Raw genomic sequence first — 57,671 nt, 5'->3', positions numbered from 1 at the left:
TGCCGCCGCCCTGCTCTCCTGGGAACAGGTGCCGGTCCTGGGCGTACCGTGGGTAGCTTTTGCCATTCCACGGCGCGCGCCGGCGCCTATTTCTCCGTTGCCCCTTTCGTCGGGGCGGCAATCTCGCCGATCATGCTGGCCGAGGCGCCTGGCGCAAGCTTCTGGATTGCGGCCAGCCTGATGGGAGGCGGCATCTGGCTGCAACTGACCGAGTCGCACGGGCATGAACACCAGCACGAGCCAATGGAGCACACCCACGCGCATAGCCATGACGATCATCATCAGCGTGAGCATGACTTCGAGTGGGATGGCAGCGAGCCGCACGCCTATCCGCATCGACATGTTCCGCAAAAACACATCCACCCGCACTACCCGGATATTCACCACCGTCACGCACATGAATAGGGGCCGGCACGGCTGCCGCTTGCGCGACAACGATGCGATCCCATTCACAGCCTCTTCGTTGTCGCATCAAAATGGCCGCACATGGGCCATTCCGTCCGCGCTTGCGCCGGCGAAGATGTCTTCCAGGATCAGGCGCATCGCGGCAAGCTGCTGCTCGCCAAACTTTGCGGCAAGGTCGCGCTCGAACTGGCGGTGAAAGCGATGCGCCTCCGCCATGGCCGCAACGGCGCGCGCTGTCAGGGCGAGGCGCGAGGTGCGCGTCAGTGCATCGGTCGCCGTATCAAGGTCCATGTGCGGCCGCCCCAGCACCCAGCTGTCGACCAGCGATAACTGCGCCTCTGCAATCTGACGCGCGATCACCTCGACGGGTATGCACGAACGGCCCGCAGCCTGGCGTGCGAGGCGTTCCACGATGAGATCGGCCAGCGTCTGGCCGAGTAGCGGCCTCGTCGGCCAGCTCAGCAAGACGCGCGCCACCTGCTGGTTTTCCCGAAAATGCCGGAGTTATCGGGGCCGGATCGATCGGCCAAGCCATGGCGGCGTGGGCGCCGCTTACTGGTACGGCGAGCCGGCCCCGGCCCGGCAGGCGCTTATGCGGCGCCCCGCCCGGTCAGCGACGCGAGGATCTCGTCGTGCCGCTCGTTATCGGTCTTGTGCAGATAGGCCGCCGTGGTCGCGATATTCGCGTGGCCGGCCGTATCCTGCAGGGTTTTCAGCTGCACGCCATTGTTGGCATGGTTGGTCAGCATGCTGTGGCGCAGCCAGTGCGGCGAGGCTTGCCGCAGCACCGCGGCGGTTTCGGTATCGCCCTGGCCGGCGGCGGCCGATGCCGCAGCCCCGAACACGGCTTTCAGGGCTTGCGCGGCGGCTTCATCGGTGATGCGCGCCAGGGCGTGGGTGCGGCTCGACAGCACCAGTGGCGTGCGGTCGGCGCGCGCCGTTTGCGGCAGCAAGCCGAAGGCATGGCGGTAATCGCGAAACGCCGCCAGCATCTCCGGCGGGACCGGCAGCCGGCGCGGCTTGTTGCCCTTGCCGATCACATCGAGCCACCAGCGGCCGTTGCCCTCGGTATAAATTGCCCCCATGCTCGCGCTGACGATCTCGTTCAGGCGCGCCCCCGTATGCGTAAACGCCACCAGCAAAAAGCGGTCGCGTGCGCGCCGGCGCAGCGTGGATGGCGTGTCGGCCGGGCGCATCGATACCGTGGCCAGCGCCAGGGCGATCGCATGCGGGGTCAGGTAGCGCGTAATGCGACTGGCGGTGGGCGCCTTGACGTTCTTGACCAGCCGCGCCGGATTGCGCCGCATGTAGCCGGTTTGTTCGGCGAAGGCCAGCAAGCCCTTGACGGCGATCATGGCCTGGCGCCGGCTGGCGTCCGACAGCGGTCCCGTGAACGGACGGTAGCGCGGATCGGTGCGCGGCCACTTGGTCGTCGCCACCCAGTCGGGCGGCGGATTTTTCAGGAATTCCTTGTACAGGTTCAGGTCGGCCACGCTGAGCTGGTGAAACGACCTGCCCGCTTCCTCGCGGCACCAGGTGAGGAAACGAAACAGTTCTTTTTGGGTGTTGGCGATCGATTTTTCGCTCAATTCCCCGTGCGCGATGAATTCCCGGGCAATTTCGCTGTCGGTGCTGGCGTTGGTGATGGCGTCGTCCGCCACGTGGAATATGCCGATGTCGGGGCGTTTGGTGTCGCTGGGCACCGGACCGCTGCGCGGCACCGGTTCCAGATTGATCGGCGTGAATTTGTGCATGCGGGAAACTTTGAATACTGTGTTAACGTACAGTATAGCATCAGCATCGGCTTGACGCTGCCCCTGGCGCCGCTCGCGTAAACACGATTCCCCCGGGCGTCGCGCACTCCCAACACGTCAACCCAACAAACCGCCGTCGGCGCTGGTAAGCTTTCCAGATTGTCATATGTGCATGTTATAAAGATGCAAACGGGATGCGGTGCAATCAAGAAATCGCACGATGACGGGCTGCCGATGGCCCTGCCAAACCAAGAGAAGAAGCATGCGGGCCGGTCGATCTGGCCGCATCACGTTAATGAAGTCCGAAAACTACGAGGTCAACATGAGGTATTCAACATCGGGCGCGCGCCAACACGGGGCGACGCCGGGGCCATTGCGCAAGCTGTCGGCCCAGGGGCTTCCCCTCGCCCTGACACTGCTGCTGGCCGCCTGCGGCGGCACTGGCGGCGGCGAGTCCACCCCGGCCGCCCAGGGCAGCATGAGCGGCACGTCGCGCCTGGTCGCCGGCGCCGGAGCGGCGGCGCAAGCCGCGCTCACGCCGCTCAGTGCCAGCGCCAGTTCGGCCGAACGGCCCGACCTGTCCGGCATGGCCGCCATCGATCACAATGACAGCACCCGCTGGGGCAGTGGTTTTTCCGACGGCGAATCGCTCACGCTCGACTTCGGCAAGTCCGAACTCATCAGCCGCGTGCGGATCGACTGGGAAAACGCCCACGCCATCCACTATTTGCTGCAGGTGTCCGACGATAACACCAGCTGGACCACGATCCGCACGGTGGACAACAGCCAGGGAGGCACCGAGGACATCACCGGCTTGAACGGCAAGGGCCGCTATCTGCGCATGCAGGGCGTCAAGCGTTCGACCCAGTACGGCTACTCGATCTTCCAGATCCAGGCCTTTTCCGGTACGCCGGTAACCTCGATCCCGGTACCGGTCCCGGTCCCGGTCCCGGTCCCGGTACCGGTCCCGGAGCCCGGACCAGGCGAACCCGGCAAGCCTGGCGTCGCAATCAAACCGGTCGCGGCCAGCTCGTCGGCACTGGAAAACCAGGCCATGTCGGCGGCCATGACGATCGACGGCAAAGCGGCGACGCGCTGGGCCAGCAAGTCCGAAGACGGCGCCTGGATCGAGTTCGATTTCGGCGCCAAGACCCAGGTCGGCTACATGAAGCTGCTCTGGGAAAACGCCTACGGCAAACAATATGAACTGCGCGTTTCCGACGATGGCCAGAAATGGACCCAGGTGCGTAACGTCGGCAACGGCCAGGGCGGTACCGAGGAATTTTTCAACCTCGGCATCAACGCGCGCTTCATCCGCCTGCAGGGCGTGGCGCGCGCCACCCAATACGGCTATTCGCTGTTCGAGGTGGAATTCAAGACGCCCGGCAGCGACAACACCGTGCCCGCGTCCGTCACCTCAGCGCATCCCTTCCCTGCCAATGGCAGTGCCATGAGCCCGTTGCCGGCCTCGGCCGAACCGCTGGAAACGCTGCAATTCACCCTGCCCGATGGCACCCTGGTCACCCGCTTCGGCGCGCGCGGCCTGGCCCGCCACGGCCGCGAGCGCGGCGAGGACTGGAACGAGATCGGCTACGGCCCCAACGAAACGGTGGACCCGGCCACCGGCCTGGCGCTCGACAAAGGCCCGGGCAATTACCTCACCTTCGTGCCGCAATACTTCAAGAACCGCACCTGGGGCGTCGAAATCATCGACAACAGCCGCGTGGCCGGCGTGAGCAAGCCGCAGCTGATCGTCAACCAGTACACCCAGACCGACTTCCTGTCTGGCGGCATCGCCTTCTTCCGCGCCTTCGACCGGCCCGGCGTGACCGGCTACGGCTGGATGAATCCCGGCGAACTGGTCGACCGCAGCGTGGCCCAGTGCGCGCCGATCCCCTACCCTGCCAACGGCAAGCTGACCAAAGTCAACGGGATCAACGGCGCCTGCACCCTGCTGGTCAAGGGCTACCCGGGACATGGCGGCATCGATGCCAACGGCTTGCCGAACAACACCAACGTGCCTGGGCGGGCGCTGGTGGCCGGCGACATCATCGAAGTGTCGCCATCGTTCTTCTCGACCAGGGAAGCCATGGCCGCGAAGGGCGATACCGGCGGCATCCGCTATTACTCCTACGAGTGGGTGTACGTGGTCGGCGCAGGCCTGAAACCATGGTACGGCGTGCAGCCGCGCCTGAACTCGGTGCCGCTGCCGGAAGAGACCTTGTCCGGCGGCCAGGGATCGATCTCGTACAACTACACCGACAACGGCCTGTTCATGTTCCAGCAGCCGCACAATAACGTGGGCATGCAGAACATGCAGCGCTTCGTCGAGGGCCGGCGCCTGGTGCACACCAGCTTCCTGACGGGCGACCATAACGAGCCGGGCAACGACCGCTATGCGCCCGCCGTGGGTCTGCAAGGGCAGCGCTATAACCAGTCCGCCTGCATCGCCTGCCACGTCAACAATGGCCGCAGCCCGGCGCCGTCAGCGCTCAACCAGCGGCTCGACAGCATGTCGGTGCGGGTCGCATCGACCAACCCGGCCGGCCAGCAAGTGCCGCACCCCTTGTACGGCACGGCGGTCCAGATGAATGCCGTCTCGCCTTCGGGCAACGCGCAGAACTGGGGTACCAGCGTGCGCGTGGCGGGTTTCGAGACCCGTCCGGTGAAGCTGGCCGATGGCACCGCGGTTGAATTGCGCAAACCCACGCTCGGCTTTGAAGGTCCGGTGCCGGACGCCTACTCGCTGCGCGCGGCCCAGCCGATGATCGGCACCGGCTTGCTGGAGGCCATTCCGGAAGCGGACATCCTGGCGCGCGCCGCCCAGCCGCTTGATGCCGACGGCGTCAAGGGCACGGCCAACTTCGTGTTCGATCCGGAGAGCGGTGCGGTGCGCCTCGGCCGCTTCGGCTGGAAGGCATCGAAAGCCACGCTGCGCCACCAGAGTGCCGACGCGCTGCTGCTCGACATGTCGGTCACCTCGCCGCTCTATCCGAACCGCAGCTGCGGCGCGAATCCGGCCGGCTGTGCATCGGGCGGTACGCAAAAGGGCATTGCCGACGCCGATCTCAAGTCCATCGCGCAGTACCTGGCACTGGTCGGCGTGCCGGCGCAACGCAGCGTCGCCAGCGGCTTTCCAAAGGGCGTGGCGCCGCTCGACGAGCACCGGGTCGACGCGCAGCAGGTCAGCGCGGGCAGCAAGCTGTTCCAGGGAATGCGCTGCGCCGCCTGCCATACCGTGCAGATGAAGACCGGTTCCGGTCACTTGTTCGCCGAGCTGCGCAACCAGACCATCCGCCCGTACACCGACATGCTGCTGCATGACATGGGTGCCGGGTTGGCCGACAAGTTTGCCGAAGGCCAGGCGAAAGGCAATATGTGGCGCACCGCGCCGCTGTGGGGCATCGGCTACACCGATATGGTCATGGGCAAGAGCGGCAAAGCCGGCTACCTGCACGACGGCCGCGCGCGCAATTTGACCGAGGCGATCCTGTGGCACGGCGGAGAGGCGGACCGCTCGCGCCAGCGCTTCGAAAACCTGTCGGCGCAGGAGCGCGAGGCCTTGCTGGCATTCCTCAAGTCGCTGTAATTTTGCGCACATGCGGATGAAACGGGCGCCGGATAGCACGTCTACCCGGCGCCCGTTTTGCGTCAGCAGGTGCCCGGAAAACGCGGGAATCGGCTATACTGTGCCCTGGGTGTCCACACGGATTGTGTGGTAGGTTTTGCGATGGTCGGGCCCGCCACGCGGCTTACTGACGACCTATGACCCCATCTTCTCCCCCCTTCCAGTTTCCATGCACGCCTGAGCGGAGCGTTCGCGCATCCTGCGGCCTTCATCTTGCTCGTCCAGAGCAGCGCTTTTCCTGACCCGACCACCATGCCAATCTTTGGCGAAAGGAATCACATGGCGATTGCCGTACATAGTCTGTCGAACACGTTCAAGGCGTTCTTTGCGTCGAGCAAGGCCGGGGGCATTGTCCTGATCGTCTGCACCCTGGTGTCACTGGTGCTGGCCAACTCGCCCATCGGCAGCGATTATCTGCACTTCTGGCACCTCAAACTGGCCGGCTTGAGCATCGAGCACTGGATCAACGATGCGCTGATGGCCATCTTCTTTCTGCTGATCGGCCTGGAGCTGGAGCGCGAACTGTATAACGGCGAGCTGTCCAACTTCAAGAACGCGCTGCTCCCCATCGTGGCGGCGCTGGGCGGCATTTGCGTGCCGGCGCTGATCCATTTCGGTTTCAATAACGGCTCTCCCACGCAGGCCGGCATCGGGATTCCGATGGCGACCGATATCGCATTCGCCCTGGGCGTGCTGGCCTTGCTGGGCAGCCGCGTGCCGGCATCGCTCAAGATCTTCCTGACCGCGCTGGCCGTCATGGACGACCTGGGCGCGATCATCGTGATCGCCGTTTTCTATACCGCCCAGCTGTCGGTGCCCTATCTGCTGGCGGCCATGGCCATGTTCGTGCTGCTCGTCTGCATGAACCGCGTGCTGCGCATCATGGCGCTGACGCCGTATCTGGTGGGCGGCGCCGTGATGTGGGTGTTGATGCTCAAGTCGGGCGTGCATGCGACGATTGCCGGCGTGCTGCTGGCGTTCGCCATTCCGTTCTCGGCGAAGCAGGACGACCAGGCATCGCCATCGCACCGGCTCGAACATCTCCTGCACAAGCCGGTCGCGTTCATCATTTTGCCGATCTTCGCCCTGGCCAATACCGGCATTCTCATCGCATCCGGCTGGACCGGCGAGCTGATGTCGGCCAATAGCCTCGGCATTCTCGCCGGCCTGGTGATCGGCAAGCCGCTGGGTATCACCTTGTTCTGCTTCGCGGCAGTGGCCATCGGCATGTGCCGGCTTCCCCTCGACCTGGGCTGGCGCCATGTGTTCGGCGCGGGCCTGCTGGGCGGTATTGGCTTTACGATGTCGATCTTCATCAGCAACCTGGCCTTCGTGGGGCAGCCAGTGGTGGTCAACGCATCGAAGATGGCGATACTGCTAGCCTCCCTGATTGCCGGCGTGATCGGCTTTGCGTGGCTGACGATGTTGGGCGAGCCTAAGCCCGGCGAGACGGCAATGCAGTGATTGGGGTAACTTTCAATTTCTAGGTGGAAAGAATAGAATGCGGCACAACACGATGTCATCTACCGACTCGCCCAATCACGAGGGTTTACCGATTCATGAAAACTTCCGCAGCATTCCTGATTTCCATTGGCATGGCGCTCAGCGCGGCCAACGCACCGGCGCAAACGCCGGCTAAAAAGACCAGCCCGGCTGCGAAAGGCGCGGATCGTTCCTTCGCTCCGGTGCACTGGGATCCGGCATTGCCGCCCACGGCCTACGCCCGCAACGATCCAAAACAGGTGTTCGCCTGGGTCAAGCGCAAGATCGATGCGGTTCCAGGCAAGATCGACGAATTTTCGAGCAGCGCGGACCGCGAGGCGAACGCCGCCGCCGTGGCAGCGGCGATGAGCGCGGTCGCGCCGATTGCCTTCCTGACCAAATGCGAGGCGGAGTACGACGCCGAGCGCCAGGCATTCATGGTCAAACAGAAGGCGACTGCCTTTCGCGACATCTTGCTCAAGCAACCCAATGCCGAAGCGCTCAAGCTGCGCAAGCTGGTCCTGAGGTCCGATGTTATCGAGAGCAGCAAATCTGCCACGCAGAATGCTTATGGCGCGAGGAGCATGGTGACGTACACGGATGTATCGGAGCTCGCGCTGGGTGTTCCGTCAGGTGCGATGTACGAACCAGCTGGGGCAGTGGTGCGCGGCAACTATACCGCCACGGTCATGCCCTATGCCTACGAATTCATTTACTACACCACCGCCGTTGCCATGCCGGCCGCCGAAGCGCGCGCGAAGAAAAGCCAGTTCGGGTGCATTGCCGTGGTGTCGCTGGAAGCGCCCTACCTGTTCAGCTACGAGGAACGTGAGTCGACGACACGCATCGCGCCTTCCCTCGATGTGTTCTATGGCACCGGGCTGTTTGGCAGGCTCGACCGTGTGCAAGTCTACGACAAGGCAAACGTTAAAATCTACGCCACGCACGAGCGAGACGGGCTGTAACTGGTTTTAACGCGCCCTTGCGCAAAATGTGCAAGTGCAATATATTGAAGCCATGAACCCGCACAACGCCCCTCTTCTTCGCACCCGCCCGGCACTCGACGCCGCTGCCGGCCTGCGCCTGGACGCGGGTGCTGCACGAATTATCCGAGCGACCACACACGTCGCTCGCTTTCGTGTTTCGGTCGTCGGATAAATTTCAAGCGAGCACTTGGCGGTAATTCGCGAAGCGTTCCGCCCAAGTCTCATCCAGCTTTGCTCCCGACTTTATCGGAGCACTTCATGCATACCTCGTTTTCCCCATCGCACGACCACGCCACCAGCACGCCCGCGGCGCCAAGCTACGCCTTGCGGCTGAACCAGCCCGCCTTCTGGAATACCCCCAGCCCGGCAATGGAAGAGCGCCTGCTCGCCCACTGGCGCGCCACCGGCCAGCGCCAGCAGCTCGACAGCGCCCGCCAGGGCAAACCGCGCTACTGGCTGCTCGACGGCCCGCCGTATGCCAACGGCGACGCTCATCTCGGCCATCTGCTCAACAAAACGCTCAAGGACGTGCATGCCCGCCATGCCAGCGTGTGCGGCCACCGGGTTACCTGGCGCGCCGGATGGGATTGCCATGGGCTGCCGCTCGAACTGGCGGTCGAAAAACGTCACGGCGCCCGCGCCAAGGACGACGCGCGCCTGTTCATGCAGCAGTGCCGCGACGAAGCGACGCGCTGGAAGGATCAGCAGGCGCTGTCGATGTCGCGCCTGGGCCTGATGGCGGACCTGGACCAGCCCTGGCTGACCATGGACCCCGGGCGCGAGGCCGCCTCGCTTTCGCTACTGCTCGATATGTGGCAGGCCGGCCTGCTGGTGGAACGGCATTCGCCCGTGCACTGGTGCCCGGCGTGCCAAAGCGCGCTGGCGGCCAGCGAGCTTGAAAAAACCACCCGCGAGCGCATGGAAACCTTCTTCAGCGTGCCGTTCGCGGCCGCCTCGTGCCAGGCGCTGGAACAACGCGCGCGCCAGCACGGGGTGGCCTGGCCGGCCGGACAGCTGCATCTGCTGTCCTGGACCACCACGCCGTGGACTCTCTGGGCCAACGCCGGTTTCGGCCATCCCCAAACAGGCGCCTTGACCGTCGCCACGTTCGATAGCGGCCTGCGCGTCGTGCTGGCGGTGCAGGCGCGCGACCGTTTGCTGCGCGATTACCCGGCGATGTTCAGTCACGCCGGCCATGAATTCGATGGTGCGCTCGACTTTTCACAGCTTGGCGCGCTGCGGCTGGCGGCCGTCAGTCCGCTCACCGGCCTCGCGGCGCCCTTGCTGGCGGCGGCGTTCGCCAGCGAAAGCGAAGGCTCCGGCTTCGTGCACCTGGCGCCGGCGTTCGGACCGGACGACTTCGTGCTGCACGAAACCGATGGCGTGCGCCTGGACTGCCATGTCGGCAAGGATGGCCGCCTGCTGGACGTCGGCACGGTCGCCATGCCGGACGCGCTGCGCGGCGCCACGCTGGAAGTGGCGTCGCAGGTGTCATGCGACTTGCTGGCGCAGTCCGGGCGGCTGGTGCACGTCGAGCGCAGGAGCGTGGAAACCACGATGTGCTGGCGCCACAAGAAGCCGGTGTTCTACCGCGCCAGCCAGCAATGGGCGCTCGATCTGCATAGGCCCTTCGACGGCTGCCCGGAGGGACTGGCACAGCGCGCCATGGCCGCTCTCGGGCATACCGTGTTCGTGCCGGACGAGAAGGCACGCGCGCCGCTGGCCCTGATGATGTCGACGCGCCGCTTCTGGACCTTGTCGCGCGACCGCCTGTGGGGTTTGCCGCTGCCGTTCTTCCGTCATGCGACGAGCGGCGAACTGCATCCCGACACCGCCGCCATGTGGCGCGAGCTGGTGCTGCGCGTGCGTAGCGGCGGCGTCGAAGCCTGGCAGGCGTTCGAGACTCCGGCCGGCTATGCAAAGAGCATGCAAAGCGTCGACGTCTGGTTCGACGCTGGCGCCGCCTGGCATAGTGCGGCCGAAGATGGCTGCGGCCAGCCCGACCTGGCAGTCGAGGGACAGGACCAGACGCGCGGCTGGTTCCTGTCCTCGTTCCTGCTGCACGCCTTCAAAAGCGCCCTGCCGCCCTTCAAGAAGGTGATGACACACCGTTTCGTGGTCGATGAAAAGGGCATGAAATTTTCCAAATCGGACGGCGGCACGCCGGACCACAAGGCGCTGTTCGCCAAATCCGGCGCCGATGTATTCCGTCTGTGGGTGTGCAGCCAGGACGTGGGCGACGAAATGAAATGGTCCGCCACGTCGCTCAAGCAGGCCACGCAGGACGCCAGGGATTGGCGCAGTTTCCTGCGCTTTCATCTGGCGAACATGGAAGGCAATCCGGATGCCGCGCGCCCGGACAGCCTGCGTGACCTCGACCGCCTGGCGTCAAGAAAACTGCAGGAGGCACGCCGTCAGTGGCAAGCATGCATGGAGGCTGGCCGCTTCTACCAGGCACTCACCTGCCTGGCGCAATTTCGCCAGTGGGCCAGTGCCGAATGGTTCGAGCTGTCCAAACGCACCTTGTACTGTGCGAAAGCTGGCGATGCCGGGCTGGCGAGCGTGCAATGGGCACTGCGCGAATCGTTCCTGTGGTGCGCGCAGATGCTGGCGACGGTGATGCCATTCGCCTGCGAGGAAGCTTACCTGGCGTGGCCGGCCCACCCTCGCGCGTCGCTGTTTCTGCACGAGCTGGCGGAACAGGACCAGCAGCCCGACATGGACCCGGCGCTATTGCACACCGAAGCGATGCTGGCCTGGCGCCGTTCGCTGCAACCGCTGGTCGAACGCGCGCGCGGCCTGGTCGACAAGGGCACGCCCGTGTGCCTGGCGTTCGAGGGCGATCATGACCGGCAGAGCGAAGATCAACTGCGCGCCCTGTTCCCCGGTTGCTTCGTTCTGCTTGGCGAGAACGCCAATGCGCTCGACGCCTTTGAAGCCGGGCCGCCCGGCGACGCGGTGCCGGTGCGTGCCGGCAGGTCCGTTGCCGCCTTCCGGCCGCACAGGTGCGATCGCTGCCGGGATTATCTGAGGGGGGCGCTCGATCACCACGGGCTATGCCGCCAGTGCGCCGCCGAGGTAACGCGCTAGACACGGCGGCCGTTGCGCGCTGCCGGCTAAACATGTTCGTCAATACACAACGTTGTTGAACAGCGGCGCGCGCAGGGCTACCCTTTGTGCTCTCTCACATTTGTATCGACGATAATCAGTGTCCGGGGCAAGCAGGTCGTCGCCGGTCAGGCCGACCTGAGCTGGCCGCGTTTTTGAGCATCAGACCATGTCGGTCGCGTCGAGGAAGGCCTGGACCATCGCTTCGAGGCCGATCCGGTCCTCTTCGCTGAAGCGGTCCGGCAGCGGGCTGTCGATGTCGAACACGCCGTACAGCTGGCCGTCCTTGAGCAGCGGGATGACGATTTCGGCGTTCGAGGCGCTATCGCAGGCGATGTGGCCCGCGAAGGCATGCACGTCGGCGACCACGATGGTGCGGCGCTCCTGGGCGGAGGTGCCGCACACGCCACGGCCCAGGGGAATGCGCGCGCACGCGACCTTGCCCTGGAACGGGCCAACCAGCAGTTCCAGCGCGCCCTCCTTTTTGCCCGGACGGAGCAGGTAGAAACCGGCCCAGTTCAGGTCCGGGATAGTGGAATACACCAGGGCGGCGAATTGCGACGCGTTGGCGGTCAGGTCGCGCTCGCCGTCGAGAATGCTGCTCACTTGACGCGCGAGAAGAGAATAGTCACCTGTGCTGCTGGAAATGTCGGGGTGCATACGGCTGGCTGTTTGTCTGGTTAATGTGAAAAAGAAAGCGATGGATTGCGGGCGGCTGCATTGTAACGCGTGTCGCCAGGGATACTGTATCGGAAGCCAGGGTGGACATGGAGAGCATCGGTCAGCGCAAAGCGCTGTTTCAAGGCCTCGCTCCGGTTAGAGGGGTGGCCGGGATTCGCGTAGAATTCCGCAGATCCAACTGTAGTGCATTGAATCTTATAGGATTTTTGTTGCGAAAATTCATCGGAGGCACAACTCGATCCAAATCCAATGTGTAATCACCGTACCGGTTGATATGCTCCGTGCGATACGGCGCCAACCCAGCAAGGATCTCCTCGTTGATGGGCAGTCCCTCTCCTTGCATCTCCTTCAGCACACCGGTCATCGCCTCCACGTTATGGAGGATCGCCAGATTGGCGACCAGCTGATTGTATTTGACGACCTTCCGCTGCTCATGGCGTACGTTTTTCGCGATGAGCCCTTGGTTGCCAAAGAATAGCCACTTTATGAACTGGTTGAATTCTTCGCTCTTGTTGGTCGCGGCCTGAATTGTCCTGCGCAACTCGACATCACCGATGTACTTCAATAGGAACTCGGTACGTACAACCCGGCCCAATTCGCGGAACGCAAAGTACAGTTTATTTTTTCGGCTTGCGGTACCGAGTCGGCGCAGGATCGTCGACGGCGTGATCATACCGGCTTTGATACAGGCGCGCCGGCGCGCTGCGGCCGTTGCGGCGTGCGAATCGATGTTCCTCATCAGTGGGAGTGTAGACATCCACAAGTTCGCGCTGGGTCAGTTCCGGCTTGAAGCGCGGGTAGGCCGTTTCATGAATGCTAGTCAATCGGTGAGTCCCTTCGAATGAACGTTGGCGCGTCGTCTGCAGTCAGGCTTTCCTGGAATCAGCGGCGGTTACTTGCACGCTGCGGCGAGAAATGAACGCAGTCAATCCGTAGCGTGGGAACATGCGTGCAGTCCAGGCGGAGCGCGCCGGCTAGGCAGCGCGCTCCGCCGGGTCCGGGCCGATCAGACGTTCCCATGCTGGATAATGTGGCCCGCCATTTCCAGCAGGCGCTCGACGCCCACTGGTTCTTCCCTGAGCAAGGGAACCACCGCGTAGCGCTTCGCGTGGCGCGTGGCGACTGCGGCGATCTCCGACAATTCATTGCGCGCTCGCTGGCGCAGCAATGGCGAATGTGGCTGGGCCGCCGCGACGCTATTGTTCACGATCCAGGCCCAAGGGGTGATTCCCGCGCGCAGCAAGTCGGCCTGCAAGTTTTCCGCCTCAAGCACTGGCGTAGTTTCGGCCAGCGTCACCAACAGGACCTTGGTCTGTTTCGGGTCTTGCAGCTGCATCATCGGCGTGACAAAGTGCACCCCTGTGTCGCCCATCTGGCGTGCCACGTCCCGGTGGTAAGCCCCTGTCGCATCGAGCAGTAGCAGCGTATGGCCGGTGGGGGCCGTGTCCATCACGACGAATTTCTTGCCAGCTTCGCGGATGGCGCGGGAAAAGGCCTGGAACACGGCGATCTCTTCGGTGCATGGCGAGCGCAAGTCCTCTTCCAGCAGAGCCCGGCCTGCCGCATCGAGCTTGGCGCCTTTGGTGCGCAATACTTGCTGACGGTAGCGCTCCGTCTCTGCCTGCGGATCAATTCGGCTGACGGTCAAATTGTCCAGCGGGCCGTTGAGGGTTTCGGTGAGACGTCCAGCCGGGTCTGAGGTAGTCAGGTGAACCGCCAGACCGCGGTGGGCCAGTTCCACGGCCACGGCCGCAGCCATGGTCGTCTTGCCGACACCGCCTTTGCCCATCAACATCACCAAGCCATGGCCGTCAAGCGCGATCTCGTCGACCAGGGCCGAGAGCGTCGGGGCCGAGAACACAAACGGTGCATCGTCGCCAGTGGGTACTAACGGAGCAGCGTCGGCAAACAGGCCGTGCAAGGCATCCAGTCCAACCAGGTTAAAAGGTTTGAGTGACACCAAGTCGCATGGCAGGGCCTTTAGGTTGTTCGGAATGTTCGCCAGCGCAGCCTGTTCGCGGTCCAGGATGGCCTGGGCGAGCCGATCCTGTGTCGCTTCGGCGCCCGGCAATACACCGTTGATGACGAGGTATTGGCGCGACAGGCCGATTGCCGTCAGCTCGTCATGCGTGCGCGCCGCTTCGCGCAGCGTGGCCAACTGGGCACGGGCCACAAGGACCATGCGCGTGCGCAACGGATCAGCCAGGGCGTCGAGCGCAGCTTTATATTGGGTGCGCTGCTTTTCCAGGCCGGCCAGCGGTCCAAGGCAGGATGCGTCACCCTTTCCGTCATCCAGAAATCCGCTCCAGGCGCCAGGCAGTTGCAGAAGACGGATCGTATGGCCGGTCGGCGCCGTATCGAAGATGATGTGATCGTATGTGTCATCGAGCCTGGCGTCAGTGAGCAGGTCGGTGAACTCGTCGAACGCGGCAATCTCGGTCGTGCAGGCGCCTGATAGCTGTTCTTCAATCCCTTTCACCACGGCATCCGGAAGCACGCCCCTGACGGGGCCCACGATGCGATCGCGGTAGAGTTGTGCTGCGGCCTGCGGGTCGATTTCGAGCGCATCCAGGCGCGGCACGGCTTCGACCGCTGTGACCTTGTTGCCGATACTGATGCCAAAAACCTGGCCAACATTCGAGGCGGGGTCGGTGCTGACCAGCAGGACGCGCTTGCCGGATTCGGCAAGATCAATCGCCGTGGCACAGGCGATCGAGGTTTTTCCGACGCCCCCTTTGCCAGTGAAAAAAAGAAACCGGGGCGGCTGTTCGAGGAATTTCATGACGGGCTTCCAGTAGGGCCGCACCGGCTGCCGGGGCAGCAGCCGCTTGTGCCTGTCGCTTCAGCCGGCAGAGCGATTCCCATCCAACGGGCCAACTCTGCGCGATTGGGGTAGCGACCGGCCAAGGCCACTTCGCCATCGACAAGTATGAGCGGCAGCGCTTCTTGGCCGGAACGTTCCAGAAAGCTCTTCACGGTCGCATCCTCCGCAAACGCCATCGGTTGCTGCGCCAGGTTGAAGCGCTCGATCTGCGCGCCCTCACTTTTTGCCCAGGCCACATCGGCCGAAAAGCTGACCAGGGATTGATCAACTTCGACGCCGCAAACACCAGTACTGCAGCACAGCGCCGGATCGAATACACGTATCTTTTTCATTTTTAGACTCCATCAAACATTGAAATATCGGTCAAGGAAAAGGTGTACGGAGACGATCCAGTCCACCTCTCAGGAAAGCGTTTTCTCCTGCGTAGCGGCGAAGTCGCTCGGCGCCACGGTGCCGCCGACAGTCGCGTCGGACGGTGCTGGCGGATAGAGCCAGCAAAAGACTAGTGTAGCGGCACCGGCGCCGAGCAACTGGGCGACGATAAAGCCAGGCGCGTCACCAGGGCGAATCCCCGCAAACGTGTCTGTGGCGCTACGCGCTAGGGTCACGGCCGGATTGGCAAAGGAGGTCGACGAGGTGAACCAGTAGGCGGCGGTGATGTAGGCGGCCACGGCAAAAGGCGTGACGCTGGGACGGCTGCGCGAACAGCCGATGATGACGGCGATGAGCCCGAACGTCGCGACAAATTCGCTCCACCACTGTGCCGCGCCAGTTCTGACGTGCTGCGACGCGAAGAAAACCGGGTCGCCAAACATCATGTGGGCCGCCGCCACGCCGGCAAACGCCCCAAGTACCTGGATTGCAATGTACGGAACGACCTCTTTTGCGGGGATATTTTTTTGCCAAGCTTCGGAAAGCGTCACAACCGGATTGAAGTGGGCGCCGGAGATCGTGCCGAACATCAGGATCAGCGCGACAAGGCCAGCGCCCGTCGCGATCGCGTTGGCAAGTAGCGCGATCGCGATATTTCCACCTGTAAGCCGTTCGGCCATCATGCCGGAGCCGACCACCACCGCCAATAGGAAGGCGGTACCGAGGCCTTCCGCTACAAGACGCCTGGCAAAAGTCATGTTTCACTCGTCCCGATACGGTCCATCTCGCGCTTCAGGGCGAGCTTGTCCAATTTGTTTATGGGCAGGCTGAGGAAAATATCGAGCCGTGTCTTGATTTCGCGGCATATTTTGGAGAACGCCTGTCGGATCTGGGCTTCGCTCCCGTCGACTGCAGCGGGATCTTCAAATCCCCAATGCGCCGTGGTCGGCTGGCCAGGCCAGAAGGGACACACTTCGCCGACGGCCTTGTCGCATACGGTAATGATGAAATCCATGTGCGGCGCGTCAGGTCCGGAGAATTCATTCCATGACTTGCTGCGCAGGTTGTCGAGAGGGTAGCCGATGGTCTCGATCTGTTCGAGCGCAAAATGGTTCACTTCGCCAGTCGAATGGCTCCCGGCGGAGTAGGTTTTGAAGCGGCCACGACCGGCGACGTTCAAAATGGCTTCGGCCATGATGCTGCGGGCAGAATTGCCTGTGCACAGAAAAAGGACGTTGTAGGTTTTATCGTTCATGGGATTTCTCCGTTAGCCGATTTGGACAGGGATGTAGTTCAGGGAAGGAGCGTGCCGATGCGGTCAAGTTCCGCCTTCATGCGGGCCCGGTCGTTTTTTAGTTCATCGAGCGGTAGCGCCAGGAAGGCCTCGATCCGGGCGCGCAGGATCTGATAGGCAGTCATGAAGGCAGCGTCGATTTCCTCTTCCGTTCCTGTTGCGTGCGCCGGATCCTCGACGCCCCAGTGCGTGCGCAATACCGGGCCCAGATAGGCGGGGCAAGTTTCGCCAGCCGCACTGGAGCAGACGGTAATGACGATTTCCGGTGTGGCCGGCAGATTGTCCCAGGACTTGCTGGCGTACCCTTCGGTTGAAATACCCTCACGTGCAAGCAGCGCGAGCGAGCGCGGATGCACGTAGCCGGCCGGCTTGCTGCCAGCGCTCATCGCATGCCATCCAGCAGGCGCCAAGTGATTGAAGGTGGCTTCGCCCAGGATCGAGCGGCACGAGTTACCAGTGCAAAGGAATAGAACGTTCATTGGAGCAGTCCTTGGTGAGTGAAGCGTCAGTATCAGGATGGAATGGAATCGGTGATGCACTCGCGCTGCAATATCGGCGAGCACGGGTTGCCGCCGCAGCAGCTCTCGGTGAGAAACGAAATCAAGGAATTCATGGTGTCGAAGTTGGCCGCATAGATGATGAATCGCCCGTCCTGGCGCGGAACGATCAGGCCTGCGTGCGTCAACTCCTTGAGGTGGAACGACAGCGACGAGGACGGCGCGTCGAGCTGTTCGGCAATCTTGGTCGCCGCCATGCCCTCCGGTCCAACCTGGACTAGCAGTCGGAACACATCGAGCCGGGTACCCTGCGCCAGCGCCGCCAAAGCGCCAATCACCGCTTTCGTTTCCATGTTCGATCTCCTGCGTTAGTTAATTCAATAATTCCACATCAATAGAAATGTAGAAGTAAACTCTAACGCGAAGTATGTGTCGCAAGTTCCGTAAAATGCGGTTGTATGATTAACATTTATCTGTACTGGCAATTTCGGATCGCGCTGTACGAAGAGGTGCTGCGGCTCAATTATCCGGCCGCCCATGCCATTGCGTTGGTGCTGCTCCTGATCTCGCTCCTCATGCTGGGATTGATCGCGCTCCTGCAGCGCAAGAACCAGGCGCCGTCTCTGCGCTTGCCGCTGTAATACCCTCAAGGGGGCCACAGGCGCGTTGCTCGTGCAGGTGTTCGTTGCTGCTATTCTCCCTCGCGCGGTATTCGGGCCAAAAGTCAACATCGCTGCGCAGGTGCTTGACGATCCAATGGAGCACCGTGACCAATAGCGTGGCACTGGCCAGGGCGTAGCCGGGGTAACGCAACAAGCACATCTGGACGGCGAAGCCGAGGCGGTTCGCGGCCCCGCGCCGCGACCGGATCAGCGCCAGGTCGGCATCCGTGAAGCTGTATTGTTGGATCAGATCGTTTTGGCTCTGTGGCAAGACCAACAAGCCGTCGCGTTCGGTATCAGAAAGCAGTGAGCGGCGTGGGATTCGGTCCAGTCCTTCGCTGAAAAGTTGGCAAGTTTTGGAGGGGCAATGCACCAGGGAACCCACTCGGGCAGTTTTGTTTGTCCGAACAGCAAATGGACGAGTTACTTTAGCGCTAACTCCATCTCAAAACGTGGCTTGCATGGGGGATCGCAGTGCTCCTTGGCAATTAATTCGAACCGTACACTGAAATGCGCGCTCGATCACAGTAATATTTCTGGCGCCAGCTCTCCTCGAACACCTGGCCGAAGTCCGCGAAGCATCGGCCCCTGCCGGGGCCGCCACTCACATTTCATTGGTAATGAACGATCTTCTACGGAACCGGCCCAGAAGCATGCTATTTTAGACAGCGAAAAGGCAACGTCACCGTCCCAAGCAAACCGGAGAGTCCAACGTGAAAAAAATCTTGGTGCCATTCGATGGATCAGCCAACGCGCTGAGGGCCATCCACCATGCGGCAACAGTCGCCATTGAAGCCCCGGGGGTGGAGATCATCTTGCTGCACGTACTTGATCCGATGACGTTCAAGTCCCAGGCGGCCCTTTTGTCCCCCGACGAACTGAGCCGCTTTTGTCCAGTAGAGGCCGCTCACGTCATTGATCCGGCGCGCGAGATTCTGGACCTCGCTGGCGTTGGATACACAGTTCGGTGTCGCGTTGGCGCCGCAGCAGGCGCAATTGCGTCCGAAGTCTATGAATCGCAGTGCGATGCGGTCATCATGGGAACTCGGGGCATGGGGGCAATCGCGAACATGATGATCGGTTCCGTTGCCAGTCACGTCGTCCATCTGGTGCACGTTCCCGTTACTTTGATCAAATAGTCCCTCGCACAAACGTCGGAATATCCGTTCCGTGCCCCTGGGTCGATACTGGAAGATTACACGCATCAAATAAGTCGCGTTCTCTTCCAATGTAAGCGTCTGCCCAGCACCGTGTTTAGCTGAACGGCGAATTGCTCGATGATGTATCGATTTGGACTGGCGTATAAACGCGCCATGAACGGGCGCTATCGTCGGCGCGCTTCCCCACTATAATAGCTTCGTGGTCGAAAATTGTAACTATTCAGCCTTTACAAATCAATGAGTTACGTAATTTCTGCGCCTGAAAACGCTCGATTCACGCGGTTTTTATAAGGAAAAACCGGTTTTTCGCGTTTTTCATCGGTTTTCAGATGGCTGCAACCGATTGATTTTAATGAGGTTTTTTCAGACTTCCCATAGACTGAATAGTCACCGAAAATTTAAATAAATCCTCGCGGCAAAACAGGCTGTAGCATGGAGGATGTCAACCATGACTCAACTGACAATGCATAGCGGGCACCACCGATTCGTAGGCGCCAGCTCACAGTGCCGTGGTACGCGCGGCCTTGGTCCAGCATCGAAAGGTCCGACCATTTCATGTCGCCAACCTCGCGCCATTGCAGGGGCTTCGGAATCTCGCGGCCGCCACCGAAGTTAAGAGATCAAACAAACCACTATCGCAATCGATTAATTTTAAGAATCAACCTTAGCTGAGATATTTTTTCATTTCTCCTGTGAAGGCTTACTGATAACGGAGAGTGACAAATGAATGACGCAAAACCGCAGGCAACACCGGGAACACAGGCGACACACGCTGTCTGGCACAATCTAACGACCGATAGCGCTCTAGAGCAGGTCCAGACCTCGCTCTCTGGGCTGGACCACAGCGAGGCCGAAGCGCGGCTGGCAGAATATGGCGCTAACCGGCTCCCGGTAGTGGCAACACGCAGCGACTTCATGCGGTTTTTGCTTCAATTCCATCACATCCTGATTTACGTTCTGGTCGGCTGCGCTGTCGTCACGGCAGTGCTCGCTCATTGGATTGACACCGGCGTCATTCTAGCGGTAGTGATTGCCAACGCTATCATCGGCTTCATTCAGGAGGGCAAGGCGGAAAAGGCCATGGATGCCATCCGCCAAATGCTCGCTCCCCATGCAAGCGTAATCCGCGGCGGCGAGCGCATCAGCATCGAGGGTGAAAAATTGGTGCCTGGCGACATCGTGCTGCTCGAAGCCGGCGATAAGGTGCCTGCCGATCTGCGCCTCTTGACCGTGTACGGCATGTCGGTGCAGGAAGCGATTCTTACCGGCGAATCGGTCCCGGTCGACAAGAACGTGAAACCGGTGCCATTGGAGGCACCATTGGGCGACCGTTCCTGCATGGCATTTTCTGGAACACTGGTCACCAGCGGGCAAGGCAATGGGGTTGTGGTGGCGACGGGGAGCCACACGGAAATCGGGCGTATCAGCGGCCTGCTCTCGCAGGTGGAGACCTTGACGACGCCGCTGGTAACGCAGATGGGCGTGTTTTCCAAATGGCTCACCATCCTCATTCTGCTGATCGCCGCGCTGCTGCTCGTGTTCGGCTATTTTGTCGGGCACCACGACTTCACCGAAATGTTCATGGCAGTCGTCGGGCTTTCAGTGGCGGCAATTCCCGAGGGATTGCCTGCGGTACTGACCATCACACTGGCAATCGGCGTACAGTCGATGGCCAAGCGCAATGTGATTGTGCGCCGTCTGCCCGCAATTGAGACGCTCGGTTCGGTTTCCGTCATCTGCACCGATAAAACCGGGACGCTCACGCGCAACGAGATGGTGGTGGCGTCGATACTGACGCACCAGCATATGTTTGCCCTGGAGGGCGCGGGATACGAGCCTCGCGGGGCACTCAGGCTGGGCGAGGCAAATGTTGCGCCTTCCGAGCACGTGGTGCTGGAGGAACTTGCCCGTGCAGCGGCGCTATGCAGTGACGCGTCGCTTCGGGACAATGATGGCGTGTGGCACGTGGAAGGCGACCCGATGGAGGGGGCGCTGCTGGCCTTCGCAGGGAAGATGGATGTGGATGCCCGCAAGGAGCGCGGCGCATGGACGCGCACGGATGCGATTCCGTTCGACGCCAAACACCGCTTCATGGCGACGCTCAATCATGATCATGAGCGCCGGGCATTCGTTTTTGTGAAAGGTGCGCCGGAGCAGATTTTATTGATGTGCAAGCATCAGCGTGGCACGGACGGCAAATCGGAACCGCTCGATACAACTTATTGGAATAAGCACGCAGAAATGGTTGCCGCGCTGGGTCAGCGCGTTCTTGCCTTTGCCGTCAAACCCATGCAACCGGAACACACCGTTCTGGAACATGCAGATTTGAAAGGCTCGCTGACACTGCTTGGTATGGTTGGGATGATTGATCCGCCACGCACAGAAGCAATTGCAGCAGTAGCAGAGTGCCACGGCGCAGGTATCCGCGTCAAAATGATTACCGGCGATCATGCAAAAACCGCCGTCGCGATCGGCAAGCAGATCGGCCTGCAAAACCCGGATGCGGTGCTGACGGGCACCGACCTGGACGGCATGGACGATGCCAGCCTTCGACAGGCGGCACTGAACTGCGATATTTTCGCTCGCACCAGTCCGGAGCATAAGTTGCGTCTTGTCATGGCGTTGCAGGCTCACGGCCTGACAGTGGCGATGACTGGCGACGGTGTGAATGATGCGCCGGCACTCAAACGCGCAGATGCTGGCATTGCGATGGGAAATAAGGGCAGCGAGGCCGCCAAGGAGGCCGCTGAACTGGTGCTGGCCGATGACAATTTCGCTTCCATTGCTGCTGCCGTGCGCGAGGGAAGAACCGTATACGACAACATCAAGAAAGTGATTAGCTGGACGTTGCCAACCAACGCAGGAGAAGCGATGACGATCATCGTTGCGTTGCTGTTTGGCTTGACGCTACCCATCACGCCTGTGCAGATTCTCTGGATCAACCTGATCACCGCTGTCACGCTGGGCATCGCGCTGGCGTTCGAGCCGACCGAGGAAAATACCATGCGCCGCCCACCGCGTGCGCGCGATGAGCCGCTGTTGAGCGGGGAGCTGGTATGGCATATCGTTTTGGTATCGATGCTATTCCTGGCCGGGGTCTATGGGATACATGCGTATGCGACGGAGCGCGGCTACTCGACAGAACTGGCGCGTACGCTGGCCGTCAACACGCTGGTGATCATGGAAATCTTCCACCTGTTTTTCATCCGGAATATCTACAGCACCTCGCTGACATGGAAGGCCGTGCGAGGCACGAAGGTGGTGTGGACAGTGGTGGTAATCATCACTGCCGCGCAGTTTGGCATGACGTATTTCCCGCCACTGCAGGCTGTATTTTCCACCGCCGCCGTGCCATTCTGGGACGGCGTCTTGCTCATCGGGATAGGCGCATCCCTTTTCGCCATTGTTGAGGTGGAAAAACAGATCCGCCTGCGGCTCAAGGCAATCAACCGGCGGCCAAGCAATCATGATGCTCGATCTTAGCTTGCTGCACGCATCGTAATTTCCATGAGCTGGAGGCGGTACGATGCTACTAATGGTAGGCACCAGATCTTTTTTCTTCGGCGATAGGTTTCCTTGTCAAGCGGCGCCTGCCGCGATAGAGATTAGTGCAGTTGCGTGCCGCGCGGCGATCCACTCCTCGTTGGCCGGCTCGACGCCGACCTGGACCCGGCTGGCCGGCACCGAGATCAGGGGGCCGTGCGCGCGGTTGGCCGCTGGGTCAAGTTCGATGCCAAGAAAGCCCAGGTCGCCGCATATCCTGGCGCGCAGCTCATCGCTGTGTTCGCCCACGCCAGCGGTAAATATCAGCAGGTCGAGTCCTCCGAGCACAGCGACCAGGGCGCCGATCTCGCGCACGATGCGCCGCACATACAGTGCCAGCGCAGCGCGCACGCGTTCGCCCACGTCGTCGCTGCGCGTTTCGTTGGCCAGCAGCACCCGCGGTTCGGAAGACAGGCCGGACAGGCCAAGCAAGCCCGATTCGTGATACAGCAGACGGCCGACCTGGGCTGGTGTCAGCTTCTCCACCTCCATCAGGTACAGCAGCGCGCCAGGGTCGAGCGCGCCGGTGCGGGTCCCCATCATCAGCCCATCGAGCGCCGAGAATCCCATCGTTGTCGCAACGCTGCGCAGGCCCTGCATGGCGCACAGACTGGCGCCGCTACCTAAGTGGGCCACGATCACGCGCTCGCGCGCACAGGCCCCATGGCGCTCTGGCAGAATGAGCGACATGTATTCATACGAGAGCCCGTGGAAACCGTAGCGGCGCATGCCACGCTCCCACGCTGCATAAGGCAGCGGCAACATCTGCTCGACCTTGGGAAGTGTGTGATGGAAAGCGGTATCGAAGCTGGCGATCTGGGGTACCTCGGGGCTGCTCTCGAGCAGCGCCGCGATGGCGTCGAGCGCGAACGGCTGATGCAGCGGCGCCAGCGGGATCAAGGCCTTCAGATCAGCCAGAATGGCGGCATCGACGGCGACCGGTGCGAAATACTTGCTGCCGCCGTGAACGACACGATGGGCCACGGCGGCGAGGCGGCGCATCCCAAGGCGGCGCGCGACGCGCCCGCGAATATGTGCCAGCGCGGCATGGTAGGGCTGGTCGTGCCCCAGATCGACCGGCTCTGGCGCCACCCCCGTTTCGCCATACGTAGGTGCTGCGCCGCCAATGCCCTGCACCTTGCCATTCCAGGCCGGGGTGCGCGATAGCGGCGCCTGGCCTGCTTCGAACAGTGCGAACTTGATGCTCGAGGACCCGCAGTTGAGAACCAGGATCAGGTCACCTTCGGTGGGCGGGTGCCCGGCAACGGGGAGCGGGGCTGTCATGGTGGCGAAGTCCGATATCGGTGTGCCAGCAAGAGTGCGATGGCGCAGGATGCAATGCGGGTCTCGCGTGAATCGGCGCGGCTGGTCAGTACAATCGGCACCTTGGCGCCCAGCACAATGCCGGCGCTGGCCGCATCGCCCATGAACTCAAGCTGTTTGGCCAACATATTTCCGCTCTCGAGGTCGGGTACCACGAGGACGTCCGCATAACCGGCGACCTGCGAGACGATGCCCTTGACGCGCGCCGCGGCAATCGATACTGCATTGTCAAAAGCGAGGGGGCCATCGAGCAGCGCGCCGGTGATCTGGCCGCGCTCGGCCATTTTGCACAGGGCCGCCGCATCGAGCGTGGCAGGCATGGCGGGGCTGACCGTCTCGACCGCAGCGAGAATTGCCACGCGCGGCTCTGCCACGCCGATGGCATGCGCCAGGTCGATGGCGTTGCGCACGATATCGGCCTTGTCCTCGAGCGTGGGCGCAATGTTGATGGCGGCATCGGTGATGATGAACGGGCGCGGATAGGCCGGCGTCTGCATCAGGAAACAGTGGCTCAAGCGGCGCTTGGTGCGCAAGCCGGCCGCCGCATTTAATACCGCCCGCACCAGTTCGTCCGTGTGCAAGCTTCCCTTCATCAGTGCTTCCACCTCGCCCGTCCTAGCCATTTCGGCCGCCCGTGCGGCGGCGGCATGGCTGTGCGGCACATCCTCGATGGCGATTCCCGACAGGTCCAGGCCCGCTTCGGCGGCGACACCCTCGAGCCGTGCGCGGGGTGCGATCAGCACCGGCTCGATCAGGCCAGCGGCGCGCGCATCGAGCGCACCGGACAGGCTGAGCACATCGCACGGATGGACCACGGCCATCCGGATAGCCCCCAGCGGGCGCACCCGTTCGAGCAGCCGCTGCAGCCCCCCGCCCGTGGACAAGCGCACTTCGGGCAGGGTGGCGCTCACGCGCTCGATCTTTTCCGTCGGCGCCAGCACTGTGGCCTCGCCCTCGATCACGTCGATGCCGCGCTGATTGGTGCAGGTGCATGCCAGAGTCAGCACTTTCCTTGCTACGTCGCGCGTGGCGACGGTGACCCGGATGACCAGCGTGTCGCCCACCCGCACCGGGCCCAAGAACTTGAGGGTCTGCCCAAGGTAGACTGTTCCCGGACCCGGCAGCCGGGTGCCGAGCACAGCGGAGATCAAGGCCCCACCCCACATGCCGTGAGCGATAACGCCGTGAAAGCGGGTCGACGCTGCGAACTCGGAATCGAGGTGTTGCGGGTTGATGTCGCCCGACATCACGGCGAACAATTGGATGTCTTCGTGGGTCAGGGTGCGCTCGATGCTGGCGCTCTCGCCCACGGCAATTTCATCGAAGGTGCGGTTGCGGATGGTCTGAAGCTCGTCGTTGTTGGGTTGGCTCATGGCAATCTCCTCGGGGTGCATCGGAAGGCTCACGTGAACTGGCTCCTACGCAAGCATTCCAGCGACTATCCCGTTCAAGTCGGGCACAGAAAGCGTCGCTGTGCGCATACAGGGCATGTGGTTTGTTGTACCGGGTTTCAGCCCAGGATGTGATAGCCGGCGTCGACGTAAAGCGTGCTGCCCGTGATCGCCTTGGCCGCATCACTGGCAAGAAAGGTGCACAGCGCGCCGACTTCGCCGATGTCGGCCAAGCGCCGCAGCGGCGAGCGCTGCGCTGCCTGCGCCAGCAGCGCGTCGAAATTCAGGATACCGGAGGCCGCGCGAGTGGCAAGCGGGCCAGGCGAAACCGCGTTGACGCGGATGCGTCGGGGGCCCAGCTCGGCCGCCAGGTAGCGAACGCTGGCTTCGAGCGCCGCCTTCACCGGTCCCATCAGGCCATAGTCGGGGATCACTTCTTCGGCCCCGATATAGCTCATGGTTATCAGACTGCCGCCCTCCCTCATGAGAGGTTCGGCCAGCCGCGCCATGCGCGCAAAGGAGTGGCATGAAATATCCATCGCGCGCGCGAAGCCATCGCGCGAACTGTCGACCATGCGACCGTGCAGGTCGCTCTTGGGCGCGAACGCGATCGAGTGCACGAGGAAGTCGAGGCGCCCCCAGCGCGCACCGATCGCATCGAATACGGCCTCGAGCTGACCGGGTTGCTCCACGTCCAGGGCCAGTGCGATTCTAGCGTCCAGCTGGCGCGCCAATGGTTCGACGTGCGGACGAGCCTTGTCGTTAAACCAGGTAATGGCCAGTTCAGCACCGGCGTCGTGAAACGCCCGCGCGCAGCCCCATGCGATGCTTTGGTCATTCGCGATCCCGACGACCAAGCCTTTTTTGCCGCTCAATGAGAGTGCTTGTGTCAAATCTAATCCTCCAGTGCATCGACGCCTTTGCGAACTGTCACAGCGTGCCGAACAGGCCCAAACGGGACTGCAAGTAAGAGCGCGTCAAGTCGAATTTTCAGTTTAGCTACGCTGAATACTAACAGACCGGTAGCGTGCACCGTCTCCCGGTCTACCAGCGGTGCGTCGACAAGGTCCCGACGATCTATCCTGAGTGGCACGCGAGGAGAACGCCATAGACGCGCCAGCCCATCAACCCGTGAACTGCTGATCGATGGCATATAATCGTGGCGGGTACTCACACGCTGTTGTGTGTAGCAGGGATAGCGCGGTCGGGCCGCCACGCTATTTTCGCTCGCCTAAATGAATACATCTGGTACGGATAATCCCGTACTCTTCAATGCTGATCGTTCCGCTTCTGCCCACGTAGTGGGCGTCGAAGCGCATTCACTGCGGCCGATGAGGACCTTTGGGTCACGAGTCATTCCTGAGAGGAGCAATATGAAGAGTAATTTGCAATACATTTTCGATAAAATAACACGAATGGCAGCTCCGCAGAAGAGCGGAAGAAAATGGATAGGGTGGCCTTGATCGACCTTGCCATCGCCATTGGCGCTGCCGATTGCGGTGTGGCCATCACTGCGGAGAGGGCGGGCCTGGTTGCAGAAACCGTCATGGCAGCCCGCGCCAGCGGCGAAGCCGACGTACGCCGGCTTCGCGCTAGTTTGAACCCTGATCAACCCAAACAGCGTTAGCTAAGGCTTGAATGATCTTGGAAAGCGGCACGAAATGAGATGCGACGGGCCAATCATTATGGGGCTTGAGGTGCCGTGGAATGCTGGCAACCATGCGAGCGTGGCCCCACCCGTGCCGCAGAGAATCGCATAATTAACGCAGATTGGGCGTAGGAAGCGGATCGGCTATCTGGCCACTACCGTTAGCGCCTGCCTCTATTCCCCATGTGCTAGTTACCCGGAGAAGCAGCGCGATTTCGGCGTCGGCAAGATTTTCGTCGGCGTAGACCAATTGCCACATAGCCTTCCATAGACCTAGGCGTAAATCGGGTCGCACAATTTCCGCCAGCAACTGATCAATCATTTCCGTCTCAACCTTTACCAGGCCGTCAGGTGTTGTCGGGAGATCAGTGCACATCTCGTGAAGCACTTGGTCGAAAACATCCTCTTGAATACCCGCATAGTCAAGAATACCTAGTCGGTACGTGGCCGCAATCTCAAGCGGCGAGCCGCCACCGTCAATAATGACGCTCAAAGCTAGCAGTCGGGAAACAGCCTGCGGGCTATCGGATGGGTAGGAACGCATAGTTTTATCCTTGTTAGACATCGTCGAGAAAATATCTGCATCGGTGTCCGAGCAGCCGTGCTGTGATAGGGGAAAGATCGATAGACGGCCGATGGTTGGCCCGCGGCGCCGCCCGAGTGTCAACTATAGCGCGCGCCAAAAGATCGCACTGGAATCTTTCGGAAAGAAAAATCAGAAGCTGAACTTTATGCTTCCCATGCACATTAAACTTCTTAATCAGAAATGTCATTCGAAAAAAAGGTTCCCTCCCCCGGTAAGGAAGGGAACCCTGAAAAAGCCCATGAAGGCTCTGCTGAAACTGCTACTTTTCGTTCATGCTCACCGCAGAATGAAGCCAGGACTTTCGCTGCCGTTTTACAAGAGAAATAGCGCAAGCATGGCCACGATCGTCGGCGGTAGCGCGCCGAGTAGTAACCCGCCTACACCGATTGACTCATCGTTGAACCCGTCACGCAAAAGAGATACGCCCGCAGGATTGGGCGCATTGGCGATCACCGTCAGGCCACCACCGGCGACGGCGCCCGCCACCAGCATGTACTTGGCTTGGTCACTCATGCCCTCGATCAGTGAGCCAAGATAGGTAAGGGCGGCGTTGTCGGTGATTGCCGTGAGCGCCGTGGCGCCAAAGAAGAGTGCCGTCGGTTCCATCCCAGAGACAATCGACTGCAACCACCACTGCTGCATTCCCCCAAGAACTACCAGTCCTGCCAGGAAAAACCCAACTAGCAAGCCCTCCTTCAGAATCAGCGGGTTCTGGTACTGCTCGTACGCTTTGGTAAAGCCGATGAAGAACATGAACAGGCCCATGAAAATGACCGGATGGTGCGCGAACGCGACCACAGCCGCCAGAAACGCCAGGTGAAGCCCGCTAACCCATACCGGAATACGCGCAGGGAGTGGCGCGTCGCCGCTGTCATCCTTGATGTGGCGGCGCATGACGTAGGACACCGCTGTCGCATTGACCAGCACCGCAATCGCGGCCTTCCATCCAAAGTGAGTAGCCATGAACGTACTGTCCCAATTCCACGTCGACGCGACCATCAGCACTGGCGGCGCGGCAAAGGAAGTAAGTGTGCCGCCGATCGACACGTTCACGAACAGCACGCCCAATGCCCCATACTTCAGCCATTCGGGCATGCCCTGATCCTGGCGGAAGATCTGGGGACCGAGCATCAGCGCCGCCAGTGTCATCGCCGCAGGTTCGGTAATAAAGGATCCAATCAACGGCACGAGTGCAAGACCGAGCCAAACACGCACCAATGCCGTGCGCATTGGCGTCAGGCGTGCGAGCACAGCGATCAGTCCACGGATGGATTCGAGGACTGGTTTGGACGCGGCCACGACCATGATCACGAATACAAACAGCGGTTCAGTGTAGGTTCGGGTCTCGGCGTACTCGATTGCCTGGGCACCGCCGGAGACCATGGCCATGGCGAGGATTAGGACCAGGGCCCACAGTCCAAAGACGACTTCCACTTCCCCGAAGAAATGAAAAAGGCCCGCATGCCTTGGATACCTGTCAGCCAAACGTTCGAATGTCTTGGTCGCGAAGGTGTGAACCAGGGCCAGACCGAATAGAACAGCTGCAATGAGATTGATGTCGGTCATAAAATTTTGCATTGGAAATGAAAATTGAAAAGGGATAATCTGCTGTCGGGCCTGAACGTCACGCCGCAGCCATACATTCTTCCGTGATAAAGCGGACAACACCCGCACTGCCGTCAACCTCCACCAGTTGGCCATCATGGAAGCGAGTTAGTACGTCGGCAATGCCGGCGACACATGGCTTGCCATATTCGCGGGCAACGACAGCGCCATGCTGTAACACGCCGCCCACCTCCAGGATGACTGCAGCGGCATTGATGAACAGCGGCGTCCAGCCAGGATCGGTCGTAAAAGCGACGAGAATCTCCCCCGGATTGACGGCCTTCTCGTGCGGGTTATGCATCACTTTTACCTTTCCTCTCGCGATCCCCGGCGAGACCGACGTCCCTGCCAGCTCGCCCGGTGTTTCCGGACGCCGAGGTGGCCGCTGGATGCGGCCGCGCGAATCGATCAGCGATGGAAAGGTGCGGACATGCAACTTCAGCTGGTTAGCGAACCGAGTGCGCCGGTGGCTGCGCTGGCGAAGATCGACCGCCGGATCGCCACCGGCCTCGAACGGGTCAGAAAGCGCCAGGTCAAATACCTGCGCCGGCCGGCGGTCAATACGTCCACTCGCCATTAGCCTTTTACCCTCGACAAGGAGGCGATTGCGCGCGGCGTGCTGGTACATCAAATTGTGCTGTTTCGGCGTATCCCGGATGCCGCCGAACAACTCGATGAACTTGTTGGCGCGACGGAGTAAAATTCGCCTTGCCCAGCCAAAGCGTTCCGAAAGCGCGTCATACGCCTGTTGCCGCTGGCCGACCAACTCCTGGTGGCTAGCTTCGGGATTGAACCCGCCGCCGCTCCCCGCCACGAATGACATCTGTCGCAGCACCAACATCGGATCGTCTGCATAGTGGAGGTTAGCTAGATCCATCTCGCCCGGACCACGGCAGCCATAGTCGCGCATGAACTCATCCCAGGCGACTAGGAAGGCCGCAGGAAGTTGGCGCCGCTGAAGGTGAACACTCAGCAGTTCAAGATCATCGAAATCAGTGGCGTCCAGCATTTTGGCCATACGGTAAATGCGAATGCCCATGTCGACGACGAGATTGCCGCTGATGCCACGGGCTAGCTGTTCCGCCAATGCCATTTCTTCAGGATTCCCCTTGCGCGCCAGGCGTTTTACCATTTCCACTCCGAGTACCCCTATTCCGAGGGCAGGCATGTCGACGTCAATGATGTGTGCAATCGCTGGTGGGCCGTACCGCCGCTGGAATTCACTCAGCGACAGGGTGTCATCGAATGCGCCTGAATAATTCTGCTCGAACGCCTGTCTTTCGCGCAGGTAGAGCCGGTGCGTGTTCGCGGGGGCCAGTACGGAACGCAAAGCGCGCCACAGCGCGCGGCGCAAGCGCCAAAGTGCGCCTGGCAAGACACGGAGCGCCGGCCATATCCAGGCAGGTCGGCGCTCAGCGCGGTAGCGGAGCGGATCGATACCAGCCAGGATGTCTGCCATGATCTGATCTGTCGGGGCATTGCCTTTGGCCAACTGGGCCGGGCTGCTGAACCAAAGCAGATTTGACAGGTTCATGTACATCCTCGCCCCCCCAAGTACAGCAAACCAGCGGGGGATTTCACGTCAAGCCTGCCGTTTCCAGTGCAGTGCGCCAACATGAGGGCCATGTCGCCGGCAAGCCAGTCGAGCCCGATTGGCGAGATGGCTGCATTGCTGGTCATTCCTTTGGATAGAGCGATGTCCATATACAAGGCGCGCCGCGCGCCCGGCATGGTGACTATCTCAGCGGGAAGCGGAACATACGTCGTGATTGGGCGCGCCTGGAGAATAGACAGTTTTCCATTCGCGTAGCCCCATTCCATGTCCACGGGGTGACCATACATGGTCTCGAGTCCGCTAATGGCGGTGCTCAACTCCAACAACTGCGCCTCGGTCAGGCAGTACGCGCCGCGTTGAGGGTGAGGCGCTGTGGTTGTGCCTGTAGCTGCGGCTAGGACGACCGAAGCTTGTTTCGCGCCCAGCCGCCATTCGACCACTGTTCCCTTGACCTTATCTACGACAAAGTGGTCAGGCGACGCCGTGCCGGCAACGACGGACTCACCCAATCCCCAGTTGGCATCGATCACCGTCTCATCGTAATCATTGGTTAGAGGATTGACCGAGAAGCCGACACCCGCGACATCGCTGTCAATTTGTACCTGGATAATCAACGCAATGCTAAGTTGCTCCACATCCATGCATCGCGCAGCCTTATACGCGAAAACCCGGTGATCGAAGCACGCTGAAAAGCAGCGTCGTATCGCGGTCTTCAGCTCGCCCGGCGACCTTCCGAGCTCGGTCTCGTACAACCCCGCGAACGAAGCAGTTGCCGTATCTTCGTCCGGAGAGGAGGAGCGAACCGCGAACCGTTGCGAGGGGCCATGCTTTGCAAGGCGCTCTGAAAGTTCCTCCAAGGTCAGCAGTTGCAGATCGGAAAACGGCAGCTTGAGTGCGTCGGCCTTCATTGCGGCGCATAGCGCGGGCCACATCTCGCGTGTGCCGGTACGCCACGCGTCCCAAGAGGGGGAATGCTGGATGATGTCAAACCAAGGCTGGAAAAAACCAGTGGTTAAGATGAAACCGGATGGAATTCGTAGCCCAAAGGCTGTCATCTGCTGCAGTGACCGGGCCTTGGCGCCGATCACCTCGGTGGCAGCTAAATCATCAGCTTCTATGGGTAAGAGATTGTTGGTGCCAGATGAAATCATGTAGGCGAACGAAGATCGCGTGGCGGCCCGACCGACGCAATCCCTGCTACACACGACGTGTGAGCACCCAAGTAGATTATACCACCGCCCCGGTCTTCTGCCGTGGGGGCACGCGTCGCTTGTCCTGCGGCAAGGGCCAGTTCGAGATCGCGCACTCAGGCAGTGAAGTCTCGGAACTCATCGCCCCAGAGAGGGGCCTGCGGTATGCCGGCAGCTCTTATCCAAGCTTGTTGTCAGCGATATGGTAGTGTGGATCTTCGAACTCGTTGACCTCTACCATCCCTTTGGCGCTGTCGAGCAACTCCAGGCAGTCGGAGCTCAAATGCCGCAAGTGAAGCACTTTCCCTAGCTGCTGATAGCGTATGGCCAGCGCGTCGATAGCCTCGATCGCGGAATGGTCAACAACTTTGGACTTGCCGAATTCAATGACGACATGTTGCGGGTCATCGTTTGGAGAGAATAGCTCTGTGAAATTTGCTGCTGAGGCGAAGAACAGACTGCCTTCTAACTCGTACACTTTCCAGCCAGCGGCATCAATGCGCGTCCGAACGGAGATGTTTTTTGCATGCTGCCATGCGAATACCAGCGCCGCGAAAATGACGCCACATATCACGGCGATAGCAAGATCCGTAAAGACAGTAATGACTGTCACGCCGATAACGATGATGGCATCCTGGCGTGGAATTTTGCGCAAGGATTGCAGGCTGCTCCACTCGAATGTCTTTTCGGCCACCACAAACATCAATCCAACCAATGCAGCTACGGGGATCATTTCGATCCAGCGCGCCAGGAACAGGATGAAACCCAACAAGAAAAGTGCGGCCACAACGCCAGACAGGCGGTGGCGTGCACCGTTGTTAATATTGATCATGCTTTGACCGATCATGGCGCAGCCACCCATGCTGGCGAAAAAACCGGCGACCACATTCGCCGCACCCTGGGCCAGCGACTCCTTGTTCGGCCGTCCGCGAGTGCCTGTGATCTCATCGACCAGGTTCAGCGTCAGCAGCGATTCGATCAGACCAATGGCAGCAAGAATGAGCGAGAAGGGCGCGATGATGTAGAACGTCTCGAGCGTGAACGGGACCTGAGGAACATGAAACGCGGGGAGACCTCCAGCAATTGACCCCATGTCGCCGACCGTCTTGGTCTCCAGACCGGTGCCGGCGACGATGCCGGCTACTACCAATATTGCCACCAGCGCCGAAGGCACGGCCGTGGTGAGCTTCGGAAGCAAATAAATGATCGCCATGGTGACGGCAATCAGGCCGCCCATGACCAGCCACTGCGCGCCGCTCATCCAGGCTCCGTCCGTCTTGAAATGACCGAACTGGGCAAGGAAGATCACGATCGCCAGTCCGTTGACGAAACCGAGCATGACAGAATACGGCACCATGCGGATGAACTTGCCCAGTTTCAGCGCACCGAAGAGCAGCTGGAACACGCCCATCAGCACGACACTGGCAAACAGGTACTCCGCACCGTGCTGCACCACCAAGCTCACCATCACTACCGCAAGGGCGCCGGTAGCGCCGGAAATCATGCCCGGACGTCCGCCGAACAATGCTGTAATCAGGCAAATGAAGAATGCCGCATACAAACCGGTCAAAGGGCTCACATGGGCAATCAGAGCGAATGCAATCGCCTCGGGCACCAAGGCCAGGGCGACAGTAATCCCGCTCAAGAATTCAGTCTTGAGGGCGAGTGCATTGATATTTTTTGACAAAACGAATCTCCGAGAACGCGCGCGTACGAACTGCTACCAGCAGGTAGGATGAGGTACTGCGGCAATAGTATGGACGAGCAGAGACGCTCAAAGTGCAATACGGGGAACGGCGGAGTGCGGAGAGCTACATCGGTGAATCTCGGAGGGCAGCTGGACAAGGCCGTATTGTCGTACAAATAGTGTTATTTGTCAGCAATCCTTCGTATCGGCTCGCTCGGAAACGCAAGCACCGCCCTGTCCGTCGCCCTGCCGGAGGAAAGCTGAGGTGCAGCCGGAATATAGCCAGAAATAACACATGAGCCCACAATGAGAAGTCACTCTCTTATATCAATTCGCGACACCGTGTTCCCAAACGGGACTAATGTGCCGGCGCGCTGTCTTACTGCGCGGATCAGGATTTGGTCGGGGATACCGGTTTGCCAGGCGCTTTGTGCTCCCAGCTCGCCAGATGGGCGCGCAGTTCGCTGGAGACTTCGTGCTGCGACGCCAACGTCGCTTGCGCCGCCGCGAGCGCCAGTTCGAGCTCGCGGACCATGGCCGCGTATGCCTCGGCGCTCTTCGCAGCGCCTTGCGCACCCTCTGCCAGTTCTTGCGTGCGTGCCTCCGCAGCCGCGAGCTGGACTGCCTGTACCTTGGCCTGCTGCGCAGTATCTTGCAGCATGGAGATCTGCTGGGCAAGCTGCTGCCCCAGCGACTGCTGGTCATACAGCGCCTTCTGCGCGTGGGACAGGTCCGCGACCAGGCGCGCGCCTTCCTGGTTCAGCCGGGTAATATCGTCCTGCTTGACCACCAGGCTTTGTTGCAACTGGCGTGCCTCGGCCTGCAGTTGCTGGACTTGCTGCTCGTGCCGGCGCTGGTCCTGGTCGCGCTGCTCCTTGACCGACTGGCGATAGTGGTCCAGAGCCTCGCGAGCATGCGTGTGCTTCTCTTCAAGCGACTGGCGGTGTTCGTCGTTCTCGACTAGTCTATCCTTGAGGTCGACCACCTTCTGCTCTGCCGTGTGGCGCGCGATCGACTCGTTGTGCAGGGCCGTGCGTGTGTGCATGTGCGCTGACTTTTCCTGCCGCGCGTCTGCATCGGCTTGCTGGTGATGGTTGCAATGAATCTGATTTACGCCATGTCGGCGTATCCGTTTGGAAAGCTCTCGGACCGAATGAGCCACACTAAGCTGCTTGCGCTGGGCCTTATCGTTTTGATCGCCGCCGACATGGTTTTAGCTACCAATGACCATTGGGCTGTCGTTTTAGCTGGAGTCGCGCTATGGGGCGTACACATGGGGATCACGCAGGGCTTGTTGGCGACGATGGTGGCAGATACGGCACCGGCCGATTTGCGCGGAACAGCCTACGGAGTGTTCAACCTGATGAGCGGCATCGCCATGCTGGTCGCAAGCGTCGTGGCAGGGTTGTTCTGGGATCGTTTTGGCGCCTCTTCCACTTTTCATGCTGGGGCCTTCTTCTGCGTGGTGGCCCTCATCGGACTGAGCATGTATCGTTCTGCCTTTTTTTCCAACAAAACTGATTAGAATTTTCTGTAAATTCAATGGCTTACAATGAATATTGCGGAATTTTACGCGAATCCCGGCCGGCCCTCGGTTAGCCGCTTGCTCAAGCAAGGCATCCGCGTGAGGGGCCGATAGAAGCCGAATCTGAAACGGAATTTCTTGACGAACTATTTTTCCAGAATCCCGTGCTCTCCCCTCATTGCCGGATGCCTGACTCCGAGACACGGCACTGTGGGCTGGAATCGCGTACCGTTCGCGCAGTTTTCCCAGTGCACCTGAGGCTTCGAGATGCTTGATGCCGTTGGCCAGGACGCGCAGCCAGGTCGCGCTGCGGCTGTCTTCGCGCGCGAAGCCGATTGTCAAGGGCAGTGATTGCTTCAAGCATCCGGCTTGTCTAAGCTGCGCGGTCACACCCAGCTTGCGTGCTTGAAGGCCGACGACGGCTTCGTGCTCGAGCATGACCAAAAAGCGTCCGGCAAGCATTTTTTGCAGATTGGTCGTACCGGCCTTGGCGCCATGGGAAAAGTCGAGCGCATGGCGGTCTGCGCGCCTGGCCACGATATAGGCGTCCATGGCCCCGTCGTCATAACCGTAGTCGGCGATGACGCCGACGCTAATGCCTGCGAGCGAGCGCTGGTCGCGATAGGCCCATTTCTCGTTCGCGCGAGTATAGAAGCAGGCCCTGGAGTAGGCGATTGGTGCGCTCAGGCGCAACCTGTCGTCGACCGGTGGAGCGTAGACGCCTTCGATATCGCCGGTGCGCGTTTCGCGCATGGCCCGGTTCAGCGGCATCAGGATCGGCTCGACCAGATAGCCGGCGGCGCCCATCGCCTGCAACGTGGCATCCACGAGATAGCCACCGGTGAGTTTTCCGTCCGTCGCACAGACAAACGGACACCAGTCGTCCGACGCCATACGGATCGCGCCGCTGGCGGCGGCAGGTACGGGAAGTATCAGCACCGCGACCAGGCTGAAACAGAAGGCGGTGTCGCACACAAATGACATGGTCTCACTTCACTCGGGGATACGGTAAGGATTGCTTCGTGTCGGCGCTGGCGCCGACCAGGTTGGCAGCAAGGCCCGCACCGACTTTTCTCGCCATGGCTAGCCGGCTTCCCCCTGCGGCCATGTCTGGCCGGACCGCTTCGGCCATCTTGAAAACGCCGACCTCCCGCATCAGCTTACCAGCCTGTTCCCAGGCGGCGCAAGCTTTGCGCGAAACCGGCAAGCTATTCAACAACGGCATGCTGCGATACTTGCCGCCCATCTTGCAGCTAATTGCCATTCAGAATAGCGGCGCGCCAGTGCGCCAGGAAAGATTCGCTCGATTAAGTCGCACTTTGAAACTAATTTGGAAATTTCTCTGGTTAGTCGAGCCGCATGAAAAATAGATTGCGGTTTCATTTTGAAACTAAGTACAATGCGAACATGTCAACTCAATCGAACCTTCCACAGGAGTCCAGCGTGAATGACGTCATCTGCACCGTCGACACGGTCCTGCTCACCCTTGGCGACGAGGGCTTGGCGGTCGCCCTGCTCAAGCGCGAACGCGAGCCGTACAAGGCTGTCGCCGCCCTGCCCGGCGGCTACATCCACACCGACAAGGACCGCCATGGCTTCGACGCCGCCCTGCGCGTGCTCAAGACCAAGACCGGCATCGACGTGCCCTATCTGGAACAACTGGCCGCCTTTTCCGGTGCGGCGCGCGATCCGCGCGGCTGGTCGCTGTCGCTCGCCTATTACGCGCTGGTGCCGCACGCCGTCATCGCCGCGGCGGGCCATCCGGGCGTGAAGCTGGTCGCCGTCGACCGGCTGCCGCCCCTGCCCTTCGACCACGCCACGATCATTGCGGCGGCGCTCGAGCGGCTGCGCAGCAAGAGCCAGTACTCCTCGCTGCCCTGCTTCCTGGTCGGTGAACTGTTCACGCTGCCGCAGTTGCAGCGCGTGTATGAAGCGCTGATGGGCGAGCCGCTGAACAAGGTGAGCTTTCGCCGCAAGATGGCCGAACTGGACGTGCTGGAAGCGGCCGAGGGACAGATGGATGCGTCCAGTCCCAGCCGCCCGGCGCAGTTGTACCGGCTGCGCCCGCAATTTCGCGACCGCCCCGGGCTGCTCAAGCGCGGCCTTTGACCAATCAAGCAAGGAGAACACGAGCATGGCCATTATCGACAGGGTGAAGTGGGACGGCGGCCCAAGCCAGCTGGCATGGAAATACCCCTCGCAGGAACTTTCGACGATGACGCAGCTGATCGTCAACGAGTCGCAGGTCGCCTTCGTGGTGCGCGACGGCGTGTACGAAGGGCCGTTCGGCGCCGGCCGCCACACACTCTCGACCGGCAACATCCCCTTGCTGCGCAAGCTGGTGGGCCTGCCGTTCGGCGGCCAGTCGCCGTTTTCGGCCGAAGTCTGGTTCGTGAACCTGGCCACCACGCTCGACGTACGCTGGGGCACGCCGGACCCGATCCAGCTGCAAGACCCGAAATTCGGCATCATGGTGCCGGTACGCGCCTTCGGCCAGTACGCCATCGAAGTGGCCGATCCCAAGCTGTTTTTGATGAAACTGGTCGGCACCGCGCGCAGCATGGATGCGGCCACCCTGGCCGAGTTCTTCCGCGCCATGAACACCACGCGTATCAAGAGTGCGATTGCCGGCGCGATCAGCGCCAGCGGCGTGTCGGTGCTGGAGATCTCGACCCGGCTCGATGCGCTCTCCTCCACCATCGGTGAGGCGCTGGCCGGCGAGGTTGCCCAGTATGGCGTGGCGCTGACGCAGTTCAGCATTGAATCGATCAACGTGCCCGAGACCGACAGCGCGGTCCAGAAACTCAAGGCGGCCCTGGCGCGGCGCGCCGAAATGAACATCATCGGCTTCGACTACCAGGAAGAACGCCGTTTCGACGTACTGCAAGCGGCCGCGCGCAATGAAGGCAGCGCCGGGACGGTGCTCGGCGCCGGCATGGGCGTCGCCCTGGGCAGCACGCTGAGCGCGAGCGTCGGCCAGATGGCGCGAGCGATCGCGCCCGACGCGCCGGCCCAGCGCATGGCACTGCTGCGCGACCTGGCTGCACTGCGCGAGCAGAACATCCTGACCGACGCCGAATTCGACGCCGAGAAAAAACGCATCCTGGCATGACGTCGACATGACTCCGCTCACCCTGCTTTGTCCTCAGTGCGGCAGCCCGCTGCCCCGGCAAGCGCTGTGGCGCATCGTCACCTGCACGTATTGCGGGGCGGACGTCACGCGCAGCGAAGACCTGGTGCGCGCCGCCGATTTTCATGAAGCCTACCTGCGTTCGCGAGGTTGCGACAGCGCGGCGGACATCGCCTGCGGCGGCCAGCGCTACAAGACCATCGCCCACCTGGGCGCCGGCGGCAGCGCAAGCCTGGCGCTGGCCGAACGCAGCGGCGCCATGCCACGGCGCGTGGTGCTGAAAATCGCTCACGCCGGTGCGCCCGGCGGGCAGCTGGCGCGCGAAAAAGCGATTCTCGACCAGTTGCAGGCGGACGACGTGCCCGGCGCCGCCTATTTCACCCAGCGCCTGCCGCAAGCGGTGGCCGTGGGCAGCAGCGCCAGCCCGGACGGCCAGCAGCGCGAGGTGCTGGTGCTGCGCCACCCCACGGGATTCTGGGGCAGCCTGGCCGACGTGCGGCTTGCGTATGGCCGCGCGATCGATGCCCGCCACGCGGTGTGGATGTGGCGCCGCGTGCTCGAAGTGCTGGCCTATGTCCATGCCGGCGGCTGGAGCCACGGCCGGCTGGCGCCCGAGCACTTGCTGGTGCATCCGGCCGATCACGGGGTGTTGATCATCGGCTGGTCCGGCGCGCGCCGCAGCCGGCACGATGGCGGCGCTCAAGGGCGCGACCTGATGCAGCTGGCCTGGGCGATGCGGGCCATGCTGGCGGACGCACCCGGCGAGCATGCCATGTCGCGCGCCACGCCGGTACCGCTGGCGCGCCTGCTGGAACGCGCCAGCCTTGATCCCGCCTGGTGCGCTTCGCTGGGCGCGGAAGGCATGCGCCAGGCGGTCGGCCGCGCGGCGAAAGAGGCGTTCGGTCCGGCCAGATTCATTGACTTCAATCCCACCCCGTCCAACTAGACAAACAAAGGAACTATCATGGGTCAAGGTAATTACTCCCACGCTGCCCACGCAGCACTGGTCGCCGACCGCGCGTCGGCATCCCGCAGCGAAGTGTTCACCCAGCGCGGCTGCCACCCGCTGATGAACCCCAACGGCTTGAAAATCCGCGAGTCGCGCGACAGCGACGACCATCCCAATTCGCTGGGCATCGTGTTCGCGCTCGACGTCACCGGGTCGATGGGCGATATTCCGCAAAGCCTGGCAACCAAAGAGCTGCCGACCTTCATGTCCCTGCTCAACGCGGTCGGCGTCGCCGATCCGCAACTGCTGTTCATGGCCATCGGCGACGCCACGTCCGACCGTGCGCCACTGCAGGTCGGCCAGTTCGAATCGACCGCGGAGCTGATGGACCAGTGGCTCACGTGGAGTTACCTGGAAGGCGGCGGTGGCGGCAGCGGCGAAGAGAGCTACGAGCTGGCCTTCTATATGGTGGCGCAGCATACCGACATGGATTGCTGGGTCAAGCGGCGCAAGAAGGGCTACCTGTTCATCACGGGCGACGAGCTGCCTTATCCGGCGGTTTCGCGCCACCAGATCGGCAGCCTGGTGGGCGACACGCTCGATGCGGACGTGCCAATTGCCGAAGCCATCGCGGCGGCCGCCGAAACGTATCACGTGTTTTTCCTGATTCCTGACCTGGGGCGGCGCGGCCGCTGCGAAAAGCGCTGGCGCGACCTGCTGGGCGATCATGTCATTTGCATGGAGGAGCCGGGCGATGCCTGCGCGGTGGCGGCCGCCATCGTCGGCCTGACCGAGCGCGCCATTCCCGACATGGATGCGCTGGTGGCTACACTGGGCGCCAACGCCATCGCGCCGCAGCGCGTGTCGGCCATCGTGCGCGCCCTGCGTCCGTATGCCGACCTGCTCGATCCGAATGCGGCCGCGCGCGTACACGTTCCCGCAGCGGGCACGCCGGCAGTCCCGTCGGCGTGGTGGAAGCGCATGTTCGCGTAAGGATGGCCATGTCTTCGACCCGTCTGGTGTCCCTGCTGGGGCTTGGCTTTGGCGATTGCGGCAAGGGCTTGTTCACCGATTACCTGTGCCGGCACTGGGGCGCGCATACGGTGGTGCGCTTTAACGGCGGCGCCCAGGCCGGCCACAATGTGGTGCTGCCCGATGGCCGGCATCATACCTTCGCACAGTTCGGCGCGGGCAGCTTCGTGCCGGGCGTGGCTACCTTGCTGGCGTACCCGGTGATCGTGCATCCGACCGCGCTGCTGGTGGAAGACGCCTACCTGCGCCGCGCCGGGGTCGATGATGCCCTTGCGCGCATCCTGATCGATGGCCGCTGCCGCGTCACCACGCCGTTTCACCAGGCGGCGGGACGCATGCGCGAGTTGCAGCGCGGGGTGGCGGCGCACGGCAGCTGCGGAGTCGGCGTGGGCGAGACGGCCGGCCATGGCATCGATCATCCTGATCAGATCCTGCATTATGCGGACCTGATGCACCCGGCGGTGGCACTGGCAAAGCTGGAATCGATGCGCCGCACGCTGCGCGCCGCTTTCCGGCCGCGTTGCGCGGAGCTGGCCAACCAGGATGCGTACGCCGCCGAACTGGCGGTACTGGACAACGCCAGCATGGCCGCGCGCTGGCTCGAGCGCGTGGCGGAGCTGACGCGCCAGGTGCCGCCGGCCTCGCATGCGCAGGTGGCGCAGCGGCTGCACCTGCCGGGCTGCGTGCTGTTCGAGGGTGCGCAGGGCGTGCTGCTCGATGAGTGGCGCGGCTTTCACCCGCATACGACGTGGAGCAGCATCCATCCGGCGTCGGTGCAGGCGGTGGCCACGGACGCGGGCCAGCACGCGCGCATCGAACACCTGGGCATCCTGCGTTCGTACATGACGCGCCACGGCAACGGGCCGCTGCCCACGCACGACGCGCGGCTCGATCACCTGCCCGAGCCGCACAATGCGTCCGACGGCTGGCAGGGGCGCTTCCGGCGCGGCCACCCCGATGCGCTGCTGCTGCGCTACGCGCTACAGGTGGCGGGGCCGCTCGACGGCTTGCTGGTCAGTCATCTCGACGTATTCGAGCGCGAACGCGCGCTGCGCTGGTGCAGCGGCTACGAGGCCGATGCGGTAGCCGATGGTTTGTGTGTGCGCGACCCGGATTCGGGGCGAATCAGCGCGATCCTGCCCGGCGCCCCGCACGATCTGGCGCACCAGGAGCGGCTGGGACACTTGCTGGCGCGCGCCACCCCGCACTATGCGGGCGAGCCCGTGGCCGATGCCGCGTCGTTCGTGGCGCAGTTGGAAGCGCTGACCGGATTGCCGGTCCTGCTGGGATCGCATGGACCAACACACGCGACGGTCAGCAAGCCAGACCTGTTGGGGGCGTCTCAGAAAACGGAAAAAATCGTACGCTAAGCTGGGTCGCCTCAGAAGCCAGATCATCCAAGGCACGGACGATTTTTCGGAAACTGGACAAGCCGAACGGCACCATGCCCAAGTAGGTGCGCAATTCAAGCAGATGCTCGCGCCGGGTTTCCTCGCGCACGGCCTACTGTGGCCAACACGCAGGATCGATGCGAATTTGGGGTTTGAGGTGCAGTGGAACGTAAAACGCGGTTAAGCCATTTGGGCCAGTCCTCGCAACGGCGGGCAAGATGAACATAAGCATGCTTGGCGCGGTTTTTGAATTCGAACGCGACCTATTGATCGAGCGCACCAAGGCCAGTATCGTACCTCACGCGCCGAAGGGACGGTTTTGGGTCGTCCGTCAGCGCTGACAAAAGCGCAGCGAGGCGATGCAGTGGGCCATCTCGCGGGCCGGGAGTCTATCGCCAAGGTGGCCTGATTTTGGCACGACGCGTCAGCCATCATGCGGATGCGGACAAGACATGTGTCAGTGAGTGCCACCAAGTCCTGACATTTGCGCAGCTGCCCTCTGACAATGGCAGCTATCGCGTCGGCATCTATGAACACAATACTGGCCAGGACCTTAACGCAATTGTACGTTCCGTTGAACCTTAAATCCCAGAACGGGCGCAGTGTAGTAACCCCGCTCAGTCATGCGTAAAACGGCCATCGTCATTCGATAATCTCGGTCAGGTCACCTTTTGCGATCGCCGTGAAGACCTGTTCCATGTCGCGCGGCGACACGTACGCTTCGCGTCGGGTCGAGTCAGTCAGTTCGCCCGATCCGTCGCCGTGGACACGGACCACGAGACCCTTAGCGCCTTTGAACTTTCGATTCCAGTAATGCCGCGTGCTGGCGGGCGATATGTTTGCAGGCGCGCCCTGGTTGCTGCCGGCGAGTAGGGTGCCGCCCTTGCAGCGTGCAGCATACGAAAAATCCTATCCGGTGTTGAGCAGGAACTTGAAATAATCGTAGGCGCGGCCTTCCCTGGCGCCGGCACTGAGCAGGCGATAGCCGGCAGCTACCCACACGTCTTGCAGGCGTTGTTTGCATGCCTTGGCGATGCTCATGAGCTTGCAGATGCCGCCGACTGCGACTGATCGGCCAGATGCCAATTCTTTTCGATTTTTCTCTCCAGGATTTTGCCATTAATCGGAAAGAAAAAGTATTTTCCCTTTTTCGCTTCCTGCTATGCTCTCGCAAATGCTAATATTTTCGACTGCGCGTACCGATGCTCTCGAACAGAGCAATGGCAACCATTTCAATAACGAGTAGGAGATACTTTTGTCAGCACTTTCACTCAAGATTTACGCTCAGCCTAAAGATGCTGGCAGCCTGGAGAAGATCAAGAAATTCATTTTTCATGTGGAAGCACAAGATTTTGCAGCCATTGAAGCCATGGATGAAGGCGAAGCGCTGTACGATGTCGATGACATCCTCAATACCCAGATCGAAACGTCGATCAGGGACGGTATCGTCTACATGGCATTCGACTCGGCCTCTTCTCTGGAAGTGGAAGTGCTGGTCGAGTTTCTCCATCATCTCGGTGCGGTCGATGTAGAGATTGCGGCATTTTCCTCGCAGGTGGGCGAGTACTTCTTTCTAAAGAATAACGATGAATACCTTGACGATTACAATGAAGCCGAGTGGAAGTGGCTGCAAAATCCACGGGCAGGATTTAATGATGAGTATGTCGTGGTGACCGGCACGTTCGAAGACTATGATCGCGCATCAATCGAGGAGCTGATCGAGGAACAGGGCGGCAATGTACAGCAGTCCGTTAACGCCAAGACCACGATTCTGGTGGTCGGCAATAAGCCTGGAAAGTCCAAAGTAGACAAGGCTGCAGCGCTTGGCGTGCGCAGCATGGGCGAAACGGAATTCCTTGAAAAGCTTGAATGAGCAGTTTGGTCGAAGGGAATATCGTCTAAAACTTGCTGACGGCATGTACGAAAACGATCGGTTACGTACAGGGTAAGATTTGGATGTACGAAAAATAGGAACATCTGTTATCGGACATGCCGTACAATTAGTACTCCCATTTCGTACGCTTTGGCTGCCTAACATGTCTCGCACCTTCATCTACGCTCGCGTCAGCACCGCCGATCAGAACACAGACAACCAGATTCTTGAAATTGAGGCGGCCGGCTTCGCGGTCGACAAACGCCGTATCGTGTGCGAAAGCATCAGTGGCAGCGTCGCGGCCACTGAACGGCCGCAGTTTGCTCGGTTGCTTGACCGTCTGGAACCCGGCGATGTACTCATCGTAACCAAGCTGGACCGACTTGGCCGCAATGCCATGGATGTGCGCGCCACAGTAGAGCAGCTGGCGGCCGATGCTATTCGTGTGCATTGCCTAGCGCTCGGCGGGGTCGATCTGACCAGCGCTGCCGGAAAGATGACCATGAGCGTGTTGAATGCGGTAGCTGAGTTTGAGCGCGATTTGCTGATCGAGCGAACCCAAGCGGGTATTGCACGCGCACGGGCGGAAGGCAAGACGCTGGGTCGCCCGCCAGCGCTGACCAAGGTACAGCAGGCCGAAGCGATGCAACGCCTCGCGAAAGGTGAGTCCGTAGCCAAGGTGGCGCGTGACTACGCCACCACTCGCCAGTCCATCATGCGGGTTCGGGAGAGGCTCAGCCAATCCAGTGCAGCCGACTCCTAACAAGGGCGCTGTCGCCTTTCGAAAACGAAAATACGATCCAGAAGACCGCCGAGCTGTCCGGGTGCAGTTAAGGCCAGGTCAAGCGGATTTGGGCCATGCACCAAGGCAAATCATAATGCACTGATTGCCGCCATACAGGAAAAAGATGCCAGTCAGCTTTCTTTCCGACGCGCAGCGCGAGAACTATGGCCGCTACGCCAGTTCTCCATCACCCCATGACCTCGCCCGGTACTTTCATCTGGACGACACCGACCATGCGCTAATCGCTGAGAAGCGCGGCGCGCACAATCGGCTTGGCTTCGCCATCCAGCTGGGCACAGTGCGCTACCTGGGCGCGTTTTTGGAAGATCCGCTGGCCGTGCCCCAGCCCGTGTTGCGGACGCTGGCCAAGCAGCTGCGCATCGAGGCGCTGGACAAAGCAAGCTCCTACAGCACCGGCCGACAACGCTGGCAGCATGCGATAGAAATTCGCGCGCGCTATGGCTACGTCGAATTCACGGAACCCTTGATCGCCTTTCGCCTTACTCGGTGGCTGTACGCGCTTTGCTGGACCGGCACCGACCGGCCGAGCGTGCTGTTCGAGCGCGCCACGACATGGCTCGTGACGCACAAGGTTCTGCTGCCAGGCTGCACGACGCTCGAACGGTACGTTGCGCGCCTGCGCAGCCGCGTCGAAGAGCGCTTGTGGCGCTCGCTTGGGAGTGGGATCAGCCAGGACCAGCAAACGCGCCTGGAGGGCCTTCTGGTCTCATCTGGCGGCAGTCGTAATTCGCCGCTCGACCGACTGCGCACCGGGCCGGTGGTGGCCAGTAGCCGGTCAATGAGCCTCGCGCTGATGCGGCTGCAAGCCGCCCGCGAGCTTGGCATCCGGTTGCCGGCCGCCACGCGCATCCCGGCCACACGGGTCGCCGCCCTGGCCCGCTTCGCCGGCGCCGCCAAGGCCAGCGCGATCCTGCGCCTGCCGGTGTTGCGCCGCCTGGCCACCCTGGTCGCGTTCGTGCACTGCCTTGAAGCATCGGCGCAAGACGACGCTCTGGAAGTGCTCGAAGTCATCCTGCGAGAGCTTTTCGGTGACGCCGTGAAGGCCGACAGAAAATCGCGCCTCCGATCGCTCAAAGACCTTGACGAAGCGGCGGCCATCCTCGCCAGTGCCTGCCAAATGCTACTGGACGATGCCGTGCCGGATGCGGAGCTGCGCACACAGTTGTTCGCGCGGATTTCACCCGATGCGCTCGCGCTGGCCCTTGCCGGCGTCAACAAGCTAATTCGGCCGACCGACAACGTGTACTACCAGGAGCTGGATGCCAAGTACAAGACCGTACGCCGCTTCCTGCCCGCGCTGGCCGAACAAATTCAGTTTGGCGCGAATGCCGCAGGAGAGCCGTTCATCGCCGCATTTTCCTGGCTTCGCGCCAACATGTCGGTGAAGCGTCCGGGCAACGACGCACCGCGCGATATCATCACCAAGCCGTGGCAACGCCATGTGCTGCGCGAGGATGACGCCATCGACTTCCACGCTTACACGTTCTGCGTTTTGTCCGAATTGCGTATCGCGCTGCGCCGGCGCGACGTGTTCGTGGCCCCGAGCTGGCGTTACGCCGATCCGCGCGCCGGCCTGATCGATAGCGCCGAATGGGAATCCACGCGCCCGATCATTTGCCGCACGCTTGGCTTGTCGGCGGTGCCGGGGCCGACATTGACGGCCCTGGCCGATGAATTGGATCGCACCTACCAAGCAGTCGCCGCCAGGTTGCCCGACAATCCGGCCGTGCGGTTCGAGAAGGTGGGCGACAAACAAGAGCTGGTGCTCAGCCCATTGGACAAAATGGATGAACCGGCATCGCTGATCGCGCTGCGCGCCAAGGTCATGGGCATGCTGCCGCGCGTCGATTTGCCGGAACTTATCTTGGAGATTGCGGCCCGCACGCGCTTTACGGACGCCTTTACTCACATATCGGAGCGCACCGCGCGCGCTTCCGATCTGCATGTGAGCATCTGCGCGGTGCTGATGGCCGAGGCGTGCAATACGGGGCCAGAGCCGCTGATTCGCGGCGATGTGCCGGCGCTCAAGCGCGACAGGTTGTCATGGGTGGACCAGAACTACCTGCGCGACGACACCATCACTGCGGCAAACACCATGCTGGTCGCCGCGCAGAGCCGTTCGACGCTGGCCAGCGTGTGGGGCGGCGGCGAGGTCGCGTCGGCCGACGGGATGCGCTTCGTGGTGCCGGTGCGCTCGGTGCATTCCGGCCCGAATCCGAAATACTTCGGCGTCGGGCGCGGCGTGACCTGGTACAACCTGATATCGAACCAGTTTTCCGGACTGAACGACATCACGGTGCCGGGCACGCTGCGCGACAGCCTGGTCCTGCTAGCCGTCGTCCTGGAACAGCAGACCGACCTTCAGCCGACTCAGATCATGACGGACACGGGCGCGTACAGCGACGTGGTTTTCGGCCTGTTCCGCCTGCTTGGATACCGATTCAGTCCGCGCCTGGCCGATGTCGGCGGCACGCGTTTCTGGCGAATCGATACCAAAGCCGACTACGGACTGCTCAATTCTGTATCCGGGCACAATATCAGCCTACAGAAGATCGAGCCGCATTGGGACGACATGCTGCGCCTGGCCGGCTCGCTCAAGCTCGGCCGGGTTTCTGCCGCCGGCATCATGCGCACGCTCCAGGTCGGCGAGCGCCCGACCAGGCTGGCCCAAGCCATCGCCGAGTTCGGCCGCATCGACAAGACGCTACACACGCTGACCTACATCGATGACGAAGCCAAGCGCCGGAGCACGCTGACTCAGCTCAACCGTGGCGAGGGGCGGCACAGCGTCGCCCGCGCCGTCTTCCACGGCAAGCGAGGCGAGTTGCGGCAGCACTACCGCGAGGGGCAGGAAGACCAGCTCGGTGCGCTCGGCCTGGTGCTCAACATGATCGTGCTGTGGAACACCAGCTATATGGAGGCCGCATTGAACCAACTGCGGGTGGATGGTTTCGAGGTAAGAGATGAAGACATGGCCAGGCTGTCGCCGCTGCTGCATGAGCACATCAACATGCTGGGCCGGTATTCGTTTTCGGTGCCGGATTCGGTGGCCAAGGGCGAGTTACGTCCGTTGCGTAACCCAGCGAACGATGAATAGTCCCGCGAACCTGGCTTAACCGTGTTTTACGTTCCACTGCACCTCAGACCCCAAGACCAGCAAGGAGGATGCGACTGTCCTTCTATTGAAGGAGATTATTCCGGCGACCACGAAATGGCAAGATGCAATCGAGGAGTTCATTGATCTGCAAGAGGTAAAAAACAGAAAAGATGAGGTGGATTCTGAGGGAAATTACCGTAGCGCATTGACGCTCATGCTCACTTTGACCGGACTGGCATTGTTATCCGGCGGTTTCGTCGCATGGTTTGCCACCCGCTCGATCACCCGACCATTGGCGCAGGCGGTAAAAGTGGCGCAGACGGTGGCTGCGGGCGACCTGACTAGTCATATAGAGGTCGATTCGATGGATGAGACGGGGCAGCTTTTGCAGGCGCTCAAGGACATGAACGACAGCTTAGTCAATATCGTTGGCCAGGTGCGCACCGGCACCGACACCATTGCCACCGCTTCGTCGCAGATCGCCGCCGGCAACCTCGACCTGTCGTCGCGCACGGAGGAACAGGCCAGCTCGCTCGAAGAGACCGCATCCTCGATGGAAGAGCTGACCAGCACCGTAAAGCAGAATGCCGACAACGCACGCCAGGCCAATCAGCTCGCGGGTTCGGCCTCCGAAATAGCGCTCAAAGGCGGCGTGGTGGTGGCGCAAGTGGTCGAGACGATGGACTCGATCAATGCGTCGTCAAAAAAGATTGTCGAGATCATTGGCGTGATCGACGGCATCGCGTTCCAGACCAACATCCTGGCGCTCAACGCAGCGGTCGAGGCAGCGCGCGCCGGAGAACAGGGGCGCGGCTTCGCTGTGGTGGCATCCGAAGTGCGGAACCTGGCACAGCGCTCGGCTGCCGCCGCGAAAGAAATCAAAGGCTTGATTGGCGATTCGGTCGAGAAAGTCGACGCAGGCGCAAAGCTGGTCGATCAGGCCGGCACAACCATGGATGAAATCGTGGAAAGCGTCAAGCGCGTCACGGACATCATGAGCGAAATCACGGCGGCCAGCCAGGAGCAGACCTCTGGCATTGAACAGATCAACCAGGCCATCAGCCAGATGGACCAGGTCACGCAACAAAATGCCTCGCTGGTAGAAGAGGCGGCCGCTGCAGCGGAATCGTTGCAGGAACAGGCAGGCACCCTGGCGCAGGTGGTGAGCGTGTTCAAACTCGACGGCAGTCACACTGGGGCGGCTAGCCGATCTGGCGCTGCGGCGCAGCCAGCGTCAAGCATAACCAGGTTCGCTGGCAATGCTCGGTCATCGCCAGCTACGCACGCGAGCGTAAGACGCAGCGCTGCGCCAGCAAAACGATTGGCAGTGGCGTCTGCGACAGCCGATGGTGCCGATTGGGAAGCGTTTTGAGAAATCGACCAGTGCCATCCATGAACTGCAGGGCCAAACAGATAATTTGGCAAGCAGGTCGGGAATATTCACGCTGCCGGCCAATCAGTTAACAGGCGCCAAGCGGGCGCGCGCCAGCGTTGGCAAAGCGCGCCTGAGCAAGACCTGATGCATCGCTCTTTCTCATCAGTCCACGTGAAACGGAGCGGTCATGATTTCCATGTTACTGTGAGTTTCACCTGTCAACTTTTAGCATTTATCGGCGGAGGACACTAATGTCAGCTAGTTCCGGCGATGCACATGGGAGTGTGCAGTCGAGCCAAACCGGCACTGAACTTGGAAAATTGTCAATTCCAATGTCAGTACATAGGTACGCAATCGAAGCCAGTGCCAATGCGATGATCATCACGCGTGCGGAGCCACCGCATTTCATCATCGAGTACGTCAATCCCGCCTTTGAGCGTATCACAGGCTACCGGGCAGCCGAGGTGATCGGGCGCAGTTGCAATTTCCTGCAAGGAGATGACGGGGATCAGGCTGGCATTGACGAGATTCGCCTCGCTCTGCGCGAGCAGCGAGCGGGGAACGCGGTCTTGCGCAACTACCGCAAGGACGGCACGCTGTTCTGGAATCACCTTTTCATCGCCCCGGTGCGCGGTAGCGACGGCGCCGTGTCCCATTTCGTCGCATCCCAATACGACATCTCCCAGGCCAAACAGCTGGAGTCGGAGTTGCTGCATCTGGCTCACCATGATGAACTGACCGGCCTGCCCAACCGGGCGCTGCTGCGCGACCGCTTGCTGCACGCGATTGCTTGTGCGCGTCGCGACGGAAGCCGGATGTGGGTGGCGTTTGTGAGCCTGGACCGCTTCAAAGTGATTAATGACAGTTTTGGCCACGGAGGCGGGGACAGCTTCCTGAAGGTGATAGCGGAGCGCCTGCATGCCGTTGTCCGAGGCGCCGATACCGTAGCGCGTTGGCGCAGCGACGAATTCGCCATTCTGATGTCCGATCAACATGAGGGCGGACTCGGAACCGCCGCGCTAGAACGCATCATGACCGCAGTAAGCGTTCCCATTTCGTATGAGGGACAGGAGGTCGTCCTGACATGCAGCATCGGTGTCTCCGGATACCCCGATGATGGACCCGGCGTCGATACCCTGCTCGAACGTGCCGATATCGCCGCGTTTCATGCAAAGAACGACGGCCGCAACTGCTTTCGCTTCCACACGGCCGACGTGAACCAGAAAGCCCGCGCGCGACTGCGCATCGAAGCCGACCTGCGCCTGGCCCTTGAGCGCGATGAATTCGTATTGCACTATCAACCACAAATTGACTTGGGATCGGGGCGCATTACTGGTGTGGAGGCGCTGGTGCGCTGGCAACATCCCTCACGCGGCCTGGTCGGGCCCGTCGAGTTCATTGGCATCGCCGAGGAGACGGGCTTGATAGTCCCGATCGGCAACTGGGTATTGCGCACTGCCTGCCTCCAGAACCGCCAGTGGCAACAAGAAGGGCTTCCCCATGTCAGGGTGGCCGTCAATCTGTCGGCGCGCCAGTTTGTGTGCGCCAATCTGGCCGAGTCGGTCGGCGCGATCTTGTCCGAAATCGGTTTGGCGCCTCAGGACCTCGAACTTGAGCTAACCGAGAGTCTTGTCATGCGCGACGTCGAACGCGGCATTGGCGTGCTGCGCGCGCTCAAACATCTCGGCGTGAGCATCGCGGTCGATGATTTCGGCACTGGCTACTCCAGCCTCGCCTATCTGAAGCGTCTGCCGATTGATGTCTTGAAGATTGATCGCAGCTTTGTGATGGACATTGGATCAGACGACGGCGATGCCATCGCGGCGTCGATCATCGGGCTTGCCCATAACCTGAAATTGAAGGTCGTTGCTGAAGGTGTGGAATCCGTCGAACAGCTTGACTATTTGCGCGTGCATCGTTGCGATCAAGTACAGGGCTACTATTTCAGCAGGCCGGTTCCCGCCCCGGCGTTCGCCGAACTCCTGTGCGTGGATGGGGGACACATAATTCCATGATTCGACTTCTCTACCTCAGCAATCGCACCCCCACAATATCGGATGAGCAAGTGTACGACATCTTGGTGTCCGCGCGTCGCAATAATCCGATCAACAGTATCACTGGCATCCTGATTCACGGTGGCGGACTGTTCATGCAAGTGTTGGAAGGGCCGGAGCAGGAGGTGCTTCGGCAGTATGTGAAGATTCTGAATGATCACAGACACAGCAATCCCCAGATCCTTCATATTTCCCCAACGAACAATCGGATCTTTGAGAAGTGGTCGATGGGGGCCATCGATGGCGATCCGTTGCAATTTCAGTATATCTCCGAATTGCGCGCCCGCCGTCTGGAGGTCATCGAGGCAAAGACGTTCACGGATACGATGCGCGAGTTTGTAAAGAGGTTAACAGCCGCGAAGTAGTGTTTGATCCCTGCTGCGGAAAGTGTTGGCGCCGACGCCAAATTTTTCCACCGCGCCGATTGTTGCTGAGCTCAATCAAATCACTGTGGCCTACCTGGCGCAGATTAACCGCATTCTTGCGAAAGATCCTTTTGCCCACGGTCATGTCCGCGCGCTTTCTCTCACCCTGGCTGACAGCACGAAACTGTCGACCGATTGGCGCCTACCTTGGCTCGCAGGGCCTTGGATAAATATTCACAATGGAAAGGTTAACAAATTAACTCTCTTGCCATACACTGATTTCCGCGCTCGGCAGCCCGAAATCGTGCACCAGTTCGCGCAAATGGCCTTAATGGAGTTATACCTATGGCGAGCATCGAACGAACCGCGTATCCCCGATTTCCGCGCACGTTGACCTTGAAGGATCTGCACGCTTCGTTTTCACCGCGCCCGGACGAAACCGAGTGGGCGCAGGGCTTTTCACGCAGTCCTGAGCGGCGCCTGGCGCTTCTGGTGCTGCTCAAGTGCTTTCAGTTCCTGCGCCACTTTCCTGCTCTCGAGACAATTCCGGAGGAGGTCGTGGAGCATGTCTCGGCGACGCTGGCCATGCCGGCCGCGAAGTCCATCGCCTACGCCAGCCATGCCGCACTGTACCGTCATCACAAGGCGATCCGCACGTTGCTTGGCGTGAAACCCTACACCGACGCACGGACGCGCCCCCTTGCCATCGGCATCGCCAAGGCGGCCGCCGCCATTGTCGATACGCGCACCGACATCATCAACATCACGGTCGAGGAACTGGTGCGTATCGGATCCGAATTGCCGGTGTTTCGAACGCTTGATGAAATCGCCGAGCAGGCGCATACAGCGGCCGAGCTCGATCTGCATAGTCAAATAGGCTTGCGCCTCAACGAGGGCCAACGCAAGTGGCTCGACGATCTCCTCGTGGCCGAACTGCCAGTTCGGCGAACGCTGTACAACCAAATCAAGCGATCGGCCAAGAAAGCCTCGCGCAAGCATCTCGATATCGTCCTCGACCAGCTCGACTGGCTCGAATCGCTGCCCGACAGCGACGTGCTGCTGGACGGCGTGCCGGCGACCAAACTGAAACACATCGCCGACATGGCCTCAACGCTCGACGCGGGCGACATGAAACACTTCGTTCAGGTCAAGAAGCATACCTTCATCCTAGCGCTGATTCGGCAAATGCGCATCAGCGCCCGTGACGATATCGCCGAAATGTTCATCCGCCGGATAGGCACAATGCACAAGAGCGCCCGCGAAGAATTGCAGGCAATCCAGGCCCGCCAACGGGAAATGAGCGAAGCACTGGTCGCAACCCTCGAAGACGTCGTGGAGATCCTGGGCGAGCGCTTGGACGACGCGGCCACGGGGCAGCGAGTGCGCGAGCTGCTTGCGCCTCACGGGGACCTGGAAAAATTGCGCGCCGATTGCGAGGCGATCCGGGTATGGAGCGGCGGGAATCATTTGTCGCTGCTATGGAAACCCTACAGCAGCTGGCGCGGCGCGATGTTCAGGATGGCGAAAGCGCTGGACTTTCAGGGAGCGACGACCGACACCAGCCTGCTCGATGCCCTCGATGTCGTGCTCGAAAACGAACACAAAAAGACCGAATGGATCGTCGCGGAGGTGACCTTGACTTTTGCCTCCGAACGCTGGCGCAAGCTGGTTCGGCGCTCGCATGGGCTGGGCAACCCCACGAACCGGCGCCACCTGGAAGTGTGCGTGTTCAGTCACCTCAGCAGCGACCTGCGATCGGGCGACGTCAGCATTGACGGTTCCGGCGCGTTCGCTGACTACCGCCGGCAACTGCTTCCTTGGGACGAATGCTTGGCGCTCCTGCCTGCGTATTGCGACCGGATCGGCATGGCCGACAATGCGCAGGATTTTGTAGCCGGCCTCAAGAAACTGCTCTCCGACACGGCGACGGAGGTCGACAAGGCATTCCCGAAAAACACAGGTGACTTCACGATTGGCAGCAACGGCGAGCCGACCGTGCGCAGAAATACCGCGCGCGAGGTGCCTGCGTCGGCTGTGGCCTTGCAAGCAGCGATCGAGGCGCGCACGGTGCCGCGCAATCTGCTGGATATCCTGGCCAACATCGAACACTGGACCGGCTTCACGCGCAATTTCGGGCCGCTCTCGGGTGATGAGCCGAAACTGCGCAATGCGCGCGAACGCTACCTGCTGACCGTCTTCGCCATGGGATGCAACCTCGGTCCCACCCAAGCGGCACGCCACCTGTCCAACGGCGTCACGCCGCACCAGCTTTCCTACTCGAACCAGCGGCATATGGGGTTGGAGCAGCTTGACAATGCGTGCCGCGACCTCACCGAACTCTACCTGCGACTGGAGCTTCCGAAATTGTGGGGCGAGGGCAAGAAGGTCGCGGCCGACGGCACCCAGTACGAATTCTACGAACAGAACATGCTGGTGGGGATGCATTTCCGGTACAGGAAGATGGGCGCCGTGGCCTATCGCCACGTCGCCGACAACTACATCGCCAACTTTCGCCATTTCATCCCGCCCGGCGTGTTCGAAGCTGTCTACGTGATCGAGGGATTGATGAAGGCGGGATTGAGCGTTCAGGCCGATACCGTCTATTCCGACACCCATGGTCAGTCCGAAACCGTGTTTGCGTTCACGCACCTGCTGGGCATCCAGTTGATGCCGCGTATCCGGAACTGGAAGGACTTGAAATTTTATCGTCCGTCAAAGGCCTCGTCCTATCGCCACATCGATCGCCTCTTCACCGATGTCGTCGACTGGGACCGCATCGCCGATCATTGGAAGGATCTGATGCAGGTGGCCATCTCCATTCAGGCGGGACGGATCCCGTCGCCAATGTTGCTGCGTAAACTCAGCCACGAGGGCAGGCATAACCGACTTTTTGCGGCGACGCGCGAATTGGGACGCGTGCTGCGCACTGTCTACTTGCTGCGCTGGATTTCTCGCAAGGAGATGCGCCAGGAAGTGACGGCGACGACGAACAAGATCGAGTCCTACCATGCCTTCACCAAATGGCTCGATTTCGGCGGCGACGTGATCGGCGAAAATGAACTCAACGAACAGCAAAAGCGGCTGCGCTACATCGATCTGGTTGCCTCGGCGGTAATTCTGCAAAATACCGTCGACATGATGAGGATCATGCAGGACATGTACGCGGCCGGGGAGATCGTGTCGGTCGCCGACGTTGAATTCATGAGTCCGTATGGCACCTTTGGCGTCAAGCGATTCGGGAACTATCATCTCGACATGAAGCGCCCGCCAGAATCGTGGCTGAAAGAGTCGCAGTTCAAACAGGCTGCCAAACTTGCCAAGGAGGCGGCAGCCGAGAAAAAGCGCAACGATCAGGCGGGAGATACAGCGTGACCAATCTGGAAAACACGACACCAACGGCATACGGGTTGATGGACGGCACCGCGCTCGCGGAACTGCGCAGCACTTTTGACACGACCATGCTGTTGCGCATGGTTGACGAATTGGCCGCAGCCGCACACGCCGCGCAGGGCGAGAATAGTCTGCGGGAATCGGTGCTTCGTCTTCACGCGATGGCGCACACGGCGGTGAACGGGGCGGGGATGACTGTCGCTACCGATGATGAGACTTTGCCAGAACTTGCGGAAACAGTCATGGACGAGATGCGAGATATGATCGCTCGTCTCCAGAGCTGGATATCCCAATTGGAGCCGCTGCTCAGCCTGGAACCGCGTCACTGACCGAACCCGATGAGGATAACCGGATCAGCACTTAAGAGACGGCGCAAAGTGCATAAAGGATCGATTCTTTATTACTTTTAGGCTTATGTGTCATTTCTGGCTTTATCCCGGCTGTACCTCACGAGGGCAGGACCGCATCGACCGGCAAGCCATAGCCGGGGTAGCGTAGCAGGCAAAGTTGCACCGCGAAACCCAGGCGGTTGGCATCGCCACGACGCTGACGAATCAGCGCCAGATCGGATTCGTTGAATGTGTCGTGCCGGATTAGGTCATCTTGCGTATCCGGCAACGTCAGTAGGCTTTCCCGCTCTGCGGCGGACAGAATGGAACGACGAGGCATGTCGACTCTCGAAGAGGTGGAAATGCCCGCACACGATTCCCATGGCGTATACATGGTGCGTAAATGTATTGCATAATGATTGTCATTGGCAACAGGTTTGTGCTGAACGAACCGTATCGAGGAGCAAGCTGGTGGAACCGCAAGACATACAAGCTGCAGCCGCAACAACCGGTCTGGCCGGCGACATTCGCGTCTTGATCGGCGAAGCGCGGGCCGGACTGGCCGCCACGGTCAATTCGGCCTTAACCATGCTTTACTGGCGCATTGGCCGGCGCATATGTGCCGAGGTGCTCCAAGGGGAGCGGGCCGGCTACGGCGAACAGATCGTCGCTTCGCTAGCGCGACAATTAGAAGTCGAACACGGGCGCGGCTTCGGCGCCAAGAACCTGCGCCACATGCTGCGCTTTGGCGAGGTGTTCGAGACCGAGGAGATTGTCTACGCGCTGAGTAGACAATTGAGCTGGACCCATTTGCGCAGCCTAATTTACATCGACGATCCCCTCAAGCGGGAGTTCTACCTGGAGATGTGTCGCGACGAGGGCTGGAGCACGCGCACCTTGCAGGGCCGGCTCGACTCCATGCTGTTCGAGCGCACGGCGCTTTCGCGCAAGCCCGACGAATTGCTGACGAACGAACTGGCGACCCTGCGCGATCAGGGGGTACTTGGCCCGAACCTCGTGCTGAAGGATCCCTACGTGCTGGACTTCCTGGGGCTGCGCGATCGCTACCTTGAGAAAGATCTCGAAGACGCCATTCTGCGTGAATTGGAAAATTTCCTGTTGGAGCTGGGGAGTGGTTTCAGCTTTGTCGCCCGCCAAAAACGGCTACAAATTGACAACAACGATTTTTACATTGACCTGCTGTTCTACAACCGCCGCTTGCGGCGCCTGGTCGCCATCGAACTCAAGCTCGGCGAATTCAAGGCGGCCGACAAGGGCCAGATGGAGCTCTACCTGCGCTGGCTGGCCAAACATGAACAAGAGCCGGGCGAAGCGCCGCCACTGGGCATTATTCTTTGCACGGGCAAGAACCGTGAACAGATAGAACTGCTGGAACTTGACCAAAGCGGCATTCACGTCGCCGAGTACCTGACCGGCTTGCCGTCCCGGCAACTGCTGGAGCAAAAGCTGCATGAAGCGGTGGCGTTGTCGAGGGCGCGGCTGGAGAATCGGCCCGGCCCGGATCGGCCCGGCCCGGATCGGCCCGGCCCGGATCGGCCCGGCCCGGCCGCAACCGAAGTCAAGTAAGAAAGGACTGCTCCATGCGAATCGGATATGCCCGCGTCTCCGCCCAGGACCAGGACAACACGGCACAGATCGCGGCGTTGAACGCGGCGGGATGCGGACGGATATTCGAGGAGAAGGCGTCGGCGGGCCGCTGGGATCGCCCCGAACTGAGCCGCCTGCTCGATCAGTTGCGCAAGGACGACGTGCTGGTCGTTTGGAAGCTCGACCGCCTATCACGCTCGCTCAAGGACGTGCTGACTCTCATGGAGACGGTGGAAAAGACAGGCGCGGGATTCCTCAGCCTGACCGAAGCCGTCGACACCACCTCGCCGGCCGGACGCATGATGATGCAGATCGTGGGATCGTTCGCCGAGTTCGAACGCGCCATGCTGCGCGAGCGCACCCGCAGCGGCTTGTTGGCCGCCCGCGGAGAAGGCCGCATCGGCGGCCGTCGCCCCAAGCTCACGGCGCGACAACAACAGGAAATTGTCCACTTGGTCGATTCCGGTCAGAAAACGGCCGCCGAATCGGCGCGCCTGTTTAATGTCCATCCGTCTACGGTGGCGCGACTGCTGGCGCGCAGCAGGCTGAAAAAATAGCTGCGCGGCTTGGCGTACGATTTTTTCCGTTTTCTGAGACGCCCCCTGTTGCTTTAAACGCAGGGTTTGTGTTGCATCAATAGATTCACTTGTTGAAATAAAGTTAATTTGCTTGTATTGTTGAAAATACAAACCCGCGGTTTGGGCTAAACCTTCAAGCAAAGGCGCCAATCTTGTCTACCAACCTATCCGAAGTGAGGCCGGCGATGTTTGCCGTTCCAATGATGCGGCTGTGGCGGAGCTTGAAGAGTTGGCGACAGCTCTCGGTCGGCCCGGTTTCCCTCTTCTACCGTTTCGGCCGCAGCGTGCCGGTATCGAACAACCGCCGCCGCCAGCATCAGCGCGTGAAACTCGATCGCGGCACGCCCGTGCCGCCGGCGAGCGCCGTCTCTCCTCAGCGCGACTATGACAGCGAACGCGATGCGTCGACCGAAACGGCGCTGATCGTCGGCGTCGGCCCCGGCTACGGTTTTGAACTGGCGCGGCGCTTCGCGGCGTCCGGCATGCGGGTGGCGCTGGCGTCGCGCAACGCCGAGCGGCTCGATGACCTGGTGGATGAATTGAGCGACGAGGGGGGACAGGTGAATGCCTATGGGTGCGACGCCACCGATGAACGTTCAGTCGCCGCCTTGCTCGCCACGGTCACCGCCGAACTGGGTGCGCCGCACCTGGTGGTCTACGCGGTGCAGGGTTTTTGCCGCGGCACGGTGCTCGACACCGAAGTGCCTGCGTTTGAAGAGAGCTGGCGCCAGAACTGCCTGGGCGGCTTTATCGTGGCGCGCGCCGCGGCCCGGATGATGGTGCCCTTAG

47 protein-coding genes and 6 pseudogenes (1 of these 53 running past the window's edge) are annotated in these 57,671 nt (G+C 61.1%); 28 read left to right on the top strand and 25 right to left on the bottom strand.

Annotation, left to right across the window (positions count from 1 at the left end; genetic code table 11):
* Window positions 1-405 (top strand): annotated as a pseudogene (locus PO883_RS22940) (hypothetical protein) (it extends 294 nt beyond the left edge of the window).
* Window positions 406-471: 66 nt separating this feature from the next.
* Here the strand turns inward: PO883_RS22940 and PO883_RS22935 are convergent.
* Together PO883_RS22935 and PO883_RS22930 are read right to left on the bottom strand one after the other, a co-directional pair.
* Window positions 472-870 (bottom strand): hypothetical protein, encoded by a 399-nt coding sequence (locus tag PO883_RS22935; RefSeq protein WP_289311805.1) that lies wholly within the window; start codon window positions 868-870, stop codon window positions 472-474.
* Window positions 871-995: 125 nt separating this feature from the next.
* Window positions 996-2,159, bottom strand: a complete 1,164-nt coding sequence (locus PO883_RS22930; protein ID WP_289311804.1) for a tyrosine-type recombinase/integrase — start codon at window positions 2,157-2,159, stop codon at window positions 996-998.
* A gap of 322 nt (window positions 2,160-2,481) precedes the next feature.
* Between PO883_RS22930 and PO883_RS22925 the strand changes: the two genes are divergently transcribed.
* From PO883_RS22925 to PO883_RS22910, 4 genes are all read left to right on the top strand, one after another.
* Window positions 2,482-5,748 carry a di-heme oxidoredictase family protein gene (locus PO883_RS22925; RefSeq protein ID WP_289311803.1) on the top strand — a complete coding sequence of 1,089 codons (3,267 nt, stop codon included), beginning with the start codon at window positions 2,482-2,484 and terminating at the stop codon, window positions 5,746-5,748.
* Between the two features lie 318 nt (window positions 5,749-6,066).
* Window positions 6,067-7,251 carry a Na+/H+ antiporter NhaA gene (gene nhaA, locus PO883_RS22920; RefSeq protein ID WP_289311802.1) on the top strand — a complete coding sequence of 395 codons (1,185 nt, stop codon included), beginning with the start codon at window positions 6,067-6,069 and terminating at the stop codon, window positions 7,249-7,251.
* A gap of 131 nt (window positions 7,252-7,382) precedes the next feature.
* Window positions 7,383-8,234, top strand: a complete 852-nt coding sequence (locus PO883_RS22915) for a hypothetical protein (protein ID WP_289311801.1) — start codon at window positions 7,383-7,385, stop codon at window positions 8,232-8,234.
* 279 nt (window positions 8,235-8,513) lie between these two features.
* Window positions 8,514-11,345 carry a class I tRNA ligase family protein gene (locus PO883_RS22910; RefSeq protein ID WP_289311800.1) on the top strand — a complete coding sequence of 944 codons (2,832 nt, stop codon included), beginning with the start codon at window positions 8,514-8,516 and terminating at the stop codon, window positions 11,343-11,345.
* 180 nt (window positions 11,346-11,525) lie between these two features.
* Here PO883_RS22910 and PO883_RS22905 read toward each other — a convergent pair whose 3' ends face one another.
* The 8 genes and pseudogenes from PO883_RS22905 to PO883_RS22870 form a co-directional block, all read right to left on the bottom strand.
* A complete protein-coding gene (locus tag PO883_RS22905) occupies window positions 11,526-12,023 on the bottom strand; it encodes a GAF domain-containing protein (protein WP_289311799.1) in 498 nt (165 codons plus the stop codon).
* Window positions 12,024-12,249: 226 nt separating this feature from the next.
* A pseudogene (locus PO883_RS22900) lies at window positions 12,250-12,729 on the bottom strand (Tn3 family transposase); the annotation flags it as partial.
* A 321-nt stretch (window positions 12,730-13,050) separates the two neighbouring features.
* Window positions 13,051-14,826, bottom strand: a complete 1,776-nt coding sequence (gene arsA, locus PO883_RS22895) for an arsenical pump-driving ATPase (RefSeq protein ID WP_289311798.1) — start codon at window positions 14,824-14,826, stop codon at window positions 13,051-13,053.
* Window positions 14,823-15,200 (bottom strand): arsenite efflux transporter metallochaperone ArsD, encoded by a 378-nt coding sequence (arsD, locus tag PO883_RS22890; RefSeq protein ID WP_289311797.1) that lies wholly within the window; start codon window positions 15,198-15,200, stop codon window positions 14,823-14,825. The genes arsA and arsD overlap by 4 nt, the downstream gene beginning before the upstream one ends.
* Before the next feature lie 69 nt (window positions 15,201-15,269).
* Complete coding sequence (locus PO883_RS22885; protein WP_289311796.1) at window positions 15,270-15,998, bottom strand: MIP/aquaporin family protein; 729 nt, start codon at window positions 15,996-15,998, stop codon at window positions 15,270-15,272.
* Window positions 15,995-16,495, bottom strand: a complete 501-nt coding sequence (locus tag PO883_RS22880; protein WP_289311795.1) for an arsenate reductase ArsC — start codon at window positions 16,493-16,495, stop codon at window positions 15,995-15,997. The genes PO883_RS22885 and PO883_RS22880 overlap by 4 nt, the downstream gene beginning before the upstream one ends.
* A 38-nt stretch (window positions 16,496-16,533) precedes the next feature.
* On the bottom strand, window positions 16,534-17,013 hold the full coding sequence (locus PO883_RS22875; RefSeq protein WP_289311794.1) for an arsenate reductase ArsC: 480 nt from the start codon (window positions 17,011-17,013) through the stop codon (window positions 16,534-16,536).
* Between the two features lie 32 nt (window positions 17,014-17,045).
* Window positions 17,046-17,384: a helix-turn-helix transcriptional regulator gene (locus tag PO883_RS22870; protein WP_289311793.1), complete on the bottom strand. Its 339-nt coding sequence runs from the start codon at window positions 17,382-17,384 to the stop codon at window positions 17,046-17,048.
* A 105-nt stretch (window positions 17,385-17,489) separates the two neighbouring features.
* Here PO883_RS22870 and PO883_RS22865 point away from each other — a divergent pair, with 105 nt between their 5' ends.
* Window positions 17,490-17,672, top strand: a complete 183-nt coding sequence (locus PO883_RS22865) for a hypothetical protein (protein WP_289311820.1) — start codon at window positions 17,490-17,492, stop codon at window positions 17,670-17,672.
* On the opposite strand, the gene PO883_RS35180 is transcribed toward PO883_RS22865, so the two are convergent.
* A complete protein-coding gene (locus PO883_RS35180) occupies window positions 17,605-18,015 on the bottom strand; it encodes a DUF4158 domain-containing protein (protein ID WP_373890096.1) in 411 nt (136 codons plus the stop codon). The genes PO883_RS22865 and PO883_RS35180 overlap by 68 nt on opposite strands.
* A 391-nt stretch (window positions 18,016-18,406) precedes the next feature.
* Here PO883_RS35180 and PO883_RS22855 point away from each other — a divergent pair, with 391 nt between their 5' ends.
* Both PO883_RS22855 and PO883_RS22850 read left to right on the top strand, forming a co-directional pair.
* Window positions 18,407-18,832 carry a universal stress protein gene (locus PO883_RS22855; RefSeq protein ID WP_289311792.1) on the top strand — a complete coding sequence of 142 codons (426 nt, stop codon included), beginning with the start codon at window positions 18,407-18,409 and terminating at the stop codon, window positions 18,830-18,832.
* Between the two features lie 744 nt (window positions 18,833-19,576).
* Window positions 19,577-22,336 carry a cation-transporting P-type ATPase gene (locus tag PO883_RS22850; protein WP_289311791.1) on the top strand — a complete coding sequence of 920 codons (2,760 nt, stop codon included), beginning with the start codon at window positions 19,577-19,579 and terminating at the stop codon, window positions 22,334-22,336.
* A 96-nt stretch (window positions 22,337-22,432) separates the two neighbouring features.
* Here the strand turns inward: PO883_RS22850 and PO883_RS22845 are convergent, their stop codons facing one another.
* From PO883_RS22845 to fabI, 3 genes are all read right to left on the bottom strand, one after another.
* Window positions 22,433-23,680, bottom strand: coding sequence for an acetate/propionate family kinase (locus PO883_RS22845; RefSeq protein WP_289311790.1), 1,248 nt, complete (start codon window positions 23,678-23,680; stop codon window positions 22,433-22,435).
* A complete protein-coding gene (locus PO883_RS22840) occupies window positions 23,677-25,092 on the bottom strand; it encodes a bifunctional enoyl-CoA hydratase/phosphate acetyltransferase (RefSeq protein ID WP_289311789.1) in 1,416 nt (471 codons plus the stop codon). The genes PO883_RS22845 and PO883_RS22840 overlap by 4 nt, the downstream gene beginning before the upstream one ends.
* Before the next feature lie 137 nt (window positions 25,093-25,229).
* Entirely contained in the window at window positions 25,230-26,003 is a 774-nt protein-coding gene (fabI, locus tag PO883_RS22835; protein WP_289311788.1) for an enoyl-ACP reductase FabI, read from the bottom strand.
* A 566-nt stretch (window positions 26,004-26,569) separates the two neighbouring features.
* On the opposite strand from fabI, the gene PO883_RS22830 reads away from it, so the two are divergent.
* Entirely contained in the window at window positions 26,570-26,737 is a 168-nt protein-coding gene (locus PO883_RS22830; RefSeq protein WP_289311787.1) for a hypothetical protein, read from the top strand.
* A gap of 133 nt (window positions 26,738-26,870) precedes the next feature.
* Here the strand turns inward: PO883_RS22830 and PO883_RS22825 are convergent, their stop codons facing one another.
* From PO883_RS22825 to PO883_RS22800, 6 genes are all read right to left on the bottom strand, one after another.
* Window positions 26,871-27,302 carry a TerB family tellurite resistance protein gene (locus tag PO883_RS22825; protein ID WP_289311786.1) on the bottom strand — a complete coding sequence of 144 codons (432 nt, stop codon included), beginning with the start codon at window positions 27,300-27,302 and terminating at the stop codon, window positions 26,871-26,873.
* A gap of 354 nt (window positions 27,303-27,656) precedes the next feature.
* Window positions 27,657-28,910: a putative Na+/H+ antiporter gene (locus tag PO883_RS22820; RefSeq protein ID WP_289311785.1), complete on the bottom strand. Its 1,254-nt coding sequence runs from the start codon at window positions 28,908-28,910 to the stop codon at window positions 27,657-27,659.
* Between the two features lie 58 nt (window positions 28,911-28,968).
* Window positions 28,969-30,483: a PEP-utilizing enzyme gene (locus tag PO883_RS22815; protein WP_289311784.1), complete on the bottom strand. Its 1,515-nt coding sequence runs from the start codon at window positions 30,481-30,483 to the stop codon at window positions 28,969-28,971.
* On the bottom strand, window positions 30,480-31,655 hold the full coding sequence (locus PO883_RS22810) for a PEP/pyruvate-binding domain-containing protein (RefSeq protein WP_289311783.1): 1,176 nt from the start codon (window positions 31,653-31,655) through the stop codon (window positions 30,480-30,482). The genes PO883_RS22815 and PO883_RS22810 overlap by 4 nt, the downstream gene beginning before the upstream one ends.
* A gap of 217 nt (window positions 31,656-31,872) precedes the next feature.
* Window positions 31,873-33,381, bottom strand: coding sequence for a SulP family inorganic anion transporter (locus tag PO883_RS22805; protein WP_289311782.1), 1,509 nt, complete (start codon window positions 33,379-33,381; stop codon window positions 31,873-31,875).
* 391 nt (window positions 33,382-33,772) lie between these two features.
* Entirely contained in the window at window positions 33,773-34,426 is a 654-nt protein-coding gene (locus PO883_RS22800) for a hypothetical protein (RefSeq protein WP_289311781.1), read from the bottom strand.
* A gap of 39 nt (window positions 34,427-34,465) precedes the next feature.
* Between PO883_RS22800 and PO883_RS22795 the strand changes: the two are divergent.
* Together PO883_RS22795 and PO883_RS22790 are read left to right on the top strand one after the other, a co-directional pair.
* Window positions 34,466-34,906, top strand: a pseudogene (locus PO883_RS22795) (MFS transporter); the annotation flags it as partial.
* 351 nt (window positions 34,907-35,257) lie between these two features.
* Window positions 35,258-35,887, top strand: a complete 630-nt coding sequence (locus PO883_RS22790; RefSeq protein WP_289311780.1) for a hypothetical protein — start codon at window positions 35,258-35,260, stop codon at window positions 35,885-35,887.
* 7 nt (window positions 35,888-35,894) lie between these two features.
* On the opposite strand, the gene PO883_RS22785 is transcribed toward PO883_RS22790, so the two are convergent.
* A complete protein-coding gene (locus tag PO883_RS22785) occupies window positions 35,895-36,170 on the bottom strand; it encodes a hypothetical protein (protein ID WP_289311779.1) in 276 nt (91 codons plus the stop codon).
* A gap of 179 nt (window positions 36,171-36,349) precedes the next feature.
* Between PO883_RS22785 and PO883_RS22780 the strand changes: the two genes are divergently transcribed.
* The 5 genes from PO883_RS22780 to PO883_RS22760 are packed head-to-tail and all read left to right on the top strand — an operon-like array spanning window position 36,350 to window position 41,387.
* Window positions 36,350-37,015: an NUDIX hydrolase gene (locus tag PO883_RS22780; protein ID WP_289311778.1), complete on the top strand. Its 666-nt coding sequence runs from the start codon at window positions 36,350-36,352 to the stop codon at window positions 37,013-37,015.
* Between the two features lie 25 nt (window positions 37,016-37,040).
* On the top strand, window positions 37,041-38,018 hold the full coding sequence (locus tag PO883_RS22775) for an SPFH domain-containing protein (RefSeq protein ID WP_289311777.1): 978 nt from the start codon (window positions 37,041-37,043) through the stop codon (window positions 38,016-38,018).
* Window positions 38,019-38,025: 7 nt separating this feature from the next.
* Window positions 38,026-38,982: a protein kinase family protein gene (locus PO883_RS22770; protein WP_289311776.1), complete on the top strand. Its 957-nt coding sequence runs from the start codon at window positions 38,026-38,028 to the stop codon at window positions 38,980-38,982.
* A gap of 18 nt (window positions 38,983-39,000) precedes the next feature.
* Window positions 39,001-39,978, top strand: a complete 978-nt coding sequence (locus tag PO883_RS22765) for a VWA domain-containing protein (RefSeq protein ID WP_289311775.1) — start codon at window positions 39,001-39,003, stop codon at window positions 39,976-39,978.
* 8 nt (window positions 39,979-39,986) lie between these two features.
* Complete coding sequence (locus tag PO883_RS22760) at window positions 39,987-41,387, top strand: adenylosuccinate synthetase (RefSeq protein ID WP_289311774.1); 1,401 nt, start codon at window positions 39,987-39,989, stop codon at window positions 41,385-41,387.
* Here the strand turns inward: PO883_RS22760 and PO883_RS22755 are convergent.
* The 3 genes and pseudogenes from PO883_RS22755 to PO883_RS22745 form a co-directional block, all read right to left on the bottom strand.
* A pseudogene (locus PO883_RS22755) lies at window positions 41,332-41,556 on the bottom strand (DUF4158 domain-containing protein); the annotation flags it as partial. The gene PO883_RS22760 and the pseudogene PO883_RS22755 sit on opposite strands and share 56 nt — an antisense overlap.
* A 494-nt stretch (window positions 41,557-42,050) precedes the next feature.
* Window positions 42,051-42,185, bottom strand: a complete 135-nt coding sequence (locus PO883_RS22750) for a hypothetical protein (RefSeq protein ID WP_289311773.1) — start codon at window positions 42,183-42,185, stop codon at window positions 42,051-42,053.
* Between the two features lie 132 nt (window positions 42,186-42,317).
* The gene (locus tag PO883_RS22745) at window positions 42,318-42,449 is read right to left on the bottom strand and encodes a hypothetical protein (RefSeq protein ID WP_289311772.1); all 132 of its coding nucleotides are present in this window, start codon (window positions 42,447-42,449) and stop codon (window positions 42,318-42,320) included.
* A gap of 214 nt (window positions 42,450-42,663) precedes the next feature.
* Between PO883_RS22745 and PO883_RS22740 the strand changes: the two genes are divergently transcribed.
* The 9 genes and pseudogenes from PO883_RS22740 (at window position 42,664) to tnpC (ending at window position 54,696) form a co-directional block, all read left to right on the top strand.
* The gene (locus tag PO883_RS22740; RefSeq protein WP_289311771.1) at window positions 42,664-43,281 is read left to right on the top strand and encodes a BRCT domain-containing protein; all 618 of its coding nucleotides are present in this window, start codon (window positions 42,664-42,666) and stop codon (window positions 43,279-43,281) included.
* 163 nt (window positions 43,282-43,444) lie between these two features.
* Window positions 43,445-44,044 carry a recombinase family protein gene (locus tag PO883_RS22735; RefSeq protein ID WP_289311770.1) on the top strand — a complete coding sequence of 200 codons (600 nt, stop codon included), beginning with the start codon at window positions 43,445-43,447 and terminating at the stop codon, window positions 44,042-44,044.
* Window positions 44,045-44,189: 145 nt separating this feature from the next.
* Entirely contained in the window at window positions 44,190-47,183 is a 2,994-nt protein-coding gene (locus PO883_RS22730; protein WP_289311769.1) for a Tn3 family transposase, read from the top strand.
* 253 nt (window positions 47,184-47,436) lie between these two features.
* Window positions 47,437-48,555, top strand: a pseudogene (locus tag PO883_RS22725) (methyl-accepting chemotaxis protein); the annotation flags it as partial.
* A gap of 254 nt (window positions 48,556-48,809) precedes the next feature.
* Window positions 48,810-50,573, top strand: a complete 1,764-nt coding sequence (locus PO883_RS22720; RefSeq protein ID WP_308606004.1) for an EAL domain-containing protein — start codon at window positions 48,810-48,812, stop codon at window positions 50,571-50,573.
* Window positions 50,570-50,977 carry a BLUF domain-containing protein gene (locus tag PO883_RS22715; protein ID WP_289311768.1) on the top strand — a complete coding sequence of 136 codons (408 nt, stop codon included), beginning with the start codon at window positions 50,570-50,572 and terminating at the stop codon, window positions 50,975-50,977. Before PO883_RS22720 ends, PO883_RS22715 begins: the two co-directional genes overlap by 4 nt.
* Window positions 50,978-51,002: 25 nt before the next feature.
* Window positions 51,003-51,371, top strand: a complete 369-nt coding sequence (locus tag PO883_RS22710) for a hypothetical protein (RefSeq protein ID WP_289311767.1) — start codon at window positions 51,003-51,005, stop codon at window positions 51,369-51,371.
* Window positions 51,323-54,349 carry a Tn3 family transposase gene (locus PO883_RS22705; protein ID WP_289311766.1) on the top strand — a complete coding sequence of 1,009 codons (3,027 nt, stop codon included), beginning with the start codon at window positions 51,323-51,325 and terminating at the stop codon, window positions 54,347-54,349. The genes PO883_RS22710 and PO883_RS22705 overlap by 49 nt, the downstream gene beginning before the upstream one ends.
* Window positions 54,346-54,696 carry a Tn3 family transposase post-transcriptional regulator TnpC gene (tnpC, locus tag PO883_RS22700; RefSeq protein ID WP_289311765.1) on the top strand — a complete coding sequence of 117 codons (351 nt, stop codon included), beginning with the start codon at window positions 54,346-54,348 and terminating at the stop codon, window positions 54,694-54,696. The genes PO883_RS22705 and tnpC overlap by 4 nt, the downstream gene beginning before the upstream one ends.
* 127 nt (window positions 54,697-54,823) lie before the next feature.
* Here tnpC and PO883_RS22695 read toward each other — a convergent pair.
* Window positions 54,824-55,036 (bottom strand): annotated as a pseudogene (locus PO883_RS22695) (DUF4158 domain-containing protein); the annotation flags it as partial.
* A 131-nt stretch (window positions 55,037-55,167) separates the two neighbouring features.
* Here PO883_RS22695 and PO883_RS22690 point away from each other — a divergent pair.
* The 3 genes from PO883_RS22690 to PO883_RS22680 all read left to right on the top strand — a co-directional run.
* Window positions 55,168-56,283 carry a PDDEXK nuclease domain-containing protein gene (locus tag PO883_RS22690; protein WP_289311764.1) on the top strand — a complete coding sequence of 372 codons (1,116 nt, stop codon included), beginning with the start codon at window positions 55,168-55,170 and terminating at the stop codon, window positions 56,281-56,283.
* Between the two features lie 14 nt (window positions 56,284-56,297).
* A complete protein-coding gene (locus tag PO883_RS22685; RefSeq protein WP_289311763.1) occupies window positions 56,298-56,861 on the top strand; it encodes a recombinase family protein in 564 nt (187 codons plus the stop codon).
* A 242-nt stretch (window positions 56,862-57,103) separates the two neighbouring features.
* A partial coding sequence (locus PO883_RS22680) for an SDR family NAD(P)-dependent oxidoreductase (RefSeq protein ID WP_289311762.1) occupies window positions 57,104-57,671 on the top strand: 568 nt, incomplete at its 3' end.

The sequence above is a fragment of the Massilia sp. DJPM01 genome (assembly GCF_030348125.1).
Lineage (GTDB): Bacteria > Pseudomonadota > Gammaproteobacteria > Burkholderiales > Burkholderiaceae_D > Telluria_A > Telluria_A frigida.
The sequence above is the reverse complement of the archived record's forward strand: the minus strand, read 5'-3'. Positions and strand labels throughout refer to the sequence as shown.

Excerpts from the sequence above, each read along its gene's own strand:
- PO883_RS22785 (WP_289311779.1), bottom strand. The coding sequence starts at position 36,170 with ATGGCAATTAGCTGCAAGATGGGCGGCAAGTATCGCAGCATGCCGTTG.
- PO883_RS22905 (WP_289311799.1), bottom strand. The coding sequence starts at position 12,023 with ATGCACCCCGACATTTCCAGCAGCACAGGTGACTATTCTCTTCTCGCG.
- PO883_RS22910 (WP_289311800.1), top strand. The coding sequence starts at position 8,514 with ATGCATACCTCGTTTTCCCCATCGCACGACCACGCCACCAGCACGCCC.
- PO883_RS22845 (WP_289311790.1), bottom strand. The coding sequence starts at position 23,680 with ATGACAGCCCCGCTCCCCGTTGCCGGGCACCCGCCCACCGAAGGTGAC.
- PO883_RS22775 (WP_289311777.1), top strand. The coding sequence starts at position 37,041 with ATGGCCATTATCGACAGGGTGAAGTGGGACGGCGGCCCAAGCCAGCTG.
- PO883_RS22770 (WP_289311776.1), top strand. The coding sequence starts at position 38,026 with ATGACTCCGCTCACCCTGCTTTGTCCTCAGTGCGGCAGCCCGCTGCCC.
- PO883_RS22745 (WP_289311772.1), bottom strand. The coding sequence starts at position 42,449 with ATGAGCATCGCCAAGGCATGCAAACAACGCCTGCAAGACGTGTGGGTA.
- arsD (WP_289311797.1), bottom strand. The coding sequence starts at position 15,200 with ATGAAAAAGATACGTGTATTCGATCCGGCGCTGTGCTGCAGTACTGGT.
- PO883_RS22685 (WP_289311763.1), top strand. The coding sequence starts at position 56,298 with ATGCGAATCGGATATGCCCGCGTCTCCGCCCAGGACCAGGACAACACG.
- PO883_RS22825 (WP_289311786.1), bottom strand. The coding sequence starts at position 27,302 with ATGCGTTCCTACCCATCCGATAGCCCGCAGGCTGTTTCCCGACTGCTA.
- PO883_RS22820 (WP_289311785.1), bottom strand. The coding sequence starts at position 28,910 with ATGACCGACATCAATCTCATTGCAGCTGTTCTATTCGGTCTGGCCCTG.
- PO883_RS22925 (WP_289311803.1), top strand. The coding sequence starts at position 2,482 with ATGAGGTATTCAACATCGGGCGCGCGCCAACACGGGGCGACGCCGGGG.
- PO883_RS22705 (WP_289311766.1), top strand. The coding sequence starts at position 51,323 with ATGGCGAGCATCGAACGAACCGCGTATCCCCGATTTCCGCGCACGTTG.
- PO883_RS22810 (WP_289311783.1), bottom strand. The coding sequence starts at position 31,655 with ATGATTTCATCTGGCACCAACAATCTCTTACCCATAGAAGCTGATGAT.
- PO883_RS22720 (WP_308606004.1), top strand. The coding sequence starts at position 48,810 with ATGTCAGCTAGTTCCGGCGATGCACATGGGAGTGTGCAGTCGAGCCAA.
- PO883_RS22730 (WP_289311769.1), top strand. The coding sequence starts at position 44,190 with ATGCCAGTCAGCTTTCTTTCCGACGCGCAGCGCGAGAACTATGGCCGC.
- PO883_RS22715 (WP_289311768.1), top strand. The coding sequence starts at position 50,570 with ATGATTCGACTTCTCTACCTCAGCAATCGCACCCCCACAATATCGGAT.
- PO883_RS22760 (WP_289311774.1), top strand. The coding sequence starts at position 39,987 with ATGTCTTCGACCCGTCTGGTGTCCCTGCTGGGGCTTGGCTTTGGCGAT.
- PO883_RS22885 (WP_289311796.1), bottom strand. The coding sequence starts at position 15,998 with ATGACTTTTGCCAGGCGTCTTGTAGCGGAAGGCCTCGGTACCGCCTTC.
- PO883_RS22840 (WP_289311789.1), bottom strand. The coding sequence starts at position 25,092 with ATGAGCCAACCCAACAACGACGAGCTTCAGACCATCCGCAACCGCACC.
- PO883_RS22865 (WP_289311820.1), top strand. The coding sequence starts at position 17,490 with ATGATTAACATTTATCTGTACTGGCAATTTCGGATCGCGCTGTACGAA.
- PO883_RS22930 (WP_289311804.1), bottom strand. The coding sequence starts at position 2,159 with ATGCACAAATTCACGCCGATCAATCTGGAACCGGTGCCGCGCAGCGGT.
- PO883_RS22800 (WP_289311781.1), bottom strand. The coding sequence starts at position 34,426 with ATGCACACACGCACGGCCCTGCACAACGAGTCGATCGCGCGCCACACG.
- PO883_RS22880 (WP_289311795.1), bottom strand. The coding sequence starts at position 16,495 with ATGAACGATAAAACCTACAACGTCCTTTTTCTGTGCACAGGCAATTCT.
- PO883_RS22765 (WP_289311775.1), top strand. The coding sequence starts at position 39,001 with ATGGGTCAAGGTAATTACTCCCACGCTGCCCACGCAGCACTGGTCGCC.
- PO883_RS22875 (WP_289311794.1), bottom strand. The coding sequence starts at position 17,013 with ATGAACGTTCTATTCCTTTGCACTGGTAACTCGTGCCGCTCGATCCTG.
- PO883_RS22870 (WP_289311793.1), bottom strand. The coding sequence starts at position 17,384 with ATGGAAACGAAAGCGGTGATTGGCGCTTTGGCGGCGCTGGCGCAGGGT.
- PO883_RS22815 (WP_289311784.1), bottom strand. The coding sequence starts at position 30,483 with ATGAACCTGTCAAATCTGCTTTGGTTCAGCAGCCCGGCCCAGTTGGCC.
- arsA (WP_289311798.1), bottom strand. The coding sequence starts at position 14,826 with ATGAAATTCCTCGAACAGCCGCCCCGGTTTCTTTTTTTCACTGGCAAA.
- PO883_RS22850 (WP_289311791.1), top strand. The coding sequence starts at position 19,577 with ATGAATGACGCAAAACCGCAGGCAACACCGGGAACACAGGCGACACAC.
- PO883_RS22915 (WP_289311801.1), top strand. The coding sequence starts at position 7,383 with ATGGCGCTCAGCGCGGCCAACGCACCGGCGCAAACGCCGGCTAAAAAG.
- PO883_RS22735 (WP_289311770.1), top strand. The coding sequence starts at position 43,445 with ATGTCTCGCACCTTCATCTACGCTCGCGTCAGCACCGCCGATCAGAAC.
- nhaA (WP_289311802.1), top strand. The coding sequence starts at position 6,067 with ATGGCGATTGCCGTACATAGTCTGTCGAACACGTTCAAGGCGTTCTTT.